We start from the raw sequence: 57671 nt of genomic DNA, 5'->3' as shown, positions 1-57671 counted from the left end.
CGCTGTGGGCGGTCATGGTGTCGCTGGCGGCGGTGTGGGAGGCGGCCGGGGTTCGGCCGGACGCCGTGGTCGGGCATTCGCAAGGCGAGATCGCCGCCGCCTGCGTGGCCGGGATCCTGTCGCTGCAGGACGCGGCGAAAGTCGTGGCGCTGCGGAGCAAGGCGCTGACCGTCCTCGCCGGGCACGGCGGGATGCTGTCGGTCGCAGAGTCCGCGGAGCAGGTTCGGGACCGGCTGGCCGCGTTCGGCGAGCGGCTGTCGATCGCCGCCGTGAACGGGCCTACGGCCACGGTGGTGTCCGGTGAGCCTGCCGCGCTGGAGGAACTGGTCGCCGCGTGCGCGTCCGACGGCGTCCGGACCCGGCTGCTGCCGGTCGACTACGCCTCCCACAGCGCGCAGGTGGAGCGGCTCGAACGGGAGGTGCCGGCCGTCCTCGCCGGGATCACCCCGGGCCCGGCGCGGGTGCCGATGGTGTCGGCGATGACCGGCGAGTTCCTGGACGGCCCCGAGCTGGACGCCGCGTACTGGTACGCGAGCCTGCGCGCGACGGTCGAGTTCGACCGGGCGATCAGGGTGCTGGGCGAGGCCGGGCACCGGGCGTTCGTGGAGGTCTCCCCGCATCCGGTGCTGACCACCGCGATCACCGACACGCTGGAAGCCGCCGCGGCGGACGGCGGGCGGTCCGCGGTCCTCGGCACGCTGCGGCGCGACGACGGCGGGACGGACCGGCTGCTGACCTCGCTGGCCGAGGCGTCCACGTCCGGCATCGAGGTGGAGTGGACGGCGGTCCTCGGCGGCGGGCGCACGGTGGACCTGCCGACGTACGCCTTCCAGCACCGGACGTTCTGGCCGCAGCCCGACCCGGCCCCGGCGTCGACGGGCGACGGGGAAGGAGCGGGCACCGCGTCCGAGGCCCGGTTCTGGACGGCGGTGGAGAACGAGGACGTCCGGGCCCTCGCCGACACCCTGGCCGTCGACGACCGGCGGCTCCGCGACATGCTCCCCGTCCTGGCGTCCTGGCGGCGGCGGGAACGCGACGAGTCCCTCCTGCGGGACTGGCGCTACCAGATCTCCTGGACCCCAGTGACCGACCCGGGGCGGCCGGTCCTGCCGGGCACCTGGCTGGCCGTACTCCCGGCCGGCGCGACGGCAGGTGACCTGCCGGGCGCGTGCGTGCAGGCACTGAACGACAGCGGCGCCGACGTCCTCGTAGTCGAGACCGGCCCGGACGCACCGGACCGGGCGGCGCTGGCGGAACGGATCGCCCGCTCGTCCGCTGAGGCAAACGGCGCGCGGGTGGCCGGAGTCATGTCGCTGCTGCCGCTGGATGAGACCCCGCTGACCGGCCACCGCGCGGTGACCACTGGCGTGGCCGGGACGCTGGTCCTGCTGCAGGCACTGGGCGACGCCGGAATCGAAGCGCCGCTCTGGGTGGTGACGTCGGGTGCCGTGGCCGCTGGCCCGGGCGAGGTCCCGGTCAGCCCTGTCCAAGCGCAGGCCTGGGGTCTGGGACGGGTCGCCGGTCTGGAACACCCGGACCGTTGGGGTGGGCTGGTCGATCTGCCGTCGGTCTTGGACGATCGGGCGGCTGCTCGGTTGTGCGCGGTGCTGGCAGGTTGTGGTGAGGACCAGGTCGCGGTGCGGCCGTCGGGGATCCTGGCCCGCCGGCTGGTCCGCGCCACGCCGCGTCGCAACGGCGACCACCGGTGGACGCCGCGCGGCAGCGTCCTGGTAACCGGTGCGACCGGCGCGATCGGACCGCACCTCGCCCGCTGGCTCGCCCGGTGCGGCGCGCCGAACGTCGTGCTGACCAGCCGGCGCGGCACGGACATAAAGGGCGGCGCGCGGCTCGCCGCGGAACTGGCGGCGGCCGGGACCACCGTCGGCATCGTCGCCTGCGACGTCGCCGAACGCGACCAGGTGGCGGGCCTGCTCGACTGGGTCGACGCCACCGGTCCGGCGCTGAGCACGGTCATGCACGCGGCGGTCGCCCTCCGCCTCACACCGCTGGACGGCGTGGACCTGCATGAACTGTCCGAAGCGCTCGGCGCGAAGGTCGATGGCGCGCGCTGGCTGGACGAGCTGACCGCCGACCAGGACCTGGACGCGTTCGTACTGTTCTCCTCGATCGCCGCGACCTGGGGCGGCAGCGACCACGGCGCTTATGCCGCGGCCAACGCCCACTTGGATGCGCTGGCCATGGAGCGGCGGTCCCGTGGGCTGCCCGCGACGTCGGTGGCGTGGGGCGTCTGGGACACCCGCGAGCCCGAAGACCTCGACGCCGAACTGCCGCCGATCGTGACCTGGCTGCTCCGGCAGGGCATGGGATTCCTCGACCCGGCGCCCGCGCTCACCGCACTCGGCCAGGTGCTCGCCGACGACGAGACCTTCCTCGCCGTCGCCGACGTCGACTGGACCCGGTACGCACCCGTCTTCACCGCCGCCCGGCCGTGGCCGCTGCTGGACGGCCTCCCCGAGGTGAAGCGGCTCGCCGTGGCGGACGCCACCGGCCCGGACACCTCCGGTGAGGCCGGGGAGCTGACCGCCCGCCTCGCTGCGGTCACTCCGGCGGAACGGGAAAGGGTGGTCGCAGACCTGGTTCGGGTGCATGCGGCGGCGGTGTTGGGGCATGCGTCGCCGGACGAGGTGGGGGCGACGCGGGCGTTCCGCGATATGGGGTTCGACTCGCTCACCGCCGTCGAGCTCCGCAATCGGCTGAACGCCGAGACGGGCCTGAAGCTGCCTTCGACGGCCGTGTTCGACTACCCGTCCCCGCAAGTGCTCGCCCGGCAGGTGATCACCGAGCTGCTGGGGGTTCCGGCCGAGACCGCCTCGGCCCCGGCCCGTCCGGTGGCCGCAACGGACGAGCCCGTCGCGATCGTCGGCATGGGCTGCCGCTACCCAGGTGGCGCCGGCGACCCCGACCGCCTCTGGGACCTGCTCGCCCGCGAGTCGGACGCGACGTCCCCCTTCCCCGTGGACCGCGGCTGGGAGCTCGACGGGCTGATCGACGCCGACCCGGACCGCGCCGGGACCTCCTACACGAGCCGCGGCGGGTTCGTCCTCGGGGCCACCGAGTTCGATCCGGGGTTCTTCGGGATCAGTCCACGTGAGGCCTTGGCGATGGATCCGCAGCAACGGTTGCTGTTGGAGACGGCGTGGGAGGCGTTGGAGCGTGCGGGCATCGATCCGCTGTCGCTGCGCGGCACCTCGACCGGAGTGTTCGCCGGAGCATCCTCGTCCGGCTACCTGGGCCGCGGCGCCGGGATGGAAGGTGCGGAAGGACATCTCGTCACCGGCAACTCCGGCAGCGTGATCTCCGGTCGGGTGTCGTATGTGCTGGGCCTGGAAGGCCCTGCGGTCACGGTGGACACGGCGTGCTCGTCGTCGCTGGTGGCGTTGCATCTGGCGTGTCAGGCGGTGCGCTCGGGGGAGTGCGGGATGGCTCTGGCCGGTGGTGTGGCGGTGATGGCGGATCCGGCGGAGTTCGTGGGGTTCTCGCGGCAGCGGGTGTTGGCGGCCGATGGGCGTTGCAAGGCGTTCGGTGCGTCGGCGGACGGGATGGGGTTGGCTGAGGGCGCGGGCATGGTGCTGGTGGAGCGCCTGTCGGACGCGCTCCGCAATGGGCATCCGGTGCTGGCGGTCGTGCGGGGCAGTGCGATCAACCAGGACGGTGCGTCCAACGGGCTGACCGCTCCCAATGGGCCGTCGCAGCAGCGAGTCATCCGCGCCGCCCTGGCCAACGCCCGGCTCACCGCCGACCAGGTCGATGCCGTGGAAGGCCACGGCACCGGCACCGAACTCGGCGACCCCATCGAAGCGCAAGCCCTGCTGGCGACCTATGGGCAGGACCGTCCGGACGACAGACCGTTGTGGCTCGGGTCGATCAAGTCCAACATCGGGCACGCCCAGGCCGCCGCCGGAGTCGCCGGAATCATCAAGATGGTGCTCGCACTGCGCCACGGGCTGCTGCCCCGCACCCTGCACGCGGACGAGCCGACACCGCATGTGGACTGGTCGTCCGGTGCGGTGCGGCTGCTGAACGAAGCCATGCAGTGGTCCACGGAGGGGGCGCCGCGCCGCGCCGGAGTCTCCGCCTTCGGAATCAGCGGGACGAACGCGCACATCATCCTCGAGGAGCCCCCCGCCCCGGCGGAGAGCCTGGCGGACGTTCCGGAGGAGAGCCCGGTGCCGGTGCTGATGGGCGGGCCGGTGGTATGGCCGCTGTCGGCGCGTACTGCTGGCGGGTTGGCGGCGCAGGCAGGTCGACTGCGCGAGTTCGTGATGGCGCGGCCTGACCTGGACCCGGTGAACGTTGGTTGGTCGCTGGTCACGACGCGTTCGGCTTTCGAGCATCGAGCCGTCGTCACCGGCGACGACCCCGACGAGCTGATGGCCGGGCTGACAGCGGTCGCGGCGGGCGAGCCCGCCGCCGGGGCGGTCAGCGGCCTTGCGGGCGAAGCAGGCCGGGTGGTGTTCGTCTTCCCGGGCCAGGGCTCGCAGTGGATCGGGATGGGCCGGGAGTTGACGGCCTCGTCTCCGGTGTTCGCAGCACGGTTGGCCGAATGCGCAGCGGCCCTCGCGCCATTCGTCGACTGGTCGTTGCAGGACGTGCTGGCCGGCGTGAATGGGGCCCCTGGTCTGGAGACGGCCGATGTCGTGCAGCCGGTCTTGTGGGCGGTGATGGTGTCGCTGGCCGCAGTGTGGGAAGCGGCGGGCGTCCAGCCGGATGCGGTGGTCGGGCACTCTCAGGGTGAGATCGCTGCCGCCTGTGTGGCCGGGATCCTGAGCCTGGAAGACGCGGCCAAGGTCGTGGCGCTGCGCAGCAAGGCGCTGACCGTCCTGGCCGGTCGTGGGGGGATGCTGTCGATCGCCGAACCCGCCGGCAAGGTACGGGAGCGGCTGTCGGCCTGGGGCGACCGGCTGTCGGTCGCGGCGGTGAACGGACCCGCGGCCACGGTCGTTTCCGGCGAGCCGAACGCCTTGCAGGAACTGGCCGCCGCCTGTGAGGCCGAGTCGGTACGGAACAGATTGCTGCCGGTCGACTACGCCTCCCACAGCGCGCAGGTGGAGGCGATCGAACAAGAGATCCGGGACGTTCTCAAGGACATCGCGCCTGGTCGGACGCGTCTGCCGATGGTGTCGGCGATGACCGGGGAGTTCCTGGACGGTCCCGAACTCGACGCGTCCTACTGGTACGCCAGCCTGCGCGCGCCCGTGGAGTTCGACCGGGCGATCCGGGTGCTGGCCGAGGCGGGCCACCGGATGTTCATCGAGACCTCGCCGCATCCGGTGCTGACCGCCCCGATCATCGAGACCCTGGAGGCGGTGACGTCCGACCCGGCCTCGACGACCGCGATCGGGACACTCCGGCGCGACGATGGCGGCGCCGACCGGCTGCTGACCTCGCTGGCAGAGGCTTACACGGCCGGCGCCAGCGTGGAATGGACAAGCGTCCTTCCCGCCGGTGAACGGGTCGATCTGCCGACGTATGCGTTCCAGCGCGAGCGTTTCTGGCCAGAGCCCATCACGCCCGAGCCGACCGCTGGAGGTGGTGAGGGCGCCGAGGCCGACTTCTGGGCAGCAGTCGAAGACGGAGACGTGACCGGCCTCGCTGAGGCATTGGCGGTCGACGACCAGCGCTTGAGCGAGGTACTCCCAGCACTCGCGTCCTGGCGACGGCAGGAGCGAGATGCAGCTGCGGTATCTGGCTGGCGCTACCGGGTCTCCTGGGTACCGGTCCCTGAATCCGAGCCCGTCGTCCTGTCCGGCACGTGGCTCCTGATCGCCCCGACACATGCGCCGACCCTTGAACTCCTGGACGGGACCGTCCAAGCGATGTCGGACCGGGGTGCCCGAGTCGTGGTGGTCGAGGCGGCCCCGGACGATGCGGACCGCGCCGTCTTCGCCGGGCTGATCGACCGGGTGCTGGAGGCCGATGGGCGTCCGGACGTCGCAGGAGTGGTGTCGCTGCTGGCACTGGAGGAGGCTCCGCTGCCGGGGTTCCCGGTCGTGGCCGGGGGGCTGGCAGGGACGGTCGCGCTCGTCCAGGCGCTCGGCGACCTCCGGATCGACGCGCCACTGTGGGCGGTCACCCGCGGCGCGGTCTCCGCCAGCGACGAGCCGGTGGAGAGCGCGGTGCAGGCGCAGGTGTGGGGGCTTGGCCGGGTCGCGGGCCTTGAGCATCCGGACCGCTGGGGCGGTCTGGTCGATATGCCGCCGGTGTGGGACGAGCGGGTCGCCGCGCGGCTCTGCGCCGCGCTGGCCGGGGCCGGGGAGGATCAGCTCGCCATCCGGGCCTCCGGAAGCATGGCCCGCCGCCTGACCCGCGCTCCGCGGCCGCGCGACGACGGCCGCCGTTGGAGCCCGCGCGGCACCGTCCTGGTGACCGGCGGAACGGGCGGGGTCGGCGGGCACGTCGCCCGGTGGCTGGCCGGGCGCGGTGCCTCGAAGGTGGTGCTCGTGAGCCGGTCAGGGCCGGCGGCGGCCGGGGTAGCGGAGCTGGCGGCCCGGCTGGCCGAGCGAGGCGTCCGGGCCGAGGTCGTGGCCGGTGATACCGGACGGCGCAACGAACTGGCCGGGCTGCTGGACCGGATCGCGGCGGACGGCCCGCCGCTGAGCGCGGTCCTGCATGCGGCGGGCAGCGGACAGGCGACCCCACTGCGCGATCTTGACCGAGAGGAACTCGCCGCCGTGCTGTCGGCGAAGGCCACGGGTGCGGCGCTGCTGGACGAGCTGACGTCGAAACTGGATCTGGATGCGTTCGTGCTGTTCTCCTCGGGCGCGGCGACCTGGGGCAGTGGTGGTCAGTCCGCTTACGCGGCGGCCAACGCGTTCCTGGACGCTCTGGCAGAGGCCCGGCGTGCGAGGGGTTTGGTCGGGTCGTCGGTGGCGTGGGGTTTGTGGGGCGGCGGCGGTATGGGCTCTGGTGAAGGCGGAGACCAGCTGCAACGCCTCGGTATGCGGGTCATGAACCCCGACCTGGCCGTAGGCGCCCTAGGGCAGGTGCTGGACGCCGACGAAGGCCCGGTGACCGTCGCCGACGTGGACTGGACCCGGTTCACCCCCGTCTTCACCCTGCACCGGCCCAGCCCGCTGATCGCCGACCTGCCCGAGGTCGCCTGGACCCTCGTCGCCGCCGAGGGGGAACCGGAACACGGCGGCGATGGGGCCGGCGCGGCGCTCGCCGAGCGGCTGGCAGGACGGCCGCGCGCCGAGCAGGAGCGCGCGCTGGTCACCCTGGTCCGCGCCGAGGCCACCGCCGTCCTCGGGCACCGCTCGTCCGACGCCGTCGCGCCCGGCCGGGCGTTCCGCGATCTGGGCTTCGACTCGCTCACCGCCGTCGAGCTGCGGAACCGGCTGACCGCCGCGACCGGGCGGCGACTGCCGGCCACCGTGGTCTTCGACCACCCGACCCCGGCCGCCCTCGCCGGCCGCCTCCGCGCCGAGATGTTCGGTGATGACAGCGCGGAATCGTCGGTCCCGGCGGAACTCGACCGGCTGGAATCCATTCTCTCGTCCCTGGGCGGGAACGGCGTGAGCCGATTCGACATCGCGCTTCGGCTGGAGGCCATCGCTCAGGGACTGCGGGACGGCGAGACATCAGGCGAACCGGTCGACGACGAACTGGAAACGGCGACCGACGAGGAGATGTTCGACCTCGTCGAAAAGGAACTGGGCACCTCCGACTTCGACTAGCCAGGAGACGGCTGAGGTAAATGGAGCAAGAGGACAAGCTTCGCGACTACCTGAAGCAGGTGACCGCCAAGTTGCGCCGGACCCGCGAGCACCTCCGCGAGATGCGGGAGCGGGACCGGGAGCCGATCGCGATCGTCGGCATGGGCTGCCGCTACCCCGGCGGCGTCCGCGAGCCCGCGGACCTGTGGGACCTGGTCGCGTCGGGACGCGATGCGATCTCCGGCTTCCCGGGGGACCGCGGCTGGGACGTGCTCGAAGGCATGGCCGGCGCGGACTCCCGCGGCGACGGCTCCTCCTATGCGCGCCAGGGCGGGTTCATCGAGGACGTCGCCGAGTTCGACGCGGGCTTCTTCGGGATCAGTCCGCGCGAGGCGCTGGCGATGGACCCCCAGCAGCGGCTGCTGCTGGAGGCCGCCTGGGAGGCGTTCGAGCAGGCGGGCATCGCGCCCGGGTCCCTGCGCGGGAGCCCGACTGGGGTGTTCGCCGGGGCGACCTACTCCGGGTACACCGCGGACGGCGCCGAGGGCGCGGAAGGCTACCTGCTGACCGGTGGGCTGACGGCGGTGATCTCCGGCCGGGTGTCGTACACGCTCGGTCTCGGAGGGCCGGCCGTCACGGTGGACACGGCGTGCTCGTCGTCGCTGGTGGCGTTGCATCTGGCGTGCCAGTCGCTGCGGGCCGGCGAGTGCGAACTCGCGCTGGCGGCCGGCGTCGCGGTCCTGGTGACTCCCGGCGCGTTCGCGGAGTTCTCCCGGCAGCGCGGCATGGCCGCCGATGGCCGGTGCAAGGCGTTCTCGGCCGACGCGGACGGCATCGGATGGGGCGAGGGGACGGGGACGCTGCTCCTGGAGCGACTGTCGGACGCCCGCCGCAACGGGCACGAGGTCCTCGCGGTCGTCCGGGGCAGCGCGGTCAACCAGGACGGCGCGTCCAACGGTCTCGCTGCGCCGAACGGGCCGTCGCAGCAGCGGGTCATCCGGGCCGCGCTGGACAATGCCCGGCTCGCCGCCGCCGAGGTGGACGCGGTCGAGGCGCACGGCACCGGAACCACGCTGGGCGACCCGATCGAGGCGCAGGCGCTGCTCGCGACCTACGGGCAGGGCCGGACCGCCGACCGGCCGCTGTGGCTGGGGTCGGTGAAGTCGAACATCGGCCACACCCAGTGCGCCGCGGGCATGGCCGGTGTGATCAAGATGGTGCTGGCGCTGCGGCACGAGGTGCTGCCCCCGACCCTGCACGCCGCGGAGCCGTCCCCGCACGTCGACTGGTCCGCCGGGCACGTGCGGCTGCTGACCGAGCAGGTCCCCTGGCCGGCGAACGGGCGTCCGCGCCGCGCCGGAGTATCGGCGTTCGGTGTCAGCGGCACGAACGTGCACGTCATCCTGGAGGAGCCCCCCGGCACCGAAGACGCCGACGCCGACGACATAGCGGCCGCGGATACGCCGCCGCCCGAGACCGGAGGCGCGGGGCCGGCGATGCTGTCGCCGGGGCCGTCGGCGTGGACGGTGTCGGGCCGCGGCGCCGCCGGGCTGGCCGCCCAAGCCGCGCGCCTGCGGGACTTCGTGCTCGACCGGCCCGACCTGGACGTCGACGACGTGGGGTGGTCGCTGGCCACCACCCGCTCCGCGTTCGAACACCGGGCTGTTGTGACCGGTGCGGGACGCGACGAGTTGCTGTCGGGTCTGGCCGCCGTCGCGGCGGGCGAACCGGCCGCCGGAGTCGTCACCGGCGTGGCGGAGGAAGCGGACCAGGTGGTGCTGGTCTTCCCCGGTCAGGGCTCGCAGTGGGTCGGCATGGGACGCGCGTTGGCGGCGTCGTCTCCGGTGTTCGCGGCGCGCCTCGCCGAGTGCGCGGACGCGCTCGCGCCGTTTGTCGACTGGTCGTTACGGGACGTCCTGGACGGTGCCGACGGCGCGCCGGGATTGGAGACGGCCGACGTCGTCCAGCCCGCGCTGTGGGCGGTGATGGTGTCGCTGGCGGCGGTGTGGGAGGCGGCCGGGGTTCGCCCGGATGCGGTGCTCGGGCATTCGCAGGGTGAGATCGCCGCCGCCTGCGTGGCCGGGATCTTGTCGCTTGAGGACGCCGCCAAGGTGGTGGCACTGCGGAGCAAGGCACTGACCGTTCTTGCTGGTCGCGGCGGGATGCTGTCGGTCGCCGAGGACGCGGTCAAGGTGCGGGAGCGGCTCGCGGAACGGGGCGAGCGGCTGTCGGTCGCGGCGGTGAACGGCCCCGAGGCGACGGTCGTGTCAGGTGAGCCGGAAGCCCTGGACGAACTGGCCGCCGCGTGCGAGGCCGAGTCGGTGCGGACACGGTTGCTGCCGGTCGACTACGCCTCCCACAGCGCCCAGGTGGAGGCGATCGAGCAAGAGATCGTGGACGTGCTGAAAGGCATCGTCCCTGGCCAGGCCAAGATCCAGATGGTCTCCGCGATGACCGGGGAGTTCCTGGACGGTCCGGAACTCGACGCGTTCTACTGGTACGCGAGCCTGCGCGCGCCTGTGGAGTTCGACCGGGCGATCCGGGTGCTGGCCGAGGCGGGGCACCAGGTGTTCATCGAGGCGTCGCCGCACCCCGTCCTCACCTCGGCGATCACCGGCACGCTGGAGGAGACCGCGCAGGCCGGGGGCTCCAACGGGATGCCGCCCGTGGCGCCGGTGGTGGCCGGGACGCTGCGGCGCGATGACGGCGGCCCCGACCGGCTGCTGCTGTCGCTGGCCGAAGCCCAGGTGCGCGGGGTGGGCGTGGACTGGCGGGCCGTGCTGCCCGCGGGTCGCCGGGTCGCCCTGCCGACCTATGCCTTCCAGCGGCAACGGTACTGGCCGCGCCTCGATCCAGGGGTCGGTGACGTGTCCTCGGCGGGGCTGGAGGCGCTCGGGCATCCGCTGCTCAGCGCGGCGGTCGAGCTGGCGGACGGTACGGGCCTGCTGTTCACGGGCCGGCTGTCGACTCGCTCGCAGCCCTGGCTGGCCGACCACGCGCCGGCGGGCTCGGTCGTGCTGCCGGGGACGGCGTTCGTGGAACTGGCCGTCCGCGCCGGCCACCAGGCCGGATGCGCGCGCCTCCGCGAGCTGGCGGTGTCGGCGCCGCTTGTCCTCCCGTCCGGCAACGCTCTCTCCTTGCAGGTCAGGGTGGGCGCGCCGGATGGTGACGGGGTCCGTTCCGTCGAGGTGTGCTCGCGGGCGGAGGACGTCCCGGACGGGCCGTGGACGCAGCATGCCCGCGGCCTGCTCGCCCCGGCCGCCGACGCCGCCCCGACCGGTGTTGACGACCTCGCGGTCTGGCCGCCGCGCGGGGCCGCCCGGATGGACATCGAGGGCGTGTACGGCAGGCCGGCCGAATCCGGTTACGGCTATGGGCCGGTGTTCCAGGGCTTGCGGGCGGCCTGGCGGCGGGACGGTCAGGTGTTCGCCGAGGTCGCCCTGCCCGAGGACTGCGATGCGGGATCGTTCGGCCTGCACCCGGCCCTGCTGGACGCCGCCCTCCACGCCACAGCCCCGGCCTTCGACACCGGACGCGGTGAAGTGCGGCTCGCCACCGGCTGGAACGAGGTGAACCTGCACGCCTCCGGCGCGTCAATGCTGCGGGTGCGGCTGTCCCAGGACGCTTCCGGTGCCTGGTCTCTGCTCGCCGCCGACCCAACCGGGGCGCCGGTCGTCTCGGTCGCCTCGCTGACGTTCGAGCAGGTTCCGGCGGAGCAGCTGGCCGCGGCCGGCGCCGGTCTCCGCGACACACTCCTCACCTTCGACTGGGTTCCCGTCCCGGAGGGCGCCCCACCCGCCGACCTGGCGCTCATCGGCGACGACCCGTGGGACCTCGTGGCCGGCCTGACGGCCTCCGGCGCGACCGTGCGGACCTACCCGGACCTTCCCGCCCTCCTGGCCGCGACCGATGCCGCCGAACAGGTCCCGCAGACTGTCCTGACGTGTCCGCATAGCGCCTCGCCGACGGGACTGGTCGACGAGCTGGTGCGCGACTGGCTGGACGCGGAACTGCCGGCGGCCGCTCGATTGGTGCTGATGACACGAGGAGCGGTCGGAGCGGACGCGGCCGACTTGGACGGCGCCGCGCTGTGGGGGCGGATGCGGGCCGAGCAGGCCATGCATCCGGGCCGTCTTGTCCTGGCCGACCTCCCTGCGGCGACCCGTCCGGACGGCGGTGACGCGCTGCGGCTGATGGCGGCGGACGCCGGGGAGCCGGAGCTGGCGATCCGGGACGGGGCGGTGCTGGCGCGGCGGCTGGCCCGTCCGTCCGGAGGGCTGGTGCCGCCCGATGGCCGCGTACCGTGGCGGCTCGCCGCCGAGGAACGCGGCACACTGGACGGGCTGGCGCTGGTGCCGTGCCCGGAGGCGGCGGCGCCGCTGGAGCCGGGCCAGGTGCGGGTCGCGGTCCGCGCCGCCGGCGTGAACTTCACCGACGTGCTGGTCGGGCTCGCCATGGTCCCCGGCGCCGCGGAGATGGGCAGCGAGATCGCGGGTGTGGTTCTGGAGACCGGACCCGGCGTCACCGGGACCGCGGCCGGCGACCGGGTGCTGGGCACCGTGTCGGGCGGGTTCGGGCCGGTCACGGTCGCCGACGCGCGGCTGCTGGCGCGCTTCCCGGAGTCCTGGTCGTTCGCTGAGGCGGCGTCGGTGCCGATGGCGGCCGCAGCGGCCTGGTATGCGCTCGTGGACCTGGCCGAGGCGCGGCCCGGCGGACGGCTGCTGGTGCACGAGGCCGCCGAAGCCGTGGGCATGGCCGCCGTGGCGATCGGCCGGCACCTGGGGCTGGAGGTCTTCGGCACCGCCGACCCGGCCAAGCACGGAGCGCTGGTGAGCCTCGGGCTGGGCGCGGACCATGTGGCGTCGTCGCGGACGGCGGAGTTCGAGGAGGCGTTCCTCGCTTCCACCGGCGGCGCCGGGATGGACATCGTGCTGAACGCGCTGGCCGGTGAGCTGACCGACGCGTCACTGCGGCTGCTGCCGCGAGGCGGGACGTTCCTCGAACTCGGCAAGACCGACGTTCGGGATGCCGACCGGGTCGCCGCCGACCATCCCGGCGTGACCTACCGGCCCTTCGACACCGGCGACGCGGGACGGGAGCGGTTCGGGGAGATCCTCGCGCACACCGTGGCGTTGCTGGCCGCGGGCGACCTGCCGATGGTTCCGGTGCGGGCGTGGGACGTCCGGCGGGCTCCCGAGGCGTTCAGATACCTGAGCCAAGGCCGCCACGTCGGCAAGATCGTCCTGACCGTCCCACCCGACCCGGCGGCGCCCCGCAAGCCGGGCACCGTGCTGGTCAGCGGTGGTCGTGCGGCGCCGCTCGCCCGTCCGCTGGCCTCCACCGGCCGGGCCGCCCGCCTGGTGCTGGCCTGCCGCGAGGGCCCCGCCGCCACCGGCCTGCCGCACCTGGCGGCCGACATGGCCGCGAGCGGCACGGCCGTGCAGGTGACAGCCTGCGACCCCGCAGACCGGGATGCTCTGGCGGCTCTGCTCACGAACGCTGAGGCGCCGCTGACCGGTGTCGTCCACGCCGCCGACCGTCCGACCGGGGCCGTCGATCCCGTCGATGAGACAGCGTGGAACCTACATGCGCTGACCAGGGGAAATGACCTTGAGCTGTTCGTGCTGGTGACGTCGGCCGGCGAGACGATCGGCGGCGGGGACGGGACCGCGGCCTGCGCGGAGGCGCTCGCGGCGCAACGCCGGTCGGCGGGGCTCCCAGCGACCGCGCTGGTATGGGAACCGGCCGACGCGACGGAGGCGGAGGCCGGCACGCTCTTGGAAGCGGCACTGTCCGGGGACGAGGTGGTGCTGATCTCGGCGCGGCCCGACCTGTCCGGCCTGCGCGCACGCGCGGCGCAGGGCGCGGACGTCCCCGCGCTGTGGCGTGACCTGATCGGCGGACCGACCGCGCCGCCCGCCGCGGCGTCGGGCGACGGCGACGATGGGCACGCGCTGGCGCGCCGCCTCGCCGGGCTGTCCGCGGCGGAGCGGAACCGGCTTCTGCTGGACCTCGTCAACGCGCACGTGGCGGCCGTCCTCGGGCACGCCTCGCCGAACGCGATCGAACCCGGCCGGGCGTTCAGCTCGATCGGGTTCGACTCGCTCACCGCCGTCGAACTGCGCAACCGGTTGAACGCCGCGACCGGGCTGCGGCTCCCGGCCACCCTGATCTTCGACCATCCCACTCCGGTCGCCATTGCCGAACTCCTCCGCGAGAGCCTCACCGCCGATGACGGCGACTCCGCCGAATCCGAAGAGGAGAGGTTCAGGAACGCGCTGGCGTCCATTCCGCTGTCCCGGTTCAGAGACGCGGGACTGATGGACGCGCTGCTGCGGCTCGCCGAACTCGACGACGACGCTCCCGCGCCGGACGGGAACGGGCAGCTCGAAAGCATCGACGCGATGGACGCCGAAAGCCTGGTCCGCATGGCGTTCGGCGGCGAAGAGGCGGACATCTGATGAAGCTCAATGCGTGGAGGCCGCGATGACAATGCCCGCCGACAAGGTCCTGGAAGCACTGCGCGCCTCGCTGAAGGAGACGGAACGGCTGCGGCGGCAGAACCGGCAGCTCGTCTCGGCGTCGCGGGTGCCGGTCGCGATCGTGGGCATGAGCTGCCGCTACCCGGGCGGCGTCCGGGACCCGGAGGGCTACTGGGACCTGCTGGCCTCGGGCACCGACGCGATGGGCGACTTCCCGCAGGACCGCGGCTGGCAGGTCGACGACGGCGCGGGCGACGACGGGACGTCGTACGCACGGCAGGGCGGCTTCCTCTATGACGCGGCGGAGTTCGACGCCGGATTCTTCGGGATCAGCCCCCGCGAGGCGCTGGCGATGGATCCGCAGCAGCGGGTCCTGCTGGAGGTCGCGTGGGAGGCGTTGGAGCGGGCGGGGATCGACCCCGAAACGCTGCGCGGCTCCCCGGCCGCGGTGTACGCCGGGGCGGCCTTCTCCGGTTACACCGCCGACGCCGCCGGATCGGAGGGCTACCTGCTCACGGGCGGGCTGGCCGCGGTGATCTCCGGCCGCGTCTCGTACACGCTGGGCCTGGAGGGCCCGGCCGTCACAGTGGACACGGCATGCTCGTCGTCGCTGGTGGCACTGCACCTGGCCGTGCAGGCGCTGCGCGCAGGGGAGTGCTCGCTGGCCCTCGTCGGCGGTGTGACGATCATGCCCACGCCGGGAGTGTTCGCGGAGTTCTCCCGGCAGCAGGGGCTGGCGGCCGACGGCCGGTGCAAGTCGTTCGCCGCCGCCGCCGACGGCACCGGATGGGCCGAAGGCGCAGGCGTGCTCGTCCTGGAGCGGCTGCCGGACGCGCACCGCGCCGGACGCCGGGCGCTGGCCGTGGTGGCGGGCAGCGCGGTCAACCAGGACGGCGCGTCCAACGGCCTCACGGCCCCGAACGGGCCGTCGCAGCAGCGGGTCATCCGGGCCGCGCTCGCGAACGCGCGGCTGTCGGCGTCCGAGGTGGACGCGGTCGAGGCGCACGGGACCGGCACCACCCTCGGCGACCCCATCGAGGCGCAAGCGCTCCTGTCCACCTACGGGCAGGACCGCCCAGAGGGACGGCCGCTCTGGCTGGGCTCGGTGAAGTCGAACATCGGCCACACCTCGGCGGCGGCCGGCGTCGCCGGAGTCATCAAGATGGTGCTGGCCCTCCAGCACCGCGAACTGCCCCGCACCCTGCACGTGGACGAGCCGACCCCGCAGGTCGACTGGTCGGCCGGCGACGTCCGGCTGCTGACCGAGCCGGTCCCCTGGACGGACGGCGAGCACCCGCGCCGGGCCGGAGTGTCGTCGTTCGGCGTCAGCGGCACCAACGTGCACGCCATCCTCGAAGAGCCTCCTGCGTCCGACGACGGCGGCCCGGCGGACGACGAGACAGAGAACGGCGACGACGAAGCCCTCCCCGTGCTGGCCTCAGAGATCCTGGCCTGGCCGGTGTCCGGACGCAGCGCCGAGGGGCTGGCCGGTCAGGCGGAGCGGCTGCGCGAGTTCGTGGAGGCGCGGCCGGATCTGGGTCCGGCTGCTGTGGCGTGGTCGTTGGTGACGACGCGGTCGACGTTCGAGCACCGGGCCGTGGTCGTTGGTGGTGGCCGGGACGCGTTGATGGCGGGACTGTCCGCGCTGGCGACCGGTGAGCCTGCGGCGGGCGTGGTCCAGGGCACGGCTGCGAGCGCTGCCGGGCGCACCGTGTTCGTTTTCCCTGGCCAGGGCTCGCAGTGGATCGGGATGGGACGCGAGCTGGCGGCGTCGTCTCCGGTCTTCGCGGCGCGGCTGGCCGAGTGCGGGGCGGCGCTGGCGCCCTATGTGGAGTGGTCGCTTGATGACGTGCTGGCCGGGGCCGAGGGTGCACCCGGTCTGGGGACCGCCGACGTCGTGCAGCCGGTGTTGTGGGCCGTCATGGTGTCGCTGGCGGCGGTGTGGGAGGCGGCTGGGGTTCGGCCGGATGCGGTGGTCGGACACAGCCAGGGTGAGATCGCGGCTGCCTGCGTCGCCGGAATCTTGTCGCTGGACGATGCCGCGAAAATAGTGGCGCTGCGGAGCAAGGCACTGACCGTCCTCGCCGGTCGCGGCGGGATGCTGTCGATTGCTGAGGACTCCGGCCGGGTGCGGGAGCGGCTGTCGGCTTGGGGTGAGCGGCTGTCGATCGCAGCGGTGAACGGTCCGGCCGCGACGGTGGTGTCCGGCGAGCCGGACGCTCTGGACGAGCTGGCCGCTGTGTGTGCGCAGGAGGATGTGCGGACGCGGTTGTTGCCGGTGGACTATGCCTCGCACAGCGCCCAGGTGGAGGGTCTGCGGGCGGAGATCGTGGCGGCGCTGAAAGATGTGGTTCCGAGTCCGGCGCAGGTACCGATGGTCTCGGCCATGACCGGCGAATCCCTAGACGGCCCCGAACTCGACGCGTCGTACTGGTATGCCAGCCTCCGCGCGACCGTCGAGTTCGACCGCGCCGTCCGCGTCCTGGGCGAGGCCGGACACCGAACGTTCCTGGAGATCTCCCCGCACCCCGTGCTGACATCGGCGATCACCGACGCGCTGAACGATGAAGCCACCGCGATCGGGACGCTGCGCCGTGACGACGGCGGCGCCGACCGGCTCCTGACCTCCCTGGCCGAAGCACACGTGCACGGGACGAACATCGACTGGACGGCCATCCTTCCCACGTCCGACAAGGTTGAACTGCCGACCTACGCCTTCCAGCACGATCACTACTGGACCAAGCCGTCGCTCACGGCCGGGGACGTGCGCTCGGCCGGTCTCGGCAGCATGGGCCATCCGCTGCTCGGCGCGGCCGTGGAGTTGGCCGCGGGGGACGGGCTGGTGTTCACCGGCCGGCTTTCGCTCCGCGCCCAGCCGTGGCTGGCCGACCATGCCGTGGCAGGGACCGTCCTGTTGCCCGGCACGGCGTTCGTTGAGCTTGCGGTCAGGGCCGGCTACCAGGCCGGATGCACGCGGATCGAGGAGCTGGCGCTGGCCGCTCCGCTGCTGCTGCCGCCTGAGGGCGGGCACCTGGTGCAGGTGAGCGTGAGCAGCCCCGGCGAGGACGGGCGGCGGGCCGTCGAGATCCACTCCCGCGGCGAGGACGCCGCCGTGGAGGCCCCTTGGACCAGGCACGCGAGCGGTCTGCTGGCGCCGCCTGAGGCGAGCGGCGGGCTGCCGGACGCGGCCGACTTCGCCATGTGGCCGCCGCAGGGGGCCGTCCCGGCCGACAGCACCGGCATGTACGCGTCGCTGGCGGCGAACGGATACGAGTACGGGCCGCTCTTCCGCGGGCTGCGGGCGGCGTGGCGTCGCGGCGACGAGGTGTTCGCCGAGGTCGCGCTGCCCGACGACGCCGACACCGGGACATTCGGGCTGCATCCGGCGCTGCTCGACTCCGCGATGCACGCCATCGCGCTGGCCGGCCGTCCCGAGCGGCCGGACGGAATCCTGCTGCCGTTCACGTGGAACGGGGTCGCGGTCCACGCGGCGGGCGCGTCCGTGCTGAGGGTCCGGCTGCGGTGGGCCGCGGACGGTTCGCTGTCGCTGGACGCGGCCGACGGCGCCGGGGCGCCGGTCGTCTCGGTCGGGTCGCTGGTCTTCCGGCCCGTCACCGCGGCGCAGCTCGAGGCGGCCGGCGGCGCGCTGCGGGACGCGCTGTTCAGCGTGGAGTGGACGCCGGTGCAGGTGCCGTCCGGATCGCCGGAGGGCCGGTGGGCGGTGGTCGGCGACGACCCGCTGGGCGTCGCCGCCGGCTTGGCGGCGGCCGGCGCGGACGTGCGGGCGTATCCGGAGCTCGCCGCCCTGCCGGACGAGCCCCCCGAGCTGGTCGTCATCAAAGTGGGCGGACCGGCCACGGCCGGAGGCGCGGCGGACGCCGCCGAGGCCGCGCGGCTGGAGACCGGCCGGGTGCTGGAGCTGCTCCAGCGCTGGCTGGCCGAGGACCGGCTCGGCTCTTCGCGGCTGGTCCTGGTGACCTGCGGCGCGGTCTCGACCGGCCCCGGCGAGGGCGTCGCGGACCTGGCCGGGGCCGCCGTGCGCGGGCTGGCCTACTCCGCGCAGTCGGAGAACCCCGACCGGATCGTGCTGGTCGACCTGCCCGCCGACGGCACAGCCGAGAGCTGGGCCACGCTGGCGGCGGTCTCGGCGACGGACGAACCGGAGCTGGCGATCCGCCGGGACGCCGTCCACGCTCGCCGGCTGGCCCGCCCGTCCAGCGGGCTGGTGCCGCCGGATGGCGGCGTTCCGTGGCGGCTCGCGGCCGAGGAACGCGGCACGCTGGACGGGCTGGCGCTGGTGCCGTGCCCGGAGGCTGCGGCGCCGCTGGAGCCGGGCCAGGTGCGGGTCGCGGTCCGCGCCGCCGGGCTCAACCTGCGCGACGTGGTGGTCGCGCTGGACATGCTGAGCCCGGACCTCGACCCGGTCGGCGGGGTGCTCGGCAGCGAGATCGCGGGAGTGGTGCTGGAGGCAGGCCCGGGGGTGACCGCGCTCGCGGCGGGCGACCGGGTGCTGGGCCTCGCCACCGGCGGGTTCGGGCCGGTGGTGGTCACCGACGCCCGGCAGCTCGCCCGCGTCCCGGCGGGCTGGTCGTTCACCGCGGCCGCGTCCGTCCCGGTCGCGTTCACGACGGCCTGGTACGCGCTGGTCGACCTGGCGAGAGCGCGGCCCGGTCGCCGGCTGCTGGTCCACTCGGCCGCCGGCGGCGTGGGCATGGCCGCCGTGGCGGTCGGCCGGTACCTGGGTCTGGAGGTCTTCGGCACCGCCAGCCCCGGCAAGCATCAGGTGCTCGCGGGCCTCGGGCTGGACGCGGACCACGTCGCATCGTCGCGGTCGGCGGAGTTCGAGGAGGCGTTCCTCGCTTCCACCGGGGGCGCCGGGATGGACATCGTGCTGAACGCCCTGGCTGGCGAGCTGACCGATGCGTCACTGCGGCTGCTGCCGCAGGGCGGGATGTTCCTCGAACTCGGCAAGACCGACCTGCGCGATCCCGATGAGATCGCGCGGCGGTACCCGGGCGTCCGGTACCGGGCGTTCAACCCGGGCGAGAGCGGCCCCGCCCACGTGGGCGAGATCCTGGCGCAGGTCGTCGGCTTGCTGGGCGCCGGTGAGCTGGCAATGCCTCCGGTCCGGGCCTGGGACGTCAGGCGAGCCCCCGAAGCGCTCCGGCACATGAGCCGGGCCCGCCACGTCGGCAAGATCGTCCTGACCGTCCCGGCCGATCCGTCGGCGTCCCGCGAGCCGGGGACCGTGCTGGTCACCGGCGGCACCGGCGTGCTCGGCGGGCTCGTCGCCCGGCATCTGGCGGAGACCGGGCGGGCCCGCCGGACGGTGCTGACCAGCCGGTCCGGCCCGGCCGCGCGCGGCGTTCCGGAGCTGGCGGCGGCCGTCGCGGCGCGCGGCGCGGAGGTCCGGGTGGCCGCCTGCGACGCCGCCGACGCGGACGCGCTGGCCGCGCTGCTGGACGGCGCCACGGCCGCCGTCCCGCTGACGGGCGTCGTGCACGCGGCCGGAGTGCTCGACGACGGCGTCATCGGGTCCCTCACCCAGGCGCGCGTCGCGGCGGTGATGCGGCCCAAGGCCGACGCGGCGTGGAACCTGCACCGGCTGACGCGGGACGCCGACCTGGACCTGTTCGTCCTGTTCTCTTCCGCCTCGGCGACCTTCGGCAGCACCGGCCAGGGCAACTACGCCGCGGCCAACGCCTTCCTGGACGCCCTGGCCGCCCGGCGCCGCGCGGAGGGGCTGCCCGCCGCCTCGCTGGCGTGGGGGCTGTGGGCGGACTCCAGCGCCATGACCGGCCACCTGACCGCGGCCGAACGGGAGCGGATCAGCCGGGGCGGGATGGCCGCGCTGTCCAACGAAGAGGGGCTGGGGCTGCTGGACCTGGCGGCATCGAGAGACGAGGCGGTCCTGGTCCCGGCCCGGGTGGACGTCGCCGGGCTGCGGGCACAGGTCGCCGGCGGCGCGGTGCTGCCCGCTCTCTGGCGGGGCCTGGTGGGTGCTCCGCTACGGCGGTCTGTCGCCGCCGCCGCGAGCGAGGGCATGGCGGACTCGCTGCGGCGCCAGCTCGCGGCCCTCCCCGGACCGGACGGCGACCGGATGCTGCTGGACCTGGTGCGCGGGCACGTCGCCGCCGTCCTGGGGCATTCCTCGCCCGCGGCCATCGAGCCCGGACGGGCGTTCAAGGAGATCGGCTTCGACTCGCTCACCGCCGTCGAACTGCGCAACCGGCTGGGCACCGCGACCGGGCTGCGGCTGCCGGCCACCCTGGCGTTCGACTACCCGACGCCGCTCGTGCTCGCCGCGCACCTGCGGACGGGCCTGGTGGGCGAGGGCGCCGCAACGGCCACCGCGGCCCCGGCGCCGGTTCCGGCGGTGGCGGCGGACGAGCCGATCGCGATCGTCGGGATGAGCTGCCGGTTCCCCGGGGCGCGGGACCCGGAGGGCCTGTGGGAGATGCTGATCGGGGGCCGCGACGCGATCTCCGAGGCCCCGCCCGACCGGGGGTGGGACGCCGAGGGCCTGTACGACCCGGACCCCGACCACGAGGGCACCGCGTACGTGCTGGCGGGCGGTTTCGTGCACGACGCGGCCGAGTTCGACCCCGGGTTCTTCGGGATCAGCCCCCGCGAGGCCCTCGCCATGGACCCGCAGCAGCGGATGCTGCTGGAGGTGTCGTGGGAGGCGCTGGAGCGCGCCGGGCTCCGTCCCGACGCTCTGCGCGGCTCCTCGACCGGCGTCTTCGCGGGCGCCGGGTTCTCCGGCTACGCGGCGAACCTGAACGGCAGCGGCGCCGAGGGCACGGAGGGGTACCTGCTGACCGGCACCGCGACCAGCGTCATCTCCGGCCGGGTCGCCTACACGCTCGGGCTGGAAGGCCCCGCGGTCACCGTCGACACCGCCTGCTCCTCGTCGCTGGTGGCCTTGCACCTCGCCTGCCAGTCGCTGCGGGCGGGCGAGTGCACGCTCGCCCTCGCGGGCGGCGTGACCGTGATGGTGGACCCGATGGAGTTCGTCGGGTTCTCCCGGCAGCGGGCGTTGGCGGGAGACGGGCGCTGCAAGGCGTTCTCCGCCGACGCCGACGGCATGGGGATGGGCGAAGGCGCCGGGGTCCTGGTCGTCGAGCGGCTGTCGGACGCCCGCCGCAACGGGCACCGCATCCTGGCCGTGGTGCGCGGCAGTGCGATCAACCAGGACGGTGCGTCCAACGGCCTCACCGCGCCGAACGGGCCGTCCCAGCAGCGGGTGATCCGCGCCGCGCTGGCCGGTGCCGGAGTGCGCGCCGACGAGGTCGACGCGGTCGAGGCGCACGGGACCGGGACGACGCTGGGCGACCCGATCGAGGCTCAGGCGCTACTGGCCACTTACGGGCAGGACCGTCCGGAGGACCGTCCGCTGCTGCTCGGCTCGGTGAAGTCCAACATCGGGCACGCCCAATGCGCGGCGGGCGTCGCCGGGGTCATGAAGATGGTGCTGGCCCTCCAGCACCGCACGCTGCCGCCCACCCTCCACGCGGAGACGCCGTCGCCGCACGTGGACTGGTCGTCGGGCGCGGTGCGGCTGCTGACCGGGCCGGTCGACTGGACGACCGACGGACGGCCCCGCCGCGCCGGGGTGTCGTCCTTCGGGATCAGCGGGACCAATGCGCACGCCATCCTGGAGGAGGCCCCGGCTCCCGCTCCCGGCCCCGACGACGACCGTCCGGCCCGGGTGTTGTCGACCGGCATCGCCTGGCCTGTGTCGGGACGCACCGGCGCCGGCCTGGCCGCCCAGGCCGGACGGCTGCGCGAGTTCGTCCTGGCCCACCCCGGCCTCGACCCGGCGGACGTCGGCTGGTCGCTGGCCACGACACGCTCGATGTTCGAGCACCGCGCGGTGGTCATGGGCGCGGACCGGAGCGAGTTGGCGGCCGCACTGGCCGCCGTCTCGACCGGCCTGCCCGCGTCCGGAGTCGTGACCGGCGAAGTGCCGGCCGGCGGCAGCGGCCGGGTCGTGTTCGTGTTCCCCGGGCAGGGCTCGCAGTGGATCGGGATGGGACGTGAGCTGGCGGCGTCGTCTCCGGTGTTCGCGTCGCGTCTGGCCGAGTGCGCGGCGGCGCTGGCTCCGCACGTGGACTGGTCGCTGCAGGACGTCCTCGCCGGCGCGGATGGTGCGCCTGGTCTGGAGACGGCCGACGTCGTCCAGCCGGTCTTGTGGGCGGTGATGGTGTCGCTCGCAGCGGTCTGGGAAGCCGCAGGCGTTCGGCCTGAGGCCGTCGTCGGCCACAGCCAGGGCGAGATCGCTGCCGCCTGCGTGGCCGGAATCCTGAGCCTGGACGACGCGGCCCAGGTCGTGGCGCTGCGCAGCAAGGCCCTGACTGTTCTGGCCGGTCGTGGCGGGATGCTGTCGGTCGCCGAGCCGGCCGCGAAGGTGCGCGAGCGGCTGTCGGCGTGGGGTGAGCGGCTGTCGGTCGCAGCCGTGAACGGTCCGGCGGCGACGGTGGTGTCCGGCGAGCCGGCCGCCCTCAACGAACTGGCCGCTGCCTGTGAGGCCGAGTCGGTGCGGAACCGGTTGCTCCCCGTCGACTACGCCTCCCACAGCGCCCGGGTAGAGGCGATCCAACAGGAGATCTTGACCGTTCTGAACGACATCGTCCCTGGTCAAGCCCAGATACCGATGGTGTCGGCGATGACCGGTGAGTTCCTCGACGGCCCCGAACTCGACGCGTCCTACTGGTACGCGAGCCTGCGCGCACCCGTCGAGTTCGACCGGGCGATCCGGGTGCTGGCCGAGGCGGGGCATCAGGTGTTCATCGAGACGTCGCCGCATCCGGTGCTGGCCTCCCCGATCACCGACACGCTGGAGGAGCGGGCCGCGGCCGCGACGGTGATCGGGACGCTGCGCCGGGACGACGGCGGTCCCGACCGGCTGCTGACCTCGCTGGCCGAGGCGCATGTGCGCGGGACGGCCGTGGACTGGACGGCCGTGCTGCCCGCCGGTGAGCCGGTCGACCTGCCCACATACGCCTTCGAGCACCAGAGGTTCTGGCCCCGCCGCACGGGGGCGGCGGCCGGTGACGTCGCCGCCGCGGGCCTGGGCGCGCTCGGCCATCCCCTGCTCGGTGCGGCCGTCGAGCTGGCGGGCGGCGAGGGTTCGGTCTTCACCGGCCGGCTGTCGCTGCGGGAGCAGCCGTGGCTGGCCGACCACGCGATCGGCGGGCGGGTGCTGCTTCCGGCGACCGCGTTCGTCGAGCTCGCGGTGCGGGCCGGATACCAGGCCGGGTGCGTGCGGGTGGAGGAGTTGGCGCTGGCGGCGCCGCTCGTCCTGCCGCCGTCCGGTGCCGTCCAGATCCAGGTCACGGTAGGCGCCCCGGACGAGTATGGGCGACACGAGGTCGGGATCTACTCCCGCGCCGGGGACGCCGCCGGAGCGGAACCGTGGACCCGGCATGCCGGTGGAGTCCTCGCGCAGGACGTGCCGGCCGCGGACCCGGACGAGGCTGCCGAGTTCGCGGTCTGGCCGCCCGAGGGCGCCGTTCCGGTGCCGGTGGACGGCCTGTACGAGACGATGGCCGCCGGTGGCTACGGGTACGGGCCGACGTTCCAGGGCCTGCGGGCCGCATGGCGGCGCGGCGACGACGTGTTCGCCGAGGTGGCGCTGCCCGACGACGCCGACGCCGGTGCCTTCGGCCTCCACCCGGCCCTGCTGGACGCCGCGCTTCAGGCGACCGCGCTGGCCGGTGGGGCCGCGGCGGAGGGCGGCGTACGGATGCCGTTCGCCTGGAATGCGGTGTCGCTGCACGCCGCGGGCGCGTCGGCGCTGCGCGTCAGGCTCCGGCAGGACTCGGACGGCGTGCTGTCGCTGGTGGCGGCGGACCCGGCGGGCGCACCCGTGGTGTCGGTCGGCTCGCTGGTGCTGCGGCCGGTCGCGGTCGAGCGGGCGGAAGCCGCCGGGGGAGGGGCGCGGGACGCCCTGTACGCCGAGGAGTGGGTCGGGCTGACGGTGCCGTCCGTCCGGCCCGGTGCGCGCTGGGCGGTGGTCGGCGCCGACCCGCTGGGTCTGGCCGCCGGGCTCGCGGCGGCGGGCGTGGACATCGACGCGCACGCCGATCTCGACGGGCTGGTCGAGGACGGCGCGCCGGTTCCCGATGTGGTGCTTGCCGGAATCAGCGGCGCCGCCTCCGGCGCGGTGCCGGAGGCCGGCGACGTGCCGGGGGATGCGCGGGCACTGGCAGGGCAGGTCCTCGAACTGCTGCAGGGCTGGCTCGCCGAGCCGCGCCTGGAGTCCTCGCGGCTGGTGGTGGTGTCGCGTGCGGCCGTCGCGGCCCGTCCGGGCGACGGCGTCGGCGATGTCGCCGCCGCGGCGGCGCGCGGGCTGGTCCGCTCCGCGCAGTCGGAGAACCCGGACCGCCTGGTCCTGGCCGACCTGCCGGCCGACACCACCGCCGACGACTGGGCCGCACTCGCAACCGTGCCGGTGGCGGACGAACCCGAACTCGCGATCCGGGACGGGGCCGCTCATGGCAGGCGGCTGGCCCGTCCAGCGATCGGCACCGCCCCGGAGAACGAGGCGGCGGCCGACCGCCCCGCCGGGACGGTCCTGATCACGGGCGGCACCGGGACGCTCGGCGGACTGGTGGCCCGGCATCTGGTGGCGACCGGGCGGGCCGGGCACGTGGTGCTGGCCAGCCGGTCGGGCGCCGGCGCGCCCGGGGCCGCGGGACTGGCCGCCGACCTGGCGGCCGGCGGCGCAGGAGTCCAGGTGACGATGTGCGACGCCGGGGAGCGCGACGCGCTGGGCGCCCTGCTGGACCGCGTCCCCGCCGACCGCCCGCTGAGCACGGTCGTGCACACGGCGGGCGTGCTCGACGACGGGGTGATCGAGTCGCTGTCCCCGGCCCGCCTCGCGACGGTGATGCGCCCGAAGGCCGACGCGGCCTGGAACCTGCACGAGCTCACCCGGGACCTCGACCTGGAGGCGTTCGTCCTGTTCTCTTCCAGCGCGTCGATCCTGGGCGGTGCCGGCCAGGGCGGCTATGTGGCGGCGAACGCGTTCCTGGACGCGCTGGCCGGCCACCGCCGGGCCGCCGGGCTGCCCGCGATGTCGCTCGCCTGGGGACCGTGGGTGAGCCGCGAGGGCATCGGCCGGAACCTGACCGAGGGGCTGGCGGCCCGGATCACCCGCAGCGGGATCGCCGACCTGTCGGCCGAGGAGGGCCTCGTCCTGCTGGACCTGGCGCTCACCCGCGACGAGGCGGTGCTGGTGCCGGTCAGGCTGGACGTGGCCGGGCTGCGCGCCCGCGTCGCCGGCGGTGCCGTGGTGCCGGCGCTGTGGCGGACCCTGGCCGGCCCCACCATACGGCGGGCCGGGACGGCGGCGGCGGACGGGGGAACCGGCGCGGCGGAGGCGCTGCGGCGGCGGCTGGCCGCGCTGCCCGGAGACGACCGCGACCGGATGCTGCTGGATCTGGTGCGCGGGCATGTCGCGGCCGTGCTCGGTCACGCGGCGCCGGAGGCGATCGAGCCCGGACGGGCGTTCAGCGAGATCGGCTTCGACTCCCTGACCGCCGTCGAGCTGCGCAACCGGCTGGCCACCGCGACCGGGCTCCGGCTGCCCGCGACGCTGGTCTTCGACCATCCGACGCCGCTGGTGCTGGCGGGCCGGCTGCGGGACGGGCTGCTCGGCGACCGCGGGGAGGCGGCGGCGCCCGTCCGTCCGGCCGCGGCGTCCGGCGAGCCGATCGCGATCGTCGGGATGAGCTGCCGGTTCCCCGGCGGCGTCCGGGACCCGGAGGGGCTGTGGGAGGTGCTCGCGACCGGCGCCGACGTGATCTCGCAGGTCCCGGCCGACCGGGGCTGGGACGCGGAGGGCCTGTACGACCCGGATCCCGACCACGAGGGCACCGCGTATGTGCTGGCGGGCGGTTTCGTCCGCGAGGCCGCCGAGTTCGACCCGGCCTTCTTCGGGATCAGCCCGCGCGAGGCCCTCGCGATGGACCCGCAGCAGCGGCTGCTGCTGGAGGTGTCGTGGGAGGCGCTGGAGCGGGTGGGGATCGCGCCGGACTCGCTGCGCGGCTCGCCGACCGGCGTGTTCGCCGGGGCTTCCTCGTGGGGCTACGGCGGCGACCCGGGCCCGGGCGCGGAGGGCTACCTGCTGACCGGCACCGCGCCGAGCGTGGTGTCCGGCCGGGTGTCCTACACGCTGGGCCTGGAGGGGCCTGCGGTGACCGTGGACACCGCCTGCTCGTCGTCGCTGGTCGCGCTGCACTTGGCCTGCCAGGCGCTGCGGGCGGGGGAGTGCACGCTCGCCCTGGCCGGCGGTGTGACGATCATGGCCTCGCCGGGCGGCCTCGTCGGGTTCTCCCGGCAGCGGGCGCTGGCCGCCGACGGCCGGTGCAAGGCGTTCTCCGCGTCCGCCGACGGCATGGGCATGGCCGAGGGCGCCGCGATGCTGGTCGTCGAGCGGCTCTCGGACGCCCGCCGCAACGGCCACCGGGTCCTCGCGGTGGTGGCGGGCAGCGCGGTCAACCAGGACGGCGCGTCCAACGGCCTGACCGCGCCGAACGGGCCGTCGCAGCAGCGGGTGATCCGCGCGGCGCTGGCCGGCGCGGGCCTGTCGGCCCCCGAGGTCGACGCGGTGGAGGCGCACGGCACCGGCACCGAGCTGGGCGACCCGATCGAGGCGCAGGCACTCCTCGCCACCTACGGGCAGGACCGTCCGGCGGACCGTCCGCTGCTGCTCGGCTCGGTGAAGTCCAATATCGGGCACGCGCAGTGCGCGGCCGGTGCGGCCGGGGTGATGAAGGTGGTGCTGGCGCTGCAGCACGACGAGCTGCCGCGAACCCTGCACGCCGACGAGCCGTCCCCGCACGTCGACTGGTCCGCCGGGCACGTCCGGCTGCTCACCGAACCGGCGCCCTGGCATGCCAACGGGCATCCGCGCCGGGCCGGGATCTCGTCGTTCGGGATCAGCGGCACCAACGCCCACGTCATCGTCGAGGAGGCGCCCGACGTACCGGATGTTTCGGACGGTGACGCCGGGAAGCGGCCGGCCCTGGCCGCGCTGCCGTGGGTGGTGTCCGGACGCGGCGGTGACGGCCTCCGAGCCCAGGCGGAGCGGCTGCGCGCCTACCTCGCCGAGCGGCCCGAACTGAACCCGGTCGACGTCGGTCACGCGCTCGCCACGACCCGATCCGTCCTCAATCACCGGGCGGTGATCGTCGGGACGACCAGGGACGACCTGCTGGCCGGGTTGGCTGCGATCGCCGAAGGGCAGGACGCAGCGAACCTGGTAAGCGGGGCGACCGCGCGCGAGAGCCGGGTCCTGTTCGCATTCCCCGAGCCGGACACCGCCTGGCCCGGACTGGCCGTCCGCCTGCTGCACGAGTCGCCGGTCTTCACGGACCGCATGGCCGACTGCGAGAAGGCGCTGGCCACCCATCTGGACTGGTCGCCGCTCGCGGTGGTGCGCGGTGCGCCGGACGCCCCGCCGCTCGACCGGCCTGACGTCGCGCGGCCCGTTCTGTTCGCGGTGCTGGTGTCGCTGGCGGCGCTGTGGCGATCCGCCGGGGTCAGGCCCGCCGCGGTCGTCGGCGACGGGATCGGCGAGGTCGCCGCCGCCCAGGTGGCCGGGGTGCTGATGCTGGCCGACGCGGCGGCGATCGCGTGCGGACGGGCGGAAGCGCACAGGGTGTCGCCGCGCGCCGGGACCGTGCCGGTCTACTCCGCGTCGGAGGCCGCCTGGATGGACGGCGACCGGATGGACACCGCGTACTGGACCCGGAACACGGACCCCGCGGAGCCGTTCCAGGACACCGTGCAGAAGCTCATCGGGGAAGGCTACGGCGTGTGCGTCGAGGTAAGCCCCGACCCGATGCTGACCGGTGAGTTCACCGGCGGCGAAGGGCGACGCGCGCCGGTCACCGTCACCGGGACCCTGCGCAGGGACGACGACGGGCTGAGCCGGTTCCTCCTCGGCCTGGCCGCCGCGCACGTCCACGGCGTCCCGGTGGACTGGTCGGCCCTGTACGCCGGGCCGCCGCGCCGCCGGGTCGACCTCCCCACCTACGCCTTCCAGCGGCAGCGGTACTGGCCTGAGGCGCCGGCGGCAGCGGCCTCGCCGGGCGAGCAGCGCTTCTGGGACGCGGTCGAGGGCTTCGACCTCGACGCGCTCGCCGGGATGGTCGGCGCGGACGAACCGCTCCGCGCGGACATGCCGCTCGGCACCGTGCTGGCGATGCTGTCGTCGTGGCGGCAGCGCAACCGGCGGCAGGACGCCGCGGAACCGGAATTCGCCGGCGATGGGACCGAGGAGGTGCGGCCCGGACCCGAGGCCGCGGAATGGGCCCGGACCATGGCGGAGCTCTCCGGGCCCGAGCAGGAGCAGCGGATGCTCGACCTGGTCCGCGGTGAGATCGCCGCGGTCCTCGGATACGCGTCGGCCGACGCCGTGGACGCCGACGGCGACGTCATGGAGATGGGCATCACCTCCATTTCCGCGGTGCAACTGCGCGCGACGTTCATCGGGCAGACCGGACTGGAACTGCCCGAGGGATTCGTCTACGAGCTCTATTCGCCCGCCGCGATCGCGGACCATCTGCTGAGCGAGTTCCTGGCACAGGACTAGGAGCTTCCACGGGGCCTCCGTTCAACTGGGCCCAGCCATTGCCCGGCCGTAACATGCGACCTTGGCGCAAGCCTCGGGAGAGGAACGAACATGCCGAACCAGAACCCTTGGAGCACCGTCGCGACCGCCGATCCCGGGAAGGTCATCCTCGGCGTCGATTTCCCCGCGGAAGGGCGGCGCGAGGCGGATTTCGGTGACCTCATGAAGAAAATGGGCGCCGAATGGTCCGGATACTCTCTGATGCAGACGATCCCGCCGAACATCCGCCTCGACGAGCGGCCGTCGAGCGACACCTACGTGCGGCACTGGATCCAGGACGGCCCGTGGCGCGAGTACGAGGTCGTGGCGGTCATGGGGTACTGCGTCGGGGGCGTCTACGCCGCGCCGATCGCGCGGAGCGTCGCCGACGCGCAGGGGTCCATGCCCGAGGTCGTCCTGTTCGACCCGCAGTTCACCGACGCCGGGCTGCTGGCCTCGGAGATGGTCAAGAACATCAGCATGGCCGGGCCGGTCTTCTCCGACGAGGAGGCCGAACAGGGCAGGAAGGACACCGAGCGGATCGTCGCGGCGAACGCCGGCGACCTGATGGACGCCGCCACCGCGATCGTGGGCCTCTACCGGGACCTGGCCTCGATCGCGTTCAAGCGGCTCGGCCTCAACGACGACCGCCGGGACGAGATCATCCGGCTGTTCGAGTCGTACATGGCCTGGCTCGCCTCGGCGGCCGAGATCGATCCGGCCCCGGTCTGGGCGGGCGCCACAGCCGTCATGTCCGCCGACTACCTCGGACTGGAGGCGCAGGGCAACGCCTCAGTCGGGGCCGCGACCCGGATCATCGACCGGCGCTTCTCCCTGGACGTCACGCACGCCGACCTGATGCGCGCCGACTCGACCGCCGAACTGCTCCTCGACAAGAGCCGGCTCTGACCCCCATGGACTCCCGCATCGGCCAGGGCGTGCGTCCGGGACGGGACGGCGCGACCGCCAAGGAAAAGGCCTTGTGGCTGCTGGAGAAACTGGTTCCCGGCACCGGCATCAACAACATCACGGTCGCCCTCCACGTGGACGGCCGGCTGCGACCGGAGGCGCTGGAAACCTCGATCGGCGCGGTGGCGGGCCGGCACGCGATCCTGCGGACGGTCTTTTCGGAGAGCGACGCCGGACTCGTCAAGGAGGTCATTCCCGCGTCCGCGTTCAGGGTCGCGATCGAGCCGCTGGAACTGTCCGGCGGCCCGCTGGAAGAGGACATGGCCGGGTTCGCGGGACGGCCGTTCGAGCTCGACGGAAGGCCATTGCTGCGCGCGGGGCTGGCCGCGCACCCGGACGGCGACGTGCTCTGCCTGGCCTTCCACCACCTGGTCAGCGACCTGCTCTCCGTCGCCGCCTTCATGCGCGCCTTCGTCCCGGTGTACGACGCGGTGTCGGCGGGCCGTCCGGCGCCGCCGCAGCCGCCCGAACCGACGCCAGTGGCCCGCGACGCGCAGGCCATGGAGGCCGACCTCGCGTACTGGCGCGAGCATCTGCGCGGATACACGCCCTCCGGGCTCGACCTGTGGTGCGGGCTCCCGCGCCCCGGCACGCCGCTGATGACCGGCGGCAGCGTGACGCGCACGCTGTCGCCGGAAGGGCAGGCCGCGGTGGTGCGGCTGCAGCGCGAGGTGCGCGCCCCGGTCGCCGCCGTGCTGCTGGCCGCGTACTTCGCGCTGCTCGCCGCCCACGGCGCGGGACCCGACCTCGTCGTCGGCTCGCCGCTGGACGTGCGCGGCCCGCGTTCGCAGGCCATGGGCTACCACGTCAACGTGGTCCCGCTCCGCCTCCAGGCCGACCTGGACGAGGGGTTCCGGCAGCTCGCCAAGCGGGCGCGCGACACCTTCCTCGGTGCGATGTCGCACGCCGGCGCGTCGGTCGACGACCTGTCCGCCGAACTGCCGCGCACCGGATCGTCCTGGTCGACCACCCTCTACCGGCACTTCTTCAACTTCCTTCCCGACATCAGCTCCGGCGACCTGGCGATCGGCGGCATGGGCGCGCGGCTGCTCACGATCCCGAACGCGTTCAGCAAGTTCGACCTCGAACTGTTCGCGGTGCCGTCCAAGGCGGAGATCTGGTTCCGGTACGCCACCGAGATCCTGGACCGCGCCGACGTGGAGGCGCTGCTGCGCCGGTACGAGGCACTGCTGATCGAGGCCGTGCGGGACGTGGACCGGCCGCTGCGCGAGCTGGCGGGCTGGAGCGAGGCCGACCGCGCGATCGCCGACGCCGCCAACCGGACCGCGAAGCCGGTCACCCCGGGCACCGTGCCCGAGGCGTTCCTGTCCTGGGCGCGGACGGCACCGGACGAGCCGGCCGTGGTCGACGGCCCGCGCACCCTGTCGTACCGGCAGGTCCGCGAGGCCGCCGCCGGGGTGCGGAACCTGCTGCAGGGCGCGGGCGTCGGACCCGGCGACGTGGTGGCCGTGGACGTGCCACACGGCCCCGATCTGGTCACGGCCGTCCTCGGGATCTGGCTGGCCGGGGCCGCTTACCTGCCGGACGCCGCGTCCGCCGCCTCCGCAGGCGCCAAGGTCGTGCTGGTGGGAGCGGGCACCGGGGCGGCGGGCGAGGGGGAGGTGCCGCTCGGTGCGGCCGTCCCCGACCCGGCCGCACCGGAGCCTGCGACGGCCCCGGCCGCCGTCGCGTGCTTGTTGCCCGCTGACGACCCGTCCGGCTCGGCTTCGTCGGGACCGGTCCGGCTGAGCCATGGGGGTGTCGCGAACCTCGCCGGCCACTTCGCCGCCGAACTGGCCGCCGGTCCCGGCACCGGCACGCTGTCCCTCGCCGCCCCCTCCTCCTGTGGCTCGCTGCTGGAACTGTTCCTGCCGCTCGCCACCGGCGGACGAGTGGTCATCGCACCGGCCGAGGCCAGGACCGACCCCGCCGTTCTCAGGCGGACCGTCGAAGAGCAGCGGGTGGAGATCGTCCAGCTTTCCCCGGGTGCCTCGGCCCGTGTTCTCGACGGCCTGTCCGGAGTGCGTGTGCTCGCCCGGCCGGAGGACGTGCCGCCCTGGCTCGCCCGGCGGCTGGCGGACGACGGCTGCCAGGTGCACGCCGTCCGCGGCGACGCCCGCACCTGCGGCTGGGTGCTGTCCGGACGGCTCGACGAGCAGGGCGGACCGGCCGGTGAACGGCCGATCACGAACACCCGCGCCTTCGTCCTCGCCCCCGACGGACGGGAACTGCCCACCGGAGTGCGCGGCGAACTGTGCGTCGCCGGAGCCGGAGTGACGCCGGACGCGCCGGACCGGCCGCCGTACGGCCGCCTGCACCGCACCGGGGAACTGGTCCGCCGCCGACCCGACGGCGCCCTCGAACGGCTCGGCCGCCTCGGCCGCCGCGTCGTCGTCGCCGAGACCCCGGTCGACCTCGACCGGGTGGAGGCCGCGCTGACCGGCCAGGCCGGAGTGACCGCGGCGGCCGCGCTGGTCGTGGCCGATCCCGAGGCGGGTGACACCCTCGTCGCCTTCGCGGAGACCGCGGACGAACCGCAGTGGCGCCCGCCTGCCGGCGTTCCCGGGCTCGTCGTCCGGCTGGACCTCCTGCCCCGCGGCGCGGACGGCCTGGTCGACCACGACGCCGTCGCCCGCCTCGCGCTGGAACGCCTGGCCGCTGGAACAGCCGCATCCGCGCCGTCCGCGTCCGGGCCGCCCGCCGACGACGACCTGGTGCAGCGGCTGGTGGAGCTGTGGGCGCGGCTGCTGAAAGTGGAGGCGACCGCGGAGACCGGCTTCTTCGAGGCGGGCGGGCACTCTCTGCTCGCGGCCGTGCTCGCGCAGGAGGTCGAGGAGCTGACCGGCGTCCACCTGGAGCTTTCCGAGATCTTCGAGCACAAGACCCCGGTCGCGCTGGCCGCCCGGCTCGCCGCCGGCTGAGCGCCGGGCGGGTGTTCAGCTGCCGCCGTTCCGCAGTTGAACACCCCCGACCCACTACCCACCGCCGTCCGGGGAACGTTACATAGGGGCGGCCCCCACGCGTCCGGCCCCCGGCCCGGCCCCAGCCTCGGCCGGCCCCGGTGGTCCTCGCCGGCCCCTGCCCGCCCCCCGCTGGGCCCCCGAGCTGGAAGGACCGGAACTGTGACCGCAACGCTGACCGACCGGTACGTCGCGGCGACCCTCCGCCGCGTCCCCGACAAGCGGCGACCCGACGTCGAGCGCGAGGTGCGCGCCGCGATCGGCGACGGCATCGACGCCCGGGTCCGGCAGGGTCAGCCGGCGGCCGACGCCGAGTACGCCGCGCTCACCGAGCTGGGCGACCCCGCCCGCCTCGCCGCCGGCTACGCCGGCCGGGCCACCGCCCTCATCGGCCCGGCGACCTACCCCGCCTACATCAGCGCGCTCCGCGGCGTCTGCTGGACCGTGCTGCCGGTCGTCGCCGCCGTGCTCGTCATCGTCTACCGGGCCCACGGGGACAACGCCTGGGTCTCCATCTCCCGCCCGATCGGCGTCACGCTCACCGTCGCGATGTACCTGATCGTCTGCGTGACCGTGCTGTTCGCCCTCGTCGACCGCGACCGCGGCCGTGACCGTGGCGCCGAACCCGCGGCCGGCGCCGAGCCGTGGACACCCGACCGGCTGCCCGCCGTCGCCGAACCGCGGCCCGCCGGCTGGGGCGACGTGATCGGCGTCGGTGTCACGGCCGCCGTGCTCATCGCCGTGCTGTTCCTCCAGCGCACCGTCTCACCGGTCCACGACTCCGCCGGCTCGGACATACCGATCATCAGGCCGGCGCTGTGGGACTTCTGGGTGCCGTACTTCATCGCCGTTCTGGTGCTCGCCGTCGTCCTCGGCATCGTGAACGTGCGGCTGCGCGGCTGGAGCCGCGGCACCGCCGTCGCCGCCACCGTCCTCGCCCTCGTCGGCACCGTCCCGCTCGCCTGGCTGTTCGCCCGGGCGAAGGTGCTCAACCACGCGCTCGCCCACGGCAAGGGCGGTGCCCTCGTCACCTCCGGAAGCTGGATCGCCTGGCTCGCCATCCTCCTCATCATCGTCATCGACGGAGCCGTCCTGTTCGGGGTCTGGCGGAACGTGCGCGCGGAAGACGGCACGACCAGCGCGTCATAGACCGCGCCCAGGCGTTCCTTTACTGCCCTTACCGGTCTCCTGGATACTCCGGTCAAGGATTCGCCGCACAGCGTCGCTTGCCTTGATTCCCTAATCATTCCCCACGTCGGCGGTTCCCGCCCCGACGTGGGGTTCGGCATGTCCTGAGCAGATGCTCGCCTCCGCATTGTCCACTCGATCAGAGGAAGTTCTGATGGCGGATGATAAGAAGCTCCTCGAGTATCTGAAGAAAGTGACGGCCGACCTCTACGACACGCGCGAGCGGCTGGCGAAAATGGAGGCGGTCGAACGCGAGCCGATCGCCATCGTCGGGATGGGCTGCCGTTTCCCCGGCGGGGCGGACGGACCCGATCGGTTCTGGGACCTGCTGGCCGCCGGAACGGACGCGATCAGCGAATTCCCCGGCGACCGGGGCTGGACGGGCGGATCCTCCTACGCCCAGCAGGGCGGATTCGTCCGGGACGTCGGCGGATTCGACGCGGACTTCTTCGGGATCAGCCCGCGTGAGGCCCTTGCGATGGACCCGCAGCAGCGGATGTTCCTTGAAGTGGCGTGGGAGGCGATCGAGCATTCCGGAACCGACCCCTCGACGTTGCGGGGCTCGCCGACCGGGGTCTTCGTGGGGGCCTCCTCGTCCGGATACGACGCGAGCTTGGCCGGCGGCGCTGGGGCGCAGGGATACCTCATCACCGGCAACTCGGCGGCCGTCGTCTCCGGCCGGGTCTCGTACGTGCTGGGTCTGGAAGGCCCTGCGGTGACGGTGGACACGGCGTGTTCGTCGTCGCTGGTGGCGTTGCATTTGGCGTGTGGGGCGCTGCGTGCGGGGGAGTGTTCGATGGCGCTCGCCGGTGGTGTGGCGGTGATGGTGACGCCGGGTGCGTATGCGGAGTTCGATCGGCAGGACGGGTTGGCGTCGGATGGCCGGTGCAAGGCTTTCGCGGGCGGTGCGGACGGGATCGGGTGGGGCGAAGGCGCCGGCGTCCTGGTCCTGGAGCGCTTATCGATCGCCCGCCGCCTGGGGCACCGGGTGCTGGGCGTCATCGTGGGCTCTGCGATCAATCAGGACGGCGCGTCGAATGGCCTCACCGCCCCGAACGGACCCTCGCAGCAACGGGTGATCCGCGCGGCATTAGCGGCCGCACGTTTGTCGGTCACCGATGTGGACGCCGTTGAAGCACACGGAACCGGCACGAGATTAGGCGATCCGATCGAGGCCCAGGCATTGCTGGCGACCTATGGGCAGGGTCGGTCCGCGCCGTTACGGATCGGGTCGGTGAAGTCGAACATCGGCCACGCGCAGTGCGCCGCCGGTGTGGCCGGGGTGATCAAGGCGGTCCTGTGCCTGACGCATGAGGAGTTACCCGCGACATTGCACGTGGACGAGCCGACGCCCGAGGTCGATTGGTCATCCGGCCGCGTGGAACTGGTGCGGGATGCCCATCCGTGGCCCATCGACGAGAACCGACTGCGTCGCATGGGCGTATCGGCGTTCGGGGTGAGCGGAACCAATGTCCATTTGATCGTCGAAGAGGCCAGTTCAGCGGCTACTGAAGACGAAGAGGGTGGTCAGGACGTCGATTTCGGCATGGCCGAGGGCGATGAACCTTCCGGTCATGCCGAAGTCATCGACCGCCCGGTACCAGTGCTGACCGGTGCGTCTCCGGTGTGGTTGGTGTCAGGGCGTACCGCTGGTGGCTTGGCTGCGCAGGCGGGGCGGTTGCGAGAGTTCGTGGTGGCGCGGCCTGGGTTGGGTGCCGTGGATGTGGGTTGGTCGCTGGCTGCGACGCGGTCGGTGTTCGAGCACCGGGCCGTGGTGGTGGGCGGTGTGCGGGACGAACTGGTGGCGGGGCTTGCGGCGGTCGCGTCCGGCCAACCTTCTCCCCGGGTGGTGACGGGAGCCGTTCCGACGGGTGGCGGCGCGGGTCGAGCGGTGCTCGTTTTTCCTGGTCAAGGGTCGCAGTGGGTGGGGATGGGCCGTGAGCTGGCGGCGTCGTCTCCGGTGTTCGCGGCGCGGTTGGCCGAGTGCGCGGAGGCATTGGTGCCTTACGTGGATTGGTCACTGCGGGACGTGCTCGCCGGTGCCGATGGTGCGCCCGGTCTGGACACGGCCGACGTCGTCCAGCCGGCCTTATGGGCGGTGATGGTGTCGCTCGCGGCGGTGTGGGAAGCGGTGGGTGTGCGCCCGGATGCGCTGGTCGGGCACAGCCAAGGCGAGATCGCGGCTGCCTGCGTTGCCGGGATCCTGTCGCTGGACGATGCCGCCAAGGTGGTGGCGCTGCGGAGCAAAGCGCTGACCGCTCTGGCCGGTCGTGGCGGGATGCTGTCGGTCGCCGAGTCGGCTTCGCGCGTACGGGAACGGTTGGCGGGATTCGGCGGGCGGTTGTCGGTGGCGGCGGTGAACGGTCCGGCGGCGACGGTGGTGTCGGGAGAGCCCGCTGCGCTGCAGGAACTGGCGGTCGCGTGCGAAGCGGAGGCGGTGCGCACTCGTCTGCTGCCGGTGGACTACGCCTCACACAGTGCCCAAGTGGAGACGATCGAGCGGGAGATTCTGGCTGCGCTGGACGGGATCGTCCCTGGTCGGGCGCGGGTGCCGATGGTGTCGGCGATGACCGGCGAGTTCCTGGACGGTCCCGAGCTTGATGCGTCGTATTGGTACGCGAGCCTGCGCGCGACGGTGGAGTTCGATCGGGCGGTTCGGGTTCTGGGTGAGGCCGGGCATCGGGTGTTCGTGGAGGTCTCGCCGCATCCGGTGCTGGTGTCGGCGATCATCGACACGTTGGAGGCTTCGGGGGCCGAAGGTCCGACCGTGGCCATCGGGACGTTGCGGCGTGATGACGGCGGAGCCGACCGTTTGGTGTCGTCGCTGGCCGAGGCACATGTGCAGGGCGCGTCGGTGGACTGGACGAGCGTGCTGCCCGCCGGGCAGAAGGTCGAACTCCCCACGTACGCCTTCCAGCACCAGCGCTACTGGCTGCAAGGTCTCCAGGCGCTCGCTCTGGCGGTGACCACCGCGGGTGCGGACGTCCAAGAAATGCTCCGCGCGCTGGCCGGTGACCAGCGGCTCCTCGGCGAGATCATGCCGATCGTGGCGTCGTGGGGCACCCGCGACTCCGAAGAGTCGCTCCTGGAGAGCTGGCGCTACCGCATCTCGTGGTCTCCGCTGAGCGCCCCCGGTCCGGCCCGGCTGACCGGAACGTGGCTCCTGGCCGTCCCTGCCGGAACGGCCGGCCAGCAGTTCACCGATGCCTGCGCCGATGCCCTGACCGTCCACGGCGCCCGGGTCGTCCCCGTCGAAATCCCGACCGGCACGTCTCGTAGCGCCCTGGCTACCCAGATCTCCGAGGCCGTCCAGGCACCAGAAGGCATCGTGACGCCCGGAATCAAGGGAGTCGTGTCACTGCTGGCCACCGACGAGGAGCCCTTGGCCGAGTCGCCTGCGGTGACCGTAGGTCTGGCTGGGACGCTGCGGCTGGTCCAAGCGCTGGGCGATGCCGGGGTCGACGCGCCGCTGTGGGCCGTGACGCACGGGGCCGTCGGCGTGGCGGACGAGGCGCCGGCCCGTCCCGTCCAGGCGCAGGTGTGGGGGCTGGGGCGGGTCGCGGGCCTGGAGCACGCGGACCGATGGGGCGGCCTGATCGACCTGCCGGAGGCCCTGGACGAGCAGGCCGCCGCCCGGTTGTGCGAGGTGCTGGCGGGATGCGGCGAGGACCAGGTCGCGGTCAGGCCGTTGGGTCTGTGGGCGCGCCGACTGGTCCGGGCGGCCGCGCGGGACGACGGCGTCCCCGGCTGGACGCCGCGCGGCACCGTGCTGGTCACCGGCGCCACCGGCTCGATCGGCCCGCATCTGGTGCGGTGGCTGGCCGGGCGCGGCGCGCCGAATCTGCTGCTGCCCAGCCGGACGGGCCCGGCGGCCTTCGGTGTCGCCGGGCTGGCGGCGGAGCTGGCCATGGCCGGTACCGGCGTCAGCATGATCGCCTGCGATGTCGCGGAACGCGACCAGGTGGCCGGGCTGCTGGACTGGTTCGAGGCCACCGGTCCATCGCTTCGCACCGTGCTGCACGCGGCCAACGCGGTGCACCTGATGCCCCTCGACCGCACCGAACCCTCCGACCTCGCGGAGGCGCTGGGCGCCAAGGCCGCCGGTGCCCGCTGGCTGGACGAGCTGACCGCCGACCGGGACCTCGACGACTTCGTGCTGTTCTCCTCGATCGCCGCGACCTGGGGCGGCGCCGAGCACGGCGCGTACGCGGCCGCGAACGCCCATCTCGACGCTCTCGCGCTCGCCCGCCGCGCCCGCGGGCTCCCGGCAACGTCGGTGGCCTGGGGCGTGTGGCAGACGTGGGACGCGCCCGAGGATGAAGCCGACCTGCCGCCGATGGTCCGCTGGCTGCAACGGCAGGGCATGCGCTTCCTCGCCCCGGACCGAGCGCTCGCGACGCTCGGCCAAGCGCTGGCGGACGACGAGACGTTCGTCGCCGTCGCCGACGTCGACTGGACCAGGTTCGCACCCGTCTTCAGCGCCGCCCGTCCCGCGCCGCTGCTGGACGAGATTCCCGAGGTGGCCCGACCGGCGGCGGCCGGCCCCGCGCAGGCGGAGGAACCCGAAGGTGAACTCGCGGCCCGCCTGCGGGCGCTGCCGCAGGCCGAGCGGGAGCGGACGGCGGCGGACCTGGTCCGGCAGCACGCGGCGGCCGTGCTGGGGCACGACTCCATGCAGGCGGTGGACGCGGCCCGCGCCTTCCGTGACATGGGTTTCGACTCGCTGACCGCTGTGGAGCTGCGGAACAGGCTGAACGCGGCGACCGGATTACGGCTGCCGTCCACGGTCGTGTTCGACCACCCGTCCGCTGTGGCGCTTGCTCGGCGGATCGTCGCGCAACTCCTCGGCGCCCCGCAGGAGACCACTCCGGTCCCGGCCGGCGCGGTCGACCCCGCGGAACCGATCGCGATCGTCGGGATGGGCTGCCGGCTCCCCGGCGGGGTGGACGGCCCCGAGCGGCTGTGGGAGCTGCTGATCGCCGGCGACGACGCGATCTCGGGATTCCCGGCGGACCGCGGTTGGGACATCGCGGGACTGTACAGCGCCGACCCCGGCCGTCCAGAGTCGCCGCACGCGGGCCGCGGCGGGTTCGTGACAGGAGCGGCCGACTTCGACGCCGCGTTCTTCGGCATCAGCCCCCGCGAGGCCCTCGCGATGGACCCGCAACAGCGGCTCCTGCTGGAGGTGTCGTGGGAGGCGCTGGAGCGCGCGGGCATCGACCCGCACTCGCTGAAAGGGTCCTCGACGGGCGTTTTCGCGGGCGCACCCCCGTCCGGGTACGGCGCCGGGCTGGACGGCTCCGAAGGGCACCTGATCACCGGGAACGTCCCGAGCGTGATCTCCGGCCGGGTGTCGTACACGCTCGGACTCGAAGGTCCCGCGGTCAGCCTGGACACCGCGTGCTCGTCGTCCCTGGTCGCCCTGCATCTGGCGGGCCAATCGCTGCGGTCCGGCGAGTGTTCCCTCGCGCTGGCCGGAGGCGTGATGGTCATGGCCGCGCCCGAAGAGTTCGTCGGATTCTCCCGGCAGGGAGCGCTCGCGGCCGACGGACGGTGCAAGGCGTTCTCCGCCTCGGCCGACGGGATGGGCCTCGCCGAAGGCGCCGGCGTCCTGCTGCTCGAACGGCTCTCCGACGCGCACCGCAACGGGCACCCGGTCCTCGCCGTGCTGGTCGGCAGCGCGATCAACCAGGACGGCGCCTCCAACGGGCTGACCGCCCCCAACGGCCCGTCCCAGCAGCGCGTCATCCGGGCGGCACTGGCCAACGCCCGCCTTTCGGCCGACCAGGTGGACATGGTGGAAGCCCATGGCACCGGGACCACGCTCGGCGACCCGATCGAGGCGCAGGCGCTCCTGGCCGCCTACGGGCAGGACCGTCCCGAAGACCGTCCGCTCTGGCTCGGCTCGCTCAAGTCGAACATCGGCCACACCCAGCAGGCCGCAGGGGTGGCCGGGGTGATCAAAACCGTCCTGGCGCTCCAGCACCGGACCCTTCCCCGCACCCTCCACGCCGACGAACCGACCCCGCACGTCGACTGGTCCGCCGGTCGCGTCCGCCTCCTGACCGAGACCGTCCCCTGGCCCACCGTCGCCCACCCTCGTCGCGCAGGCATCTCCGCCTTCGGCATCAGCGGCACCAACGCACACGTCATCCTGCAAGAACCCCCGTCTCCGCCGTCCGTCCCCGACCCTGCTGGCGACGATCCGCCGCAGTCCCTTCCCGTCCTGACCGGTATGCCCGGCGAAAGGAGCCTGGCCTGGGCGGTCTCGGGACGCACCACCGGCGGGCTGGCGGCCCAGGCCGAGCGGTTGCTGACGCACCTGCGGGCGCGGCCGGACGCGCAGGCGTCGGACGTGGCCTGGTCGCTGGTCACCACACGGTCTGCGTTCGAGCACCGCGCCGTCGTCATCGGCGACGAGCGGGAGGAACTGCTGGAGGGACTGTCGGCGGTGGCGGAGCGACGCGCTGCGGCCGAGGTCGTGACCGGCGCGGTTCCGGTGGGCGGCGCCGGCCGGGTGGTGTTCGTTTTCCCTGGTCAGGGTTCGCAGTGGGTGGGGATGGGCCGGGACTTGGCGGCGTCGTCTCCGGTGTTCGCGGCGCGGTTGGCCGAGTGCGGGGCGGCCTTGGCGCCGTTCGTTGATTGGTCGCTGCAGGACGTGCTGTTCGGTGCGAACGGCGCGCCTGGTCTGGAGACCGCCGATGTCGTCCAGCCGGTGTTGTGGGCGGTGATGGTGTCGCTGGCGGCGGTGTGGGAGGCGGCCGGGGTTCGGCCGGATGCGGTGGTCGGGCATTCACAGGGCGAGATCGCGGCTGCCTGCGTGGCGGGGATCTTGGCCCTGGAGGATGCCGCGCGGGTGGTGGCGCTGCGAAGTAAGGCGCTGACCGTTCTTGCCGGTCGTGGCGGCATGCTGTCGGTCGCTGAACCGGCAGAGCTGGTGGGGGAGCGGTTGTCGGCGTGGGGTGAGCGGCTGTCGATAGCGGCGGTGAACGGGCCTGCGGCGACGGTGGTGTCGGGTGCTCCGGACGCCCTGAAGGAGTTGGCCGCCACCTGTTCGCAGGAGGATGTGCGGACGCGGTTGTTGCCGGTGGACTATGCCTCGCACAGCGCCCAGGTGGAGGCCATCGAGCAGGACATCTTGGACGTCCTGGAGGGCGTCACACCGTCACAGGCGCAGATACCCATGGTCTCGGCGATGACCGGCGAGTTCCTCAACGGGCCTGAACTCGACGCGTCCTACTGGTACGCGAGCCTGCGCGCGACCGTCGAGTTCGATCGTGCAGTCCGCGTCTTAGGCGAAGCTGGGCACCGAGTCTTCGTCGAGGTCTCGCCGCATCCGGTGCTGACCGCCGCGATCACCGAGACGCTGGAGGACACGCCAAGCGACGGCCCGTCCGGCATCAAGGCACTCGGAACGCTGCGCCGCGACGACGGGGGCCCGGCCCGTCTGCTGCTCTCCTTGGCCGAGGCCCACGTGTCCGGAGCAAGCGTGGATTGGACGACGGTCCTGCCTCCCGGGCGTCAGATCGAGCTTCCGACCTACGCCTTTCAGCGTCGTCGCTTCTGGCCCGCGCCGCCCGCATCGGCAGCGCCGGAATCCGCCATCGCCTCCTGGCGCTACGAGGTCTCCTGGCTTCCCGTCCCAGAACCGTCCGCGCGGTCGCTGACAGGAAACTGGCTGGTGGTGACGTCTGGCGGAGCGGCGGAAGACGAGCCGTTACGAGAATCCTTGGCTGCATACGGCGCTCGAATCGTGATGGTCGAGACCGGCGGTGAGGTGGACCGGCGGCAGCTGGCCGAGCAGCTTGCCCAAGCGATGAAGACCGTAGGCGCGCCGGTGTCGGGCGTGCTCTCGTTGCTCGCCTTGGACGAGACACCGGTGCCGGACTTCCCGGTGGTCACGGCAGGGCTGGCGGGGACGCAGGCGCTGGTGCAAGCCCTAGGCGACGCGGGGATCGAGGCGCCGCTGTGGGTGCTGACACGCGGTGCGGTCGCTGTGCCTGGCGAGGCACCGACCAGTCCGAGGCAGGCGCAGGTCTGGGGCCTTGGACGCGCCGCCGCGCTGGAGTGCCCGGAACGGTGGGGCGGCTTGATCGATCTGCCCTCCGGGCTGGACGAGGCGACCGCCGCGCGGCTTTGCGGCGTGCTGGCCGGGTGCGGCGAGGACCAGGTGACGGTCCGCCCGGCCGGAATCATGGGACGCAGGCTGGGACGAGCGCCCCGGCCACGCGCCGGGACGCTCTGGACGCCGAAGGGAACCGCGCTGGTCACCGGCGGTACGGGGGCGATCGGGGGCCGGGTGGCGCGCTGGCTGGCCGGGCGGGGCGCGCCCCGGGTCGTCCTGGCCACCCGGTCCGGCCCGGCCGCGCGGGGAGCGGCCGCGCTGGCCGCGGACCTGGCGGAGTCGGGGACCACCGTGGACGTGGTCGCCGCCGATCTGGCCCGGCGCGCGGAGACCGCGGGGCTGCTGGACGGCATCGCCCGCAGCGGACCACCGCTGACCGCGGTGCTTCATGCGGCCGGGGTCGGGCAGGGCACCGCGTTGCAGGACGGCACGACCGAGGAACTGGCGCGGGTCCTGGCCGTCAAGACGGCCGGCGCCGCCCATCTGGACGAGCTGACCGGCGACCTCGACCTGGACGTCTTCGTCTTGTTCTCGTCGGTCTCGGCGACGTGGGGGAGTGCGCTGCAACCGGCCTACGCGGCGGCGAACGCGTACCTGGACGCTCTGGCTGAAAAGCGGCGGGCCGAAGGCCGGGCCGCCGCGTCGGTGGCCTGGGGTCTGTGGGGCGGCGGCGGCATGGGCGAAGGGGACGCCGGCGCGCGGCTCCAGCGTGTCGGGCTGCGCGTCATGGATCCGGACCTGGCCGTCGCAGCGCTGGCGCAGGTGGTGGACGCGGGCGAGGGCGCGATCACGGTTGCCGACGTGGACTGGGCGCGGTTCGCGCCGGTCTTCACGCTGCGCAGGCCCAGCCCGCTGATCGCCGGGCTGCCCGAGGTGGCTCAGGTGTTGCACGCCGCGGCGGCCGAGGGAACCGGGGCCGATGACTCCGAAGGGGCCGATCTGCTCCGGCGGCTGACCGGGCTGCCGCCCGTGGAGCAGGACCGGGTGCTGGTCGGCCTGGTCCGTGCCGAGGCCGCCGCCGTCCTTGGCCATCCCTCCCCGGGCGCCGTGGAAGAGGACCGGGTCTTCCGCGATCTGGGCTGCGACTCCGTCATCGCCGTCGAGCTGCGGAACAGGCTGAACACCGCGACCGGGCTGCGCCTGCCCGCCACCCTCGTCTTCGACCACCCGACTCCGCGCGCGGTCGCGACGCTCGTCCGGGACGAGTTGCTGGGCGCGCGACCCGAGGCCCCAGCGCAACCCACGGCCGTAGCGGCGCCGACGGACGGAGATCCGATCGCGATCGTGGCGATGAGCTGCCGCTATCCAGGCGGGGTCCGTGACCCGGAGGGGCTGTGGGACCTTCTGGCGGCGGGCACCGACGCGATCTCGGCGTTCCCGCCCGATCGAGGCTGGGATGTCGGACCCGAGGCGTCGTACGCGCGGCTGGGCGGGTTCGTCCGCGACGCGGCGGAGTTCGACGCGGGGTTCTTCGGCATCAGCCCGCGCGAGGCCCTCGCCATGGACCCGCAGCAGCGCCTGTTCCTGGAGTCATCGTGGGAGGCGCTGGAGCGGGCGGGCATCCTCCCGCGCTCGCTGCGCGGCTCGAAGACCGGAGTGTTCGCCGGGGCGGCGTTCTCCGGATACGGCGTCGGCCAGGACGTGGCGGAGGGCTCCGAAGGCTATCTGCTCACCGGGAACGCGACCGCCGTGATCTCCGGGCGGGTGTCGTACGCGTTCGGATTGGAGGGGCCTGCGGTCACAGTGGACACGGCGTGTTCGTCGTCGCTGGTGGCGTTGCATCTGGCCTGTCAGGCGCTGCGGTCGGGCGAGTGCTCGCTAGCGCTGGCCGGTGGTGTCGCGGTGATGGCGACACCCGGAGCGTTCACGGAGTTCGCCAAGCAGCAGGGGTTGGCGGCCGATGGTCGGTGCAAGTCGTTCGCCGGCGCGGCGGACGGCACCGGGTGGGCTGAGGGCGTCGGTGTGCTGGTGGTCGAGCGGCTGTCGGATGCCCGGCGCCACGGACATCAGGTGTTAGCGCTGGTGGCGGGCAGTGCGGTCAACCAGGACGGCGCTTCGAACGGGCTCACGGCTCCGAACGGCCCGTCGCAGCAGCGAGTGATCCGATCCGCCTTGGCGAATGCGGGACTCTCAGCCGGCGACGTCGACGTGGTGGAAGCGCACGGAACCGGCACCACGCTGGGCGACCCGATCGAAGCCCAGGCCGTGCTGGCCACCTACGGGCAGGACCGTCCTGAAGACAACCCGCTTTGGCTCGGCTCGGTGAAATCGAACATCGGGCACGCCCAGTGCGCCGCAGGCGTGGCTGGTGTCATCAAGATGGTGCTGGCGCTGCAGCATCAGGAACTGCCGCGGACGTTGCACGTGGACGAACCATCTCCGCACGTCGACTGGTCGTCCGGGGCAGTGTCCCTGCTGACCTCGCCCATCCCCTGGCCCGCCGACGGACGACCACGGCGCGCAGGAGTGTCGGCCTTCGGAGTCGGCGGCACCAACGCCCACGCCATCCTGCAGGAGGCCCCGCCCACCGATGAGCCCGGGCGGAGACCCCCTGACCGCGAGTCGGCGCCGCTGATTCCGCCGCCGCTGGCCTGGGCCGTGTCGGGGCATTCGAAGGCCGGGCTGAAAGCGCAGGCCGCGCGGTTGGCCGAGTTCGTCTCCGCCTGCCCGGACGTGGACCCCGGCGATGTCGGATGGTCGCTGGTGACCACCAGGTCGTCGTTCCAGCACAGGGCGGTGGTGACGGGCTCGGACCACGACGGTCTGCTGGCCGGACTGTCGGCGGTGGCGTCCGGGCAGTCGGCGTCCGGCGTCGCGGCAGGCTCGGCGTCCTCCGGCGGACGGATCGGGTTCGTTTTCGCTGGCCAGGGCGCGCAACGGGCCGGGATGGGCCGGGACCTGTACGCGGCCAGCCCCGCCTTCGCCGAAGCGTTCGACCAGGTGAGCGCCGCCCTGGAGGCGGAGCTGAGTCTGCCCGTCGCCGAGGTGGTGCTGGCCCGCCCAACCAGCGAGCTGGCCGAGCTGGCGCATCGGACGGTGTTCGCACAGGCGAGCCTCTTCGCGATGGAGGTGGCGCTGGCGCGGTTGCTGGAAGCGTGCGGAGTCGGGCGGGACGCGGTGGCCGGGCATTCAGTCGGGGAGATCGCGGCGGCCCACGTGGCCGGGGTGCTGTCGCTGCCGGACGCCTGCCGGCTGGTGGCCGCCCGAGGCCGGTTGATGGAGGCGTTGCCGGGCGGCGGAGCAATGGTGGCGGTGGCCGCCGGAGAAGAGGAGATGACCGCCGCTCTGGAGGGGCGGGCGGGAGTCGGCATCGCAGCAGTGAACGGACCGGAAGCGCTCGTGATCTCCGGTGACGAGGACGCGGTCACGCGGGTCGCAGAGGAGTGGCGGCAGCGCGGGCGGCGGACACGGCGCCTGCGCGTGAGCCATGCGTTCCATTCGGCGCGGATGGATCCGGTGCTGGCGGACCTGCGCGAGGTCGCGGAGGGGTTGTCATACGAGGCGCCGCGGCTGGCATGGGCAGGGGCGCTGACCGGCGAGCCGGTGACCGAGCCCGGTCCCGGGTACTGGCCTGCGCAAGCGCGGCGACCCGTTCGGTTCGGCGACGCGGTCGCGACGCTGGCGGCCCAGGGCGTGACCGTCTTCCTGGAGATCGGTCCGGACGGGATGCTGTCGGCGCTCGGGCCCGCGGCTCTGCCCGCCGGTGCCAACGCCGCGTTCCTTCCGCTGCTGCGTCCCGACAGGCCCGCACGGACGACGGTGCTCGACGCGCTCGCCGAGGCCCATGTGCGCGGCGCGGCGGTCGACTGGCCGCGGGTCCTGGGCGGTGGCCGACGGACGGACCTGCCCACGTACGCCTTCCAGCACGAGCGGTACTGGCCGCGTCCCGCCCGGCCGGCGGGGGACGTCGCCTCGGCAGGGCTGGCCGCCGCCGGGCACCCGCTGCTGAGCGCGATGGTCGAGCTGCCCGAGGGCGACGGACTGATCTTCACCGGCCGCCTGTCGGCACGGGATCAGCCGTGGCTGGCCGACCACGTCGTGGCGGGGTCGGTGCTGGTGCCGGGCACCGCCTTCGTGGAACTGGCGATCAGGGCCGGCGACCAGGTCGGATGCGGGCACGTCGAGGAGCTGGTGCAGGAGGCGCCGCTGGTGCTGGCCGCCGACGGCGCGGTCCGGCTCCAGGTCAGGGTCGGGAGCCCGGAGGAGGACGGGCGCCGCGCCGTCGAGGTGCACGCCAGGCCCGCCGGCGCGGCCGCGGGCACCCCGTGGATCCGCCATGCCGGCGGCCTGCTCGCCCCGGACAGAGCGCGGCACGACACCGCCGAGACCGCGGACCTGCGGGCCTGGCCTCCCGAGGGGGCCGTCCCGGTGCCGGTGGACGGCTTCTACGAGCGGATGGCCGAGGACGGGTACCGGTACGGGCCCGCGTTCCACGGCCTGCGGGCGGGCTGGCGGCGCGGTGCGGAGATCTTCGCCGAGATCGCTCTGCCGTCCACCGAGGACCCGGCCGGGTTCGTCCTGCACCCGGCGCTTCTCGATGCGGCGCTGCACACCCCCCGCCTGGCGATGCCCGACACGCCTGCGAGCGCCGAGGGCCCCGGGCTGGGGATCCCGTTCGCGTGGCGCGGGGTGTCGCTGCACAGGTCGGGGGCTTCGGTGCTGCGGGTCCGGCTGACCTGGGACGACGACGATCGGCTGTCCCTCACCGCCGCCGACGGCACGGGTTCGCCCGTGGCGTCGGTCGGGTCGCTGGTGCTGCGGCCGGTCACGGCGGAACGTCTGACGGCGGCCCGGCTCGGACCACAGGACGCGCTGTTCGGCCTGGAATGGACCCCGGTCTCAGACGGACGTGGGCAAGGAACACACCGATGGGCGGTGGCGGGGCCCGACCCGTTCGGCCTGGTGCCGGAACTGGCGGCGTCCGGCGCGGACGTGCGGACCTTCCCCGACTTTGAGTCCATGCCGGACACCGCCGACGCTGTCCTCGTCTGCGCCGGACAGGCCGCCGCGAACGAAACGGGCGACGTCGGCCGCTCGGTGAGCGATGTCCTGGCAGCGGTGCAGGAATGGTTGCGGCGCGACCGGCCTGCGGAGTCCCGGCTGATCGTGGTGACTCGCGGCGCCATCGCGGCACGTGTCGGAGAGAGCGTGGCGGACATGGCCGCCGCGGCCGCGTGGGGCCTGGTGAGGTCCGCGCAGTCGGAGAACCCAGGCCGACTGCTGCTGGTCGACCTGCCCGACGGCGCTGCGCCGCACGATCTCGCGGGTGCGCTGGCGGCGGCCTTGGACAGCGCCGAACCCGAGGTGGCGATCCGCGACGGCGCCGTCCTCGGGCGCCGTCTGACGCGCCCGCCCGTGCGCGCCGCCGACGCCGACGCAGATCGGTACGGCCACGGGACCGTACTGATCACGGGTGGGACCGGGACGCTGGGCGGCCTGGTGGCGCGGCATCTGACGTCCACGCAGGTGAGCCGGCTGGTGCTGGCGGGCCGATCGGGGCCGGCCGCGCCGGGCGTCGCCGTTCTGGCCGCGGACATCGCCGGCCGCGGCTGCGACCTCCAGGTGGCCGCCTGCGATGCCGCCGACCGGGCGGCGCTCGCCGGCCTCATCGCCGGCATCCCGGGGGACGTCCCGCTGAGCGGCGTGATCCACGCGGCCGGGGTACTCGATGACGGCGTGATCAGCGCGCTCACCCCGGCGCGGGTCGAGGCGGTGCTCCGGCCGAAGGCGTACGGGGCGTGGCACCTTCACGAGCTGACCCGGGACCTGGACCTGCGGGCGTTCGTGCTGTTCTCCTCGATCGCGGCCTCGGTCGGCAGCACCGGCCAGGGCGGGTATGCGGCGGCGAACGCGTTCCTGGACGCGCTTGCCGCCCGCCGGCGCGCGGCCGGCCTGCCCGCCACCTCGGTCCAGTGGGGCCTGTGGGCCGATCCAAGCACCATGACCCGCCGCCCGAACGGGGACGACGCCGCGGCGAGCACCCGCCTGGCGGGCACCGGGATGACCGCGCTGACGGCGGAGGACGGCTTGGCGCTGCTGGACCGCGCAGTGGCCGGGGACGAGGCGTTGCTGGTGGCGGCGCGGCTCGACCCGGAGTTCCTGCGCTCGACGGCGCGGACCGGGTCGCTGCCCCCGCTGCTGCACAGCCTGGCCGGCCCGCCCGCCCGTCCGCGAGCCGCGGTGGCCGGTGACGCGGGCCCGCCGCTACGCGAACGGCTGGCCCGATCCGGCCCGGACGAGCGGGCGCGGCTGCTGCTCGACCTGGTGCGGCGCGAGGCGGCCCTCGTGCTCGGGCACGACTCACCGGACGGCGTCGACCCGGAGGCGGGCTTCCTCGGCCAGGGGTTCGACTCGATGACCGCGGTGATCCTGCGCAACCGCCTGGCCGACGCGACCGGTCTGCGCCTTCCCGGCACGGCCGTGTTCGACCACCCCACCCCGGCCCGGCTGGCGGAGTCCCTGGGGGACCGCCTATCGAGCCGAGCCGAAGGGGCCGACCGGCCGGATCGCAGCCGCTACGTGGCCGCCAGCGGCCCCGTAGCGGTGAGAACCGAAATGCCGGTGGCCGCACTGTACGAACAGGCGGCCAGAACCGGCAGAACGGAGGAGGCGCTGCGGCTGATCGTTGGCCTCGCCGCGTTCCGTCCGGTATTTTCGACTCGATCCGAACTGAAGAACGTCCCGTACCCCTTGCCGGTAGCGCGGGGATCGGCCGAGCCTGGCCTCATTTGTTTCCCTTCCTTTGTCGGCAGATCGGGAGTACGGGAATACGCGCGGTTCGCCGGCGCATTCGGCGGGCGCCGCGAGGTGTCCGTCCTGCCGGCGCCGGGATTCGTGGCCGGCGAACCATTGGCCGCTTCCATCGACGCACTCGTCGCCGTGCACGTCGCCAATATCTGCAGATCCGTGAACGGTGGGCCGTTCGTGCTGGCCGGGCACTCGACCGGGGGCCTCATAGCGCACGTCATGGCCGCTCACCTGGCCGGAAGCGGGGCCGTTCCGGCGGGGGTGGTCCTCTTGGACACCTATTCGCTCGGCACCCCGGGAACGCCGGGCGGTCTGGCTATGAACACCGCGCTCGAAGAACTCGTGAACGGCAGGGTGCTGGCTGATATCGGGCAGCGGGAAGAGGCCGGTGACGACGCCTGGCTCACGGCGATGGCGCATTACTTCGCACTGGACTGGGGCGGTGCGATGCAGGAGACTTCCCTACCGACACTGCTGGTCCGGGCCGAGGAGACGACGGCCGGCCCGGACGGGGCCGGCGCACCGCGGAGACATTCCTGGTCGTTCGCGAGCAGCCTCACCGTCGTCGATGTGCCCGGAGACCATTTCACCATGATGGGAGAACACGCCGCGACGACCGTGCGGGCCGTCGACGCATGGCTCGACCAGCTGCCAAGGAGACCCGATGGAAACTGATCAGGCCGATTACCGCATCGCCGTCCTGGGCGGCGGGGTCATGGGCACGAACATCGCGACGCTGGCCCTGGGGCACGGCGCCCCCGTCGTCCTGGTCGACCTCGACGACGCCCTGCTGGCCGAGGCGCGCACGACGATCCGCCAGAAGCTGCGGCACGCCCGGCTCATGGGCGCGCTTCCGGACCGCCCGCAGGGCGAGCTGACGACCACCACGGCGCTGCCGGACGTCGCGGACGCCACGGTCGTCATCGAGGCGGTGACCGAGGTACCGGAGACCAAGACGAAAGTGCTGGCCGAGGTGTCGGGCACCGTCCGCCCCGGCACGACCGTCATCTCCAACACCTCCTGCATCCCGATCGACGAGATGGCCGAGGCCATGGCCCGGCCGGACGACCTCGTCGGCGTTCACTTCATGAATCCGGCGTACCTCATCACGATGGTGGAGATCATCAAGGGTCCGCGCACCGGCGAGCGGACGATGGAGTCGGTGACGGCCCTGCTGGCCTTCCTCGGACGCGACGGGCTGGTGGTGAACGACTCGCCCGGCTTCGTCATCAACCGGGTGCTGCACCCGCTGATCAACAGTGCGGCCCGGCTCGTCGAGGAGGGCGTCGCGTCCGCCGAGACGGTCGACGGGCTGCTGGAGGGCTGCCTCGGGCACGCGACGGGGCCGCTGCGCACCGCGGACCTGATCGGCATCGACAACCTGGTCGACTCGCTCAACGTGCTCTACGCGCGGACCGGGGAGGAGAGCTGCCGGCCGTCCGCGCTGATGCTGCGGAAGGTGCGCGACGGCGACCTCGGCCGCAAGTCCGGCCGGGGGTTCTACGACTACGGGAGCGTGATCTCATGACCGCCGAGCAGGCCGCCGAGGCGGCACCGATCTCCGCGCAGGCCGTGGAGGAGGCGCTGCTGGCCTTCCTGGCCGAGCGCATCAAGACCTCGGTCGCGGTGGACCAGGACCTGTTCGGCTCCGGGCTGGTCTCCTCGATGTTCGCCATGCAGCTGGTGGTGCACCTGGAGGAGGCCTACGACATCGCGATCATCGGCCCGGAGCTGAAGCTCGACAACTTCCGGACCGTCCAGGCGATGACCGCCCTGGTGCTGCGGCTGAGCGCGGCCCGCGATGGCTGACGCGCTGGCCGATGAGCGGGCGTTCGTCGGAGAGCTCGTCGGCGACCGCCCGGCCGCCTGGGACCTGGCCGGCGAGCTGCCGGTCGAACTGCTGCAGAAGCTCGGCGCCAAGGGGATCCTGTGCGCGGAGGTCCCCGCGGCGTTCGGCGGCCTCGGTGCGGGAAGCCTCGACAACGGCGAGCTCACCGCCTACGTCGGCGGCCTGTGCAGCTCGCTGCGCAGCATCATGACCTCGCAGGGCATCGCGGCCTGGACGGTGCGGCGGTTCGGCGACCGCGAGCAGCGCCGCCGCCTGCTCGCCGACCTGACCGGCGGGCGGCTGGCGGCGGTCGCCTTCAGCGAGCCCGAGGCGGGCAGCGACCTGTCGGCGATGCGGACCCGGATCAGCCCGGACGGTGGCGGGGTGGTCGTCGACGGCCGCAAGAAGTGGGTGACCGGCGCCCGCTACGCCGACCTGCTGGTCGTCCTCGGCCGGCACGGCGACGGCGCCGCCGCCGTCGTGGTCCCGGCCGACGCCCCCGGCGTCCACGTGGAGCCGATCGCGGCGCCGCTGGGGTGCCGTGCGGGCGGGCACGCCAACGTCCGGTTGGAGGGCGTGCGGCTGCCCGCGTCGTCCGTGCTGGGCGGCGGCGGGCAGCCGCTGTCGATGCTGTTCACGACGGCGCTGACGTACGGGCGGATGTCGGTCGCGTGGGGCTGCGTCGGGATCATCCGGGCCTGCCTGGAGAGCGCGACCGGCCACACCAAGCACCGCAGGCAGTCCGGCCGGCCGCTCGCCGGCCACCAGCTCGTCGCCGGGCAGCTGGCCGACCTGCTGGTGGCCGAGCAGGTCTCGACGCGGGTCTGCGAGCACGCCAGCCGGGCCTGGGAGTCCGGCTCGCCCGACCTGGTCATCGAGGCGGTGCTGGCCAAGCACGTCAGCGCGGGCCACGCCGCGCGCAGCGCCGCGACCGCCGTCCAGCTGCTGGCGTCGGCGGGCGCCGAGGACGGCCACACCGCCGCCCGCGCGTACCGGGACGCGAAGCTCATGGAGATCATCGAGGGCAGCAACGAGATCTGCCGGCTGATCCTCGCCGACCACGCCCTGGCCGGCGTCGACTGAACCGGCCCGTTTCCGCCGTGCCGGAATCCTGAAATCCGCATTGGGGAGGGTCTTGTGCCCGACAAGCCGACTCTTGTGAAATGCCTGGTCTGGGATCTCGACAACACGCTCTGGCGGGGCACCCTGCTGGAGGACCCGGACGTCGAGCTCGCCGACGGCGTCCGCGACGTCATCGCCGAACTCGACGCGCGCGGAATCCTGCATTCCATTTCCAGCAAGAACGACTACGACCTGGCCTGGACGCAGCTGGAGAAACTCGGACTGGCCGAGTACTTCGTCTTTCCGCAGATCGGCTGGGGGCGCAAGTCCGACGCGGTGCTGGAGATCGCCGAGCGACTGAACTTCGCGCCCGGCGCCATCGCCTTCATCGACGACCTTCCCACCGAGCGGGCCGAGGTGAACTTCGCCGCGCCGGACGTCCGCTGCTACCCCGCCGAGCAGATCGCCGCGCTGCCCGGCCTGCCGGAGTTCAGCCCGGCGGTGGTGACCGTCGACGCGCGCCGCCGCCGCGAGATGTACCAGGCCGGCTTCCGCCGGGACGCCGAGAAGGAGTCCTTCAACGGACCCGACGAGGAGTTCCTGCGCACCCTGGACCTGGTGATGACGATCAAGTTCGCCGACCACGAGGACCTGTCCCGGGTCGAGGAGCTGACCCTGCGCACCAGCCAGATGAACGCCACCGGCGTGCACTACTCCGACGCGGCCCTGCGCGGGCTGCTGGCCGACCCCGCCCACGCGGTGCTCACGGTGAACATGGCCGACCGCTTCGGGCCGCACGGCGCGGTCGGCGTGATGCTCCTGGAGCGCCGTCCGGGCATCTGGCATCTGAAGCTGCTGGCGACCTCGTGCCGGGTCGTGGCGTTCGGCGCCGGAGCGGTGATCCTCAACTGGCTGGTCGACCAGGCCGCCCGGGCGGACGCGCACCTCGCCGCCGACTTCCGCAAGACCGACCGCAACCGGATGATGGAGATCGCCTACCGGTTCGCGGGCTTCACCGACGACGCCTGCACGTGCCTGGCCGGGCTCGGCACGCTCACCGGCCGCGACGGCGTCCAGTGCCTCCACCTGGCCGCCGAACGCCGCGCCGCGCCGACCACGATGCGGCTCGACTCGCCGGAGCTGGCCGCCCGCTGAACCGTCCATTGCGGCGTTCAAATGACGCCGTTCCGCGGTTGAACGGGGACGGCGTCCTTTACCCTCCGCGCCGGGCCATGGGAACCTGACCTCGGCATCGATATGCAGCGAAATCGCCGGTGAATGGCCGTCCGGTGATTTCCCGTCGGCCGACGGATCCCGGGGTGTATTTCCGTCCCGATATCGCGCACTGCCCTCCGGGAATTCCGGGGGTCCTCATCACACGACCGTTTCCCGCCCCCGCCGTGCGGGGCGGTGCATGGACACAGGGGCGCAGGATGAGCGAGTCCGAGAAGACACCGCCCGCCGGGCTGCCCGCGGCGGCGCCGACATCCGACGAGGGACTCGCGATGGCCGGCGAGCCACTGGCGATCATCGGGATGAGCTGCCGGTACCCGGGCGGCGTCCGGTCGCCGGAGGACCTGTGGCGGGTCCTCGCCGACGAGCGGGACGTGATCTCGGGCTTCCCCGCCGACCGGGGCTGGGACCTGGCCGCCGTCCACGACCCGGACCCGGACGCCCCCGGCCGGACCTACGTCGACCGCGGCGGCTTCCTCGCGGACGCGGCCGGCTTCGACGCGGCGTTCTTCGGCGTCTCCCCGCGCGAGGCCATCGCGATGGACCCGCAGCAGCGGGTGCTGCTGGAGGCGTCCTGGGAGGCGCTGGAGCGCTCGGCGATCGACCCGGACGCCCTGCGCGGCACCCGCACCGGGGTGTTCGTCGGCGCGGAGCCCCGCGAGTACGGCCCGCGGCTGCACCAGGCGGCGGACGGACTCGAAGGCCACCTGCTGACCGGCACGACCACCAGCGTGATCTCGGGCCGCGTCGCCTACGCGCTCGGCCTGCGGGGCCCGGCCGTCACCGTCGACACCTCGGCGTCCGGCTCGCTGGTGGCGATCCATCTCGCGGCGCAGGCGCTGCACCGCGACGACTGCGAGCTGGCGATCGCGGGCGGTGTGTCGGTGATGGCGACGCCCGGCAACTTCGTGGCGTTCAGCGGGCTGCGCGGGCTGGCCCCCGACGGCCGCTGCAAGGCGTTCTCCGCCGCCGCCGACGGGACCGTGTGGTCCGAGGGCGTCGGCCTGGTCGTCCTCGAAAGGCTGTCCGACGCCCGGCGCAACGGGCACGCCGTCCTGGCGCTGGTCCGCGGCTCGGCGATCAACTCCGACGGCGCCAGCGACGGCCTCACCGCCCCCGACGAGGCCGCCCAGCGCGCCGTCATCGGGCGGGCGCTGCGCAGCGCGGGCCTCGCGCCGGGCGACGTGGACGCGGTGGAGGCGCACGGCACCGGCACCCCGCTCGGCGACACGACCGAGGCGCGCGCCCTGGCCGCCGCATACGGGGTGGAACGTCCGGACGCCCGGCCGCTGCTGGTGGGATCGGTCAAGCCGAACATCGGGCACGCGCAGGCCGCCGCGGGCGTCGCCGGCGTGATCAAGATGGTGCTGGCGCTGCGGCACGGACTGCTCCCGCGATCCCTGCACATCGACGAGCCGACCCCCGCCGTCGACCGGTCCGCCGCGGTGTCGCTGCTGACCGGAGCGCGGCCGTGGCCCGATGCGGGCCGGGTCCGGCGGGCCGGCGTGTCCTCGTTCGGGATCAGCGGCACCAACGCGCACGCGATCCTGGAAGCCGCGCCCGATCCGTCCCCGCCGGCGGGCGGGGCAGCGGCTCCGGCGGCGCTCGCGTCCGGGCCGCGGGCTTGGCCGGTGTCGGCGCGCACCGCCGCTGGGCTGGCAGCCCAGGCGGAGCGGCTCGCCGAGCACCTCGCAGACAACCCGGGTCTGGCGCCGGCGGACGTCGGCTGGTCGCTGGCCACCACCCGGAAGCGGTTCGAGCACCGCGCCGTCATCATCGGCGCGCAGCGGTCCGAGCTGCTGGCGGGCCTGGCGGCGGTGGCCGCGGGCGAGCCGGCGGCCGGCGCCGTGACCGGCATCGCGGAGCCCGGCGGCGCGGGCCGGACCGTCTTCGTCTTCCCCGGCCAGGGCAGCCAGTGGGCCGGGATGGGCCGGGAACTGGCCGAGTCGTCGCCGGTGTTCGCCGCCCGGATCGCCGAATGCGGCCGGGCGCTCACCCCCTACGTCGACTGGTCGCTGGAGGACGTGCTCGCCGGCGCCGAGGGCGCGCCCGCGCTCGCGGCGGCCGAGGTCGTCCAGCCGGTGCTGTGGGCCGTGATGGTCGCGCTGGCCGCGGTATGGGAGGCCGCCGGCGTCCGGCCGGACGCGGTGGCGGGGCACAGCCAGGGCGAGATCGCGGCGGCCTGCGTGGCGGGCGTCCTGTCGCTGGACGACGCGGCGAAGGTGGTCGCGCTGCGCAGCCGGGCGCTCGGCCGGCTGGCCGGGAGCGGCGGCATGCTGTCGGTCGCGGGACCCGCGGAGACCGTCCGGGACCTGGCGGCCCGCTGGGGCGACCGGCTCGCCGTCGCGGCGGTCAACGGCCCGGCGGCCACGGTCGTCGCCGGCGACCCCGAATCCCTGGACGAGCTGGCCGAGGCGTGCGCGCGGGACGGCGTGCGGACCAGGCGGGTGCCCGTCGACTACGCCTCGCACAGCGCCCAGGTCGAGCAGATCGAGCCGGAACTCTCGGAGGTCCTGGCGGACGTCGTCCCGCGCCCGGCCCGGATCCCGATGATCTCGGCGATGAGCGGGCAGGCCGTGGACGGGCCCGAACTGGACGCCGCGTACTGGTATGCCAGCCTGCGCTCGCCCGTCGAGTTCGACCGGTCCGTCCGGGTCCTCGCCGGGTCCGGGCACCGCCGCTTCGTCGAGGTCTCCCCGCACCCCGTCCTGACCGCCGCGATCGGCGAGACCCTGGAGGACCTGGGATCCGCCGGCGACGCGGTCGTCACCGGAACGCTGCGCCGCGACGACGGCGGCCCCGCCCGGTTCCTGCGGTCGCTGGCCGAGGCCGAGGTGCGCGGCGTACCCGTGGACTGGACGGCCGTGATCCCCGCGGGACGTCCCGTCGACCTGCCCACCTACGCGTTCCAGCACGAGCGGTACTGGCTGAGCGACGAGGGCGGCCCGCTGAACGCCGACGGGCAGCCCGTCGACGGCCCAGGCCACCGCGCCGCGTCCGGCGCGGACGGCGAGGACCTGCGGCGGCGGCTCGCCGGACTGCCCGCCGCCGACCAGACCCGGCGCCTGCTGGACCTCGTCCGGGCGCACGCCGCCGCCATCCTCGGGCACGCCTCGCCCGAGTCCGTCGAGGCGGGCCGCACCTTCAAGGAGATCGGGTTCGACTCGCTGACCGCCGTCGACCTGCGCAACCGGCTCGGCGCGGCGACCGGGCTGCGGCTGCCCACCGGCCTGATCTTCGACTACCCGACCATCAAGGCGCTCGTGGAGTTCCTCCGGGCGGAACTGCTCGGCGGCGCCGCGAACACCGCCGCCCCCGTCCGCGCGGCGGCCCCCGACGAACCCATCGCGATCATCGGGATGGCCTGCCGGCTGCCGGGCGGCATCCAGAGCCCCGAAGACCTGTGGGAGTTCCTCGACGCCGGCGGCGACGCGATCTCCGACTTCCCCGCCGACCGCGGATGGGACGTCGAACGGCTCTACGATCCCGATCCCGCGCACCCCGGCACGTCCTACTCGCGCCGAGGCGGATTCCTCCGGGACGTCGGCGACTTCGACGCCGGCTTCTTCGGGGTCAGCCCCCGCGAGGCGCTCGCCATGGATCCCCAGCAGCGACTGCTGCTCGAAGTGTCCTGGGAGGCGCTCGAACGCGCGGGCGTCGACCCCGAGGGGCTGCGCGGCACCCGCACCGGCGTCTTCGTCGGCGCCGCCACCTCTGGATACGGGCTGTTCATGCCCGCCGGCCTGGAAGGGCACAAGCAGACCGCGCTGGCCGCCAGCGTCGTGTCCGGCCGGGTGTCCTACATCTTCGGGCTGGAAGGCCCCGCCCTCACCGTGGACACCGCCTGCTCCTCCTCCCTGGTCGCGCTGCACATGGCCTGCCAGTCGCTGCGGTCCGGTGAATCGTCGCTCGCGCTCGCCGGCGGCGTCACCGTGTTCGGCAGCGCGGACTGGTTCCTGTGGTTCAGCCGGCAGCGCGGCCTGGCCCCCGACGGCAGCTGCAAGTCCTTCTCCGCCTCCGCCGACGGCGTCGGCATGGCCGAGGGCGCCGCCGTGCTCCTCGTCGAACGGCTGTCGGACGCCCAGGCCAACGGCCACGACATCCTCGCCGTCGTCCGCGGCAGCGCCGTCAACCAGGACGGCGCCAGCAACGGCCTCACCGCCCCGCACGGACCCGCCCAGCAGCGCGTCATCCGCGCCGCCCTCGCCGGCGCCCGCGTCCCGGCCGCCGAGGTGGACGCCGTCGAAGCGCACGGCACCGGCACCCCGCTCGGCGACCCCATCGAGGCGGACGCCCTCCTCGCCACCTACGGGGAAGACCGTCCCGAGGAACGCCCGCTGTGGCTCGGCTCGGTCAAGTCGAACATCGGCCACACCGGATGGGCGGCCGGGGCCGCCGGAGTCATCAAGCTGGTGCTCGCCCTGCGGAACCGGCGGCTGCCCCGCACCCTGCATGCCGACGAACCGTCCCCGCACGTCGACTGGTCCGGCCGGATACGGCTGCTGACCTCCGCCGTCCCCTGGCCCGCCGCCGACGGCCGCCCTCGCCGCGCCGGCGTCTCCGCCTTCGGCATCAGCGGCACCAACGCGCACGCCGTCCTCGAGGAAGCCCCTGCCGCGGACCATGCGGACGACGCCGCCCAGCCCGAGAACGCACCGGCCCCGCATCGCGCTCCGATGACGGCATGGACCGTCTCGGCGCGATCCGCCGCAGGGCTCGCGGCGCAGGCCGAACGGCTCGCCGAGCACGTCTCCGCCCGCCCCGACCTCGATCCCGTG

Annotated in this window: 12 protein-coding genes (2 of these 12 cut by a window edge); all 12 read left to right on the top strand. The window is 73.9% G+C overall.

Annotated features, from left to right (window positions below; all coding sequences use genetic code 11):
* Nucleotides 1-7697, top strand: partial view of a type I polyketide synthase gene (locus J4709_RS52905; RefSeq protein WP_307800976.1) — the end only. Its footprint begins 12856 nt before the window's first position; 7697 of the gene's 20553 nt are visible here — the last part of the coding sequence; its start codon lies off the left edge, out of view; it ends in the stop codon at nt 7695-7697.
* A gap of 20 nt (nt 7698-7717) precedes the next feature.
* Nucleotides 7718-14137 carry a type I polyketide synthase gene (locus tag J4709_RS05020; RefSeq protein WP_208237417.1) on the top strand — a complete coding sequence of 2140 codons (6420 nt, stop codon included), beginning with the start codon at nt 7718-7720 and terminating at the stop codon, nt 14135-14137.
* A 25-nt stretch (nt 14138-14162) separates the two neighbouring features.
* Entirely contained in the window at nt 14163-28763 is a 14601-nt protein-coding gene (locus tag J4709_RS52900) for a type I polyketide synthase (RefSeq protein ID WP_232383004.1), read from the top strand.
* A 90-nt stretch (nt 28764-28853) separates the two neighbouring features.
* Nucleotides 28854-29690 carry a hypothetical protein gene (locus tag J4709_RS04960; protein ID WP_208237415.1) on the top strand — a complete coding sequence of 279 codons (837 nt, stop codon included), beginning with the start codon at nt 28854-28856 and terminating at the stop codon, nt 29688-29690.
* Between the two features lie 5 nt (nt 29691-29695).
* Nucleotides 29696-32671 (top strand): condensation domain-containing protein, encoded by a 2976-nt coding sequence (locus J4709_RS04955; protein WP_208237413.1) that lies wholly within the window; start codon nt 29696-29698, stop codon nt 32669-32671.
* Nucleotides 32672-32872: 201 nt separating this feature from the next.
* A complete protein-coding gene (locus J4709_RS04950; RefSeq protein WP_208237411.1) occupies nt 32873-33859 on the top strand; it encodes a permease prefix domain 1-containing protein in 987 nt (328 codons plus the stop codon).
* A 193-nt stretch (nt 33860-34052) separates the two neighbouring features.
* Nucleotides 34053-49445, top strand: a complete 15393-nt coding sequence (locus tag J4709_RS04945; RefSeq protein ID WP_208237409.1) for a type I polyketide synthase — start codon at nt 34053-34055, stop codon at nt 49443-49445.
* Nucleotides 49435-50298, top strand: coding sequence for a 3-hydroxyacyl-CoA dehydrogenase family protein (locus tag J4709_RS04940; protein ID WP_208237403.1), 864 nt, complete (start codon nt 49435-49437; stop codon nt 50296-50298). The genes J4709_RS04945 and J4709_RS04940 overlap by 11 nt, the downstream gene beginning before the upstream one ends.
* Nucleotides 50295-50579, top strand: coding sequence for an acyl carrier protein (locus tag J4709_RS04935; RefSeq protein ID WP_208237401.1), 285 nt, complete (start codon nt 50295-50297; stop codon nt 50577-50579). Before J4709_RS04940 ends, J4709_RS04935 begins: the two co-directional genes overlap by 4 nt.
* Entirely contained in the window at nt 50572-51681 is a 1110-nt protein-coding gene (locus tag J4709_RS04930; RefSeq protein WP_208237399.1) for an acyl-CoA dehydrogenase family protein, read from the top strand. Before J4709_RS04935 ends, J4709_RS04930 begins: the two co-directional genes overlap by 8 nt.
* A gap of 54 nt (nt 51682-51735) precedes the next feature.
* Nucleotides 51736-52815 (top strand): HAD-IIIC family phosphatase, encoded by a 1080-nt coding sequence (locus J4709_RS04925; protein ID WP_208237397.1) that lies wholly within the window; start codon nt 51736-51738, stop codon nt 52813-52815.
* Between the two features lie 278 nt (nt 52816-53093).
* Nucleotides 53094-57671, top strand: the 5' end (the start) of a protein-coding gene (locus J4709_RS52895) for a type I polyketide synthase (RefSeq protein ID WP_232383002.1). Its footprint extends 5007 nt past the window's final position; 4578 of the gene's 9585 nt are visible here — the first part of the coding sequence; it begins with the start codon at nt 53094-53096; its stop codon lies off the right edge, out of view.

This window comes from Actinomadura violacea (assembly GCF_017573465.1).
Lineage (GTDB): Bacteria > Actinomycetota > Actinomycetes > Streptosporangiales > Streptosporangiaceae > Spirillospora > Spirillospora violacea.
This window is presented reverse-complemented; position numbering and strand designations above follow the sequence as displayed.

What these genes read in the sequence shown, in the direction of transcription:
- J4709_RS04960 (WP_208237415.1), top strand. Translation starts at nt 28,854, where the DNA reads ATGCCGAACCAGAACCCTTGGAGCACCGTCGCGACCGCCGATCCCGGG.
- J4709_RS52900 (WP_232383004.1), top strand. Translation starts at nt 14,163, where the DNA reads ATGACAATGCCCGCCGACAAGGTCCTGGAAGCACTGCGCGCCTCGCTG.
- J4709_RS04930 (WP_208237399.1), top strand. Translation starts at nt 50,572, where the DNA reads ATGGCTGACGCGCTGGCCGATGAGCGGGCGTTCGTCGGAGAGCTCGTC.
- J4709_RS04955 (WP_208237413.1), top strand. Translation starts at nt 29,696, where the DNA reads ATGGACTCCCGCATCGGCCAGGGCGTGCGTCCGGGACGGGACGGCGCG.
- J4709_RS04940 (WP_208237403.1), top strand. Translation starts at nt 49,435, where the DNA reads ATGGAAACTGATCAGGCCGATTACCGCATCGCCGTCCTGGGCGGCGGG.
- J4709_RS04945 (WP_208237409.1), top strand. Translation starts at nt 34,053, where the DNA reads ATGGCGGATGATAAGAAGCTCCTCGAGTATCTGAAGAAAGTGACGGCC.
- J4709_RS04935 (WP_208237401.1), top strand. Translation starts at nt 50,295, where the DNA reads ATGACCGCCGAGCAGGCCGCCGAGGCGGCACCGATCTCCGCGCAGGCC.
- J4709_RS05020 (WP_208237417.1), top strand. Translation starts at nt 7,718, where the DNA reads ATGGAGCAAGAGGACAAGCTTCGCGACTACCTGAAGCAGGTGACCGCC.